General features: G+C 35.7%; 57 protein-coding genes. 18 read left to right on the forward strand and 39 right to left on the reverse strand.

Annotation, left to right across the window (positions count from 1 at the left end; translation table 11 throughout):
* The first annotated feature begins 471 nt into the window (after positions 1-471).
* A complete protein-coding gene (locus NSS74_RS26805; RefSeq protein WP_002140296.1) occupies positions 472-828 on the forward strand; it encodes a YgzB family protein in 357 nt (118 codons plus the stop codon).
* 86 nt (positions 829-914) lie between these two features.
* Here the strand turns inward: NSS74_RS26805 and perR are convergent, their stop codons facing one another.
* The 6 genes from perR to NSS74_RS26835 form a co-directional block, all read right to left on the reverse strand.
* Entirely contained in the window at positions 915-1,343 is a 429-nt protein-coding gene (gene perR, locus NSS74_RS26810) for a peroxide-responsive transcriptional repressor PerR (protein ID WP_000237831.1), read from the reverse strand.
* Positions 1,344-1,644: 301 nt separating this feature from the next.
* Positions 1,645-2,100, reverse strand: a complete 456-nt coding sequence (gene bcp / locus NSS74_RS26815) for a thioredoxin-dependent thiol peroxidase (RefSeq protein ID WP_002029647.1) — start codon at positions 2,098-2,100, stop codon at positions 1,645-1,647.
* A gap of 44 nt (positions 2,101-2,144) precedes the next feature.
* Entirely contained in the window at positions 2,145-2,549 is a 405-nt protein-coding gene (locus NSS74_RS26820; RefSeq protein ID WP_002140293.1) for a potassium channel family protein, read from the reverse strand.
* Between the two features lie 72 nt (positions 2,550-2,621).
* Positions 2,622-3,407 carry an ABC transporter permease gene (locus NSS74_RS26825; RefSeq protein WP_002091114.1) on the reverse strand — a complete coding sequence of 262 codons (786 nt, stop codon included), beginning with the start codon at positions 3,405-3,407 and terminating at the stop codon, positions 2,622-2,624.
* A gap of 4 nt (positions 3,408-3,411) precedes the next feature.
* A complete protein-coding gene (locus tag NSS74_RS26830) occupies positions 3,412-4,203 on the reverse strand; it encodes an ABC transporter permease (RefSeq protein WP_002140292.1) in 792 nt (263 codons plus the stop codon).
* Complete coding sequence (locus NSS74_RS26835; protein WP_002010347.1) at positions 4,196-5,209, reverse strand: ABC transporter ATP-binding protein; 1,014 nt, start codon at positions 5,207-5,209, stop codon at positions 4,196-4,198. Before NSS74_RS26835 ends, NSS74_RS26830 begins: the two co-directional genes overlap by 8 nt.
* A gap of 127 nt (positions 5,210-5,336) precedes the next feature.
* On the opposite strand from NSS74_RS26835, the gene hemL reads away from it, so the two are divergent.
* From hemL to NSS74_RS26850, 3 genes are all read left to right on the forward strand, one after another.
* Positions 5,337-6,635 (forward strand): glutamate-1-semialdehyde-2,1-aminomutase, encoded by a 1,299-nt coding sequence (hemL, locus tag NSS74_RS26840; protein WP_002010346.1) that lies wholly within the window; start codon positions 5,337-5,339, stop codon positions 6,633-6,635.
* Positions 6,636-6,838: 203 nt separating this feature from the next.
* Positions 6,839-11,275 (forward strand): glutamate synthase-related protein, encoded by a 4,437-nt coding sequence (locus tag NSS74_RS26845; RefSeq protein WP_340814690.1) that lies wholly within the window; start codon positions 6,839-6,841, stop codon positions 11,273-11,275.
* A 269-nt stretch (positions 11,276-11,544) separates the two neighbouring features.
* A complete protein-coding gene (locus NSS74_RS26850; RefSeq protein WP_002063696.1) occupies positions 11,545-12,633 on the forward strand; it encodes an aromatic acid exporter family protein in 1,089 nt (362 codons plus the stop codon).
* Positions 12,634-12,646: 13 nt separating this feature from the next.
* Here NSS74_RS26850 and NSS74_RS26855 read toward each other — a convergent pair whose 3' ends face one another.
* The 4 genes from NSS74_RS26855 to NSS74_RS26870 all read right to left on the reverse strand — a co-directional run bounded on the left by NSS74_RS26855 (position 12,647) and on the right by NSS74_RS26870 (position 16,036).
* Positions 12,647-14,407: an ABC transporter ATP-binding protein gene (locus tag NSS74_RS26855; RefSeq protein ID WP_002091119.1), complete on the reverse strand. Its 1,761-nt coding sequence runs from the start codon at positions 14,405-14,407 to the stop codon at positions 12,647-12,649.
* Positions 14,408-14,461: 54 nt separating this feature from the next.
* Entirely contained in the window at positions 14,462-14,992 is a 531-nt protein-coding gene (ntdP, locus tag NSS74_RS26860) for a nucleoside tri-diphosphate phosphatase (RefSeq protein ID WP_000506630.1), read from the reverse strand.
* A 319-nt stretch (positions 14,993-15,311) separates the two neighbouring features.
* Positions 15,312-15,566, reverse strand: coding sequence for a YgaB family protein (locus NSS74_RS26865; RefSeq protein ID WP_002029639.1), 255 nt, complete (start codon positions 15,564-15,566; stop codon positions 15,312-15,314).
* Between the two features lie 188 nt (positions 15,567-15,754).
* The gene (locus NSS74_RS26870; protein ID WP_002125062.1) at positions 15,755-16,036 is read right to left on the reverse strand and encodes a gamma-type small acid-soluble spore protein; all 282 of its coding nucleotides are present in this window, start codon (positions 16,034-16,036) and stop codon (positions 15,755-15,757) included.
* A gap of 125 nt (positions 16,037-16,161) precedes the next feature.
* Between NSS74_RS26870 and NSS74_RS26875 the strand changes: the two genes are divergently transcribed.
* Positions 16,162-16,338 carry a hypothetical protein gene (locus NSS74_RS26875; RefSeq protein ID WP_002091123.1) on the forward strand — a complete coding sequence of 59 codons (177 nt, stop codon included), beginning with the start codon at positions 16,162-16,164 and terminating at the stop codon, positions 16,336-16,338.
* A 240-nt stretch (positions 16,339-16,578) separates the two neighbouring features.
* On the opposite strand, the gene mutY is transcribed toward NSS74_RS26875, so the two are convergent.
* Positions 16,579-17,676 carry an A/G-specific adenine glycosylase gene (gene mutY, locus NSS74_RS26880; RefSeq protein WP_002140288.1) on the reverse strand — a complete coding sequence of 366 codons (1,098 nt, stop codon included), beginning with the start codon at positions 17,674-17,676 and terminating at the stop codon, positions 16,579-16,581.
* A gap of 149 nt (positions 17,677-17,825) precedes the next feature.
* Here mutY and NSS74_RS26885 point away from each other — a divergent pair, with 149 nt between their 5' ends.
* On the forward strand, positions 17,826-18,806 hold the full coding sequence (locus NSS74_RS26885; protein WP_002029634.1) for a metal-dependent hydrolase: 981 nt from the start codon (positions 17,826-17,828) through the stop codon (positions 18,804-18,806).
* A gap of 24 nt (positions 18,807-18,830) precedes the next feature.
* On the opposite strand, the gene NSS74_RS26890 is transcribed toward NSS74_RS26885, so the two are convergent.
* Positions 18,831-19,097 carry a YfhJ family protein gene (locus NSS74_RS26890; RefSeq protein WP_002010328.1) on the reverse strand — a complete coding sequence of 89 codons (267 nt, stop codon included), beginning with the start codon at positions 19,095-19,097 and terminating at the stop codon, positions 18,831-18,833.
* A 122-nt stretch (positions 19,098-19,219) separates the two neighbouring features.
* Between NSS74_RS26890 and NSS74_RS26895 the strand changes: the two genes are divergently transcribed.
* Both NSS74_RS26895 and NSS74_RS26900 read left to right on the forward strand, forming a co-directional pair.
* A complete protein-coding gene (locus NSS74_RS26895) occupies positions 19,220-19,378 on the forward strand; it encodes a small, acid-soluble spore protein K (RefSeq protein ID WP_002010326.1) in 159 nt (52 codons plus the stop codon).
* A gap of 32 nt (positions 19,379-19,410) precedes the next feature.
* Positions 19,411-19,563, forward strand: a complete 153-nt coding sequence (locus NSS74_RS26900) for a YpzG family protein (RefSeq protein WP_002010325.1) — start codon at positions 19,411-19,413, stop codon at positions 19,561-19,563.
* Between the two features lie 64 nt (positions 19,564-19,627).
* Here NSS74_RS26900 and NSS74_RS26905 read toward each other — a convergent pair whose 3' ends face one another.
* Positions 19,628-19,945, reverse strand: a complete 318-nt coding sequence (locus tag NSS74_RS26905) for a YfhH family protein (protein ID WP_002029631.1) — start codon at positions 19,943-19,945, stop codon at positions 19,628-19,630.
* A 9-nt stretch (positions 19,946-19,954) separates the two neighbouring features.
* Positions 19,955-20,767 carry a recombination regulator RecX gene (gene recX, locus NSS74_RS26910; protein ID WP_002029629.1) on the reverse strand — a complete coding sequence of 271 codons (813 nt, stop codon included), beginning with the start codon at positions 20,765-20,767 and terminating at the stop codon, positions 19,955-19,957.
* A gap of 81 nt (positions 20,768-20,848) precedes the next feature.
* Between recX and NSS74_RS26915 the strand changes: the two genes are divergently transcribed.
* From NSS74_RS26915 to NSS74_RS26930, 4 genes are all read left to right on the forward strand, one after another.
* Positions 20,849-21,754: a TIGR01777 family oxidoreductase gene (locus NSS74_RS26915; protein ID WP_002140287.1), complete on the forward strand. Its 906-nt coding sequence runs from the start codon at positions 20,849-20,851 to the stop codon at positions 21,752-21,754.
* Positions 21,755-21,901: 147 nt separating this feature from the next.
* Positions 21,902-23,044 carry an amidohydrolase gene (locus tag NSS74_RS26920; protein ID WP_002091127.1) on the forward strand — a complete coding sequence of 381 codons (1,143 nt, stop codon included), beginning with the start codon at positions 21,902-21,904 and terminating at the stop codon, positions 23,042-23,044.
* Between the two features lie 227 nt (positions 23,045-23,271).
* Positions 23,272-23,829 carry a GNAT family N-acetyltransferase gene (locus NSS74_RS26925; protein WP_002091129.1) on the forward strand — a complete coding sequence of 186 codons (558 nt, stop codon included), beginning with the start codon at positions 23,272-23,274 and terminating at the stop codon, positions 23,827-23,829.
* 110 nt (positions 23,830-23,939) lie between these two features.
* On the forward strand, positions 23,940-24,059 hold the full coding sequence (locus NSS74_RS26930) for a YfhE family protein (RefSeq protein WP_002029627.1): 120 nt from the start codon (positions 23,940-23,942) through the stop codon (positions 24,057-24,059).
* 450 nt (positions 24,060-24,509) lie between these two features.
* Here the strand turns inward: NSS74_RS26930 and NSS74_RS26935 are convergent, their stop codons facing one another.
* The 13 genes from NSS74_RS26935 to nagE all read right to left on the reverse strand — a co-directional run bounded on the left by NSS74_RS26935 (position 24,510) and on the right by nagE (position 39,468).
* Positions 24,510-25,676: a diglucosyl diacylglycerol synthase gene (locus tag NSS74_RS26935; protein ID WP_002139554.1), complete on the reverse strand. Its 1,167-nt coding sequence runs from the start codon at positions 25,674-25,676 to the stop codon at positions 24,510-24,512.
* Between the two features lie 411 nt (positions 25,677-26,087).
* Entirely contained in the window at positions 26,088-26,819 is a 732-nt protein-coding gene (pflA, locus tag NSS74_RS26940) for a pyruvate formate-lyase-activating protein (protein WP_002029624.1), read from the reverse strand.
* Positions 26,820-26,888: 69 nt separating this feature from the next.
* The gene (gene pflB, locus NSS74_RS26945; RefSeq protein WP_002029623.1) at positions 26,889-29,138 is read right to left on the reverse strand and encodes a formate C-acetyltransferase; all 2,250 of its coding nucleotides are present in this window, start codon (positions 29,136-29,138) and stop codon (positions 26,889-26,891) included.
* 152 nt (positions 29,139-29,290) lie between these two features.
* Complete coding sequence (locus tag NSS74_RS26950; protein WP_002125049.1) at positions 29,291-29,509, reverse strand: hypothetical protein; 219 nt, start codon at positions 29,507-29,509, stop codon at positions 29,291-29,293.
* Positions 29,481-31,025, reverse strand: a complete 1,545-nt coding sequence (locus tag NSS74_RS26955; RefSeq protein ID WP_002166984.1) for a glycosyltransferase family 2 protein — start codon at positions 31,023-31,025, stop codon at positions 29,481-29,483. The genes NSS74_RS26950 and NSS74_RS26955 overlap by 29 nt, the downstream gene beginning before the upstream one ends.
* Complete coding sequence (locus NSS74_RS26960) at positions 31,018-31,983, reverse strand: NAD-dependent epimerase/dehydratase family protein (RefSeq protein WP_002140285.1); 966 nt, start codon at positions 31,981-31,983, stop codon at positions 31,018-31,020. Before NSS74_RS26960 ends, NSS74_RS26955 begins: the two co-directional genes overlap by 8 nt.
* Complete coding sequence (locus NSS74_RS26965; RefSeq protein ID WP_002140284.1) at positions 31,980-33,224, reverse strand: nucleotide sugar dehydrogenase; 1,245 nt, start codon at positions 33,222-33,224, stop codon at positions 31,980-31,982. The genes NSS74_RS26960 and NSS74_RS26965 overlap by 4 nt, the downstream gene beginning before the upstream one ends.
* Positions 33,214-34,761 (reverse strand): glycosyltransferase family 2 protein, encoded by a 1,548-nt coding sequence (locus NSS74_RS26970; protein ID WP_002140281.1) that lies wholly within the window; start codon positions 34,759-34,761, stop codon positions 33,214-33,216. The genes NSS74_RS26965 and NSS74_RS26970 overlap by 11 nt, the downstream gene beginning before the upstream one ends.
* Before the next feature lie 13 nt (positions 34,762-34,774).
* Positions 34,775-34,969, reverse strand: a complete 195-nt coding sequence (locus NSS74_RS26975; RefSeq protein ID WP_002029614.1) for a hypothetical protein — start codon at positions 34,967-34,969, stop codon at positions 34,775-34,777.
* A gap of 16 nt (positions 34,970-34,985) precedes the next feature.
* Entirely contained in the window at positions 34,986-35,387 is a 402-nt protein-coding gene (locus NSS74_RS26980; RefSeq protein ID WP_002125041.1) for a hypothetical protein, read from the reverse strand.
* Between the two features lie 170 nt (positions 35,388-35,557).
* Entirely contained in the window at positions 35,558-36,373 is an 816-nt protein-coding gene (locus NSS74_RS26985; RefSeq protein WP_002029609.1) for a hypothetical protein, read from the reverse strand.
* 86 nt (positions 36,374-36,459) lie between these two features.
* Complete coding sequence (locus tag NSS74_RS26990) at positions 36,460-37,710, reverse strand: serine hydrolase domain-containing protein (protein ID WP_002140279.1); 1,251 nt, start codon at positions 37,708-37,710, stop codon at positions 36,460-36,462.
* 264 nt (positions 37,711-37,974) lie between these two features.
* On the reverse strand, positions 37,975-39,468 hold the full coding sequence (nagE, locus tag NSS74_RS26995) for an N-acetylglucosamine-specific PTS transporter subunit IIBC (RefSeq protein WP_002029607.1): 1,494 nt from the start codon (positions 39,466-39,468) through the stop codon (positions 37,975-37,977).
* Positions 39,469-39,792: 324 nt separating this feature from the next.
* Here nagE and glsA point away from each other — a divergent pair, with 324 nt between their 5' ends.
* Both glsA and NSS74_RS27010 read left to right on the forward strand, forming a co-directional pair.
* Positions 39,793-40,722, forward strand: coding sequence for a glutaminase A (gene glsA / locus NSS74_RS27005; protein ID WP_002029606.1), 930 nt, complete (start codon positions 39,793-39,795; stop codon positions 40,720-40,722).
* 175 nt (positions 40,723-40,897) lie between these two features.
* Positions 40,898-41,242, forward strand: a complete 345-nt coding sequence (locus NSS74_RS27010; RefSeq protein ID WP_002125038.1) for a DUF3969 family protein — start codon at positions 40,898-40,900, stop codon at positions 41,240-41,242.
* A 162-nt stretch (positions 41,243-41,404) separates the two neighbouring features.
* Here the strand turns inward: NSS74_RS27010 and ytaF are convergent, their stop codons facing one another.
* Positions 41,405-42,016, reverse strand: a complete 612-nt coding sequence (ytaF, locus tag NSS74_RS27015) for a sporulation membrane protein YtaF (protein WP_002029603.1) — start codon at positions 42,014-42,016, stop codon at positions 41,405-41,407.
* A 137-nt stretch (positions 42,017-42,153) separates the two neighbouring features.
* Between ytaF and NSS74_RS27020 the strand changes: the two genes are divergently transcribed.
* Complete coding sequence (locus NSS74_RS27020) at positions 42,154-42,807, forward strand: helix-turn-helix domain-containing protein (RefSeq protein WP_002029602.1); 654 nt, start codon at positions 42,154-42,156, stop codon at positions 42,805-42,807.
* A 97-nt stretch (positions 42,808-42,904) separates the two neighbouring features.
* Here the strand turns inward: NSS74_RS27020 and NSS74_RS27025 are convergent, their stop codons facing one another.
* The 3 genes from NSS74_RS27025 to NSS74_RS27035 all read right to left on the reverse strand — a co-directional run bounded on the left by NSS74_RS27025 (position 42,905) and on the right by NSS74_RS27035 (position 46,056).
* On the reverse strand, positions 42,905-44,227 hold the full coding sequence (locus NSS74_RS27025) for an acetylornithine deacetylase (RefSeq protein ID WP_080019742.1): 1,323 nt from the start codon (positions 44,225-44,227) through the stop codon (positions 42,905-42,907).
* 47 nt (positions 44,228-44,274) lie between these two features.
* Complete coding sequence (locus tag NSS74_RS27030) at positions 44,275-45,696, reverse strand: amino acid permease (RefSeq protein ID WP_033708760.1); 1,422 nt, start codon at positions 45,694-45,696, stop codon at positions 44,275-44,277.
* A gap of 105 nt (positions 45,697-45,801) precedes the next feature.
* Positions 45,802-46,056 (reverse strand): biotin/lipoyl-containing protein, encoded by a 255-nt coding sequence (locus NSS74_RS27035; RefSeq protein ID WP_002010281.1) that lies wholly within the window; start codon positions 46,054-46,056, stop codon positions 45,802-45,804.
* 301 nt (positions 46,057-46,357) lie between these two features.
* Here NSS74_RS27035 and NSS74_RS27040 point away from each other — a divergent pair, with 301 nt between their 5' ends.
* Together NSS74_RS27040 and NSS74_RS27045 are read left to right on the forward strand one after the other, a co-directional pair.
* On the forward strand, positions 46,358-47,761 hold the full coding sequence (locus tag NSS74_RS27040; RefSeq protein ID WP_002140274.1) for a sigma-54 interaction domain-containing protein: 1,404 nt from the start codon (positions 46,358-46,360) through the stop codon (positions 47,759-47,761).
* 81 nt (positions 47,762-47,842) lie between these two features.
* Positions 47,843-48,040, forward strand: a complete 198-nt coding sequence (locus tag NSS74_RS27045; RefSeq protein WP_002140273.1) for a hypothetical protein — start codon at positions 47,843-47,845, stop codon at positions 48,038-48,040.
* Positions 48,041-48,091: 51 nt separating this feature from the next.
* Here NSS74_RS27045 and truA read toward each other — a convergent pair whose 3' ends face one another.
* From truA to NSS74_RS27075, 6 genes are all read right to left on the reverse strand, one after another.
* Complete coding sequence (truA, locus tag NSS74_RS27050; RefSeq protein ID WP_002125027.1) at positions 48,092-48,829, reverse strand: tRNA pseudouridine(38-40) synthase TruA; 738 nt, start codon at positions 48,827-48,829, stop codon at positions 48,092-48,094.
* A gap of 83 nt (positions 48,830-48,912) precedes the next feature.
* Positions 48,913-50,292: a 23S rRNA (uracil(1939)-C(5))-methyltransferase RlmD gene (gene rlmD, locus NSS74_RS27055; RefSeq protein ID WP_002029595.1), complete on the reverse strand. Its 1,380-nt coding sequence runs from the start codon at positions 50,290-50,292 to the stop codon at positions 48,913-48,915.
* A 10-nt stretch (positions 50,293-50,302) separates the two neighbouring features.
* Positions 50,303-51,166, reverse strand: a complete 864-nt coding sequence (locus NSS74_RS27060; protein ID WP_002140272.1) for a DNA-3-methyladenine glycosylase family protein — start codon at positions 51,164-51,166, stop codon at positions 50,303-50,305.
* A 59-nt stretch (positions 51,167-51,225) separates the two neighbouring features.
* Complete coding sequence (gene pdaA, locus NSS74_RS27065) at positions 51,226-52,008, reverse strand: delta-lactam-biosynthetic de-N-acetylase (protein ID WP_002029593.1); 783 nt, start codon at positions 52,006-52,008, stop codon at positions 51,226-51,228.
* A gap of 126 nt (positions 52,009-52,134) precedes the next feature.
* Positions 52,135-53,658 carry a class I fumarate hydratase gene (gene fumA / locus NSS74_RS27070; RefSeq protein WP_085963289.1) on the reverse strand — a complete coding sequence of 508 codons (1,524 nt, stop codon included), beginning with the start codon at positions 53,656-53,658 and terminating at the stop codon, positions 52,135-52,137.
* A gap of 206 nt (positions 53,659-53,864) precedes the next feature.
* Positions 53,865-54,047 (reverse strand): SE1561 family protein, encoded by a 183-nt coding sequence (locus tag NSS74_RS27075; RefSeq protein ID WP_002010264.1) that lies wholly within the window; start codon positions 54,045-54,047, stop codon positions 53,865-53,867.
* A 213-nt stretch (positions 54,048-54,260) separates the two neighbouring features.
* Between NSS74_RS27075 and yfkAB the strand changes: the two genes are divergently transcribed.
* Positions 54,261-55,388 (forward strand): radical SAM/CxCxxxxC motif protein YfkAB, encoded by a 1,128-nt coding sequence (yfkAB, locus tag NSS74_RS27080; protein ID WP_002125019.1) that lies wholly within the window; start codon positions 54,261-54,263, stop codon positions 55,386-55,388.
* 192 nt (positions 55,389-55,580) lie between these two features.
* On the opposite strand, the gene NSS74_RS27085 is transcribed toward yfkAB, so the two are convergent.
* Together NSS74_RS27085 and cax are read right to left on the reverse strand one after the other, a co-directional pair.
* Positions 55,581-56,378, reverse strand: coding sequence for a YfkD famly protein (locus NSS74_RS27085; RefSeq protein ID WP_002125017.1), 798 nt, complete (start codon positions 56,376-56,378; stop codon positions 55,581-55,583).
* A gap of 81 nt (positions 56,379-56,459) precedes the next feature.
* Positions 56,460-57,515: a calcium/proton exchanger gene (gene cax, locus NSS74_RS27090; RefSeq protein WP_002140269.1), complete on the reverse strand. Its 1,056-nt coding sequence runs from the start codon at positions 57,513-57,515 to the stop codon at positions 56,460-56,462.
* Positions 57,516-57,671: the final 156 nt, after the last annotated feature.

Raw genomic sequence — 57,671 nt, forward strand, 5'->3', positions numbered from 1 at the left:
AGCCAGGATCAAACTCTCCAATAAAGTTAGTTTGTCTAGCATCTAAAAATAAAAATTGACGTTTACGTTGTTTGTTTCGTTCAGTTTTCAAAGAACTACTTCGCCGCTCAATTGCGACTTCCTTATGTTAACATCTTCGTTTTTCGATGTCAACTAAGTTTTTCAAATTTCTTTTTTGTCGTTTACTGCGTTTCCGCATCAGCGACGTTTATTAATATATCACGCAGTATATATAGGGTCAATACTTTTTCCGAAAAAATTTCACATCCCGTTAAAAAACTAAATTAACTATAGAAAAAAATTACTACTCCTCTTTTATAGACATGCTCCTTCCACCTAATCTCTTTCTGTATTGCATCTTAAAAGAAAGCACTACTGTTCTTTAATAAGTGATAAATTTAATCATCACCTTCGTTTTCGTAAAATATTCTAAATTGTGTGTTATATTATTCCTATAGGAGTGTGGTGGGAATGGGTATTAAATATTCGAACAAAATTAATAAAATCCGAACCTTTGCATTGAGTTTAGTATTTATCGGCCTCTTCATTGCATACTTAGGTGTCTTTTTTCGCGAAAACATCATTATTATGACAACCTTTATGATGGTTGGTTTTTTAGCTGTCATCGCTAGCACTGTTGTTTACTTTTGGATTGGTATGTTATCTACAAAAACGATACAAATTATTTGTCCAAGCTGCAATAAACCAACAAAAATGCTCGGTCGTGTCGACGCATGTATGCATTGCAATCAACCTTTAACACTGGATCCGAGTTTAGAAGGAAAAGAATTTAATGAGAAGTACAATAAAAAAAGCTATAAAGGATAACACGTACTTTCACTTTAGTATTTTTTCATCCCTATATAATAAAGAAAGAGAGTGACGATTAAGTCACTCTCTTTCTTTATTATATATTACGCCTTATGACACTCTGGACAAACGCCATAAATTTCTAAGCGATGACTATTAATAACGAAGCCTGTCGTTTTTGCAGCTTCCTCTTCAAGCTGTTCCAATCCCCCATAAGGAAAATCAACAATCTTACCACATTTTTCGCAAATCACATGATAATGTTGACTTGTAACATAATCAAATCTACTTGAAGCATCCCCATAAGTTAATTCCTTTACAAGTCCAACTTCTTTAAACACACGTAAGTTATTATAGACAGTTGCAACACTCATATTTGGAAACTTACCTTCTAATGCTTTATAAATGTCATCCGCTGTTGGGTGCGTCATAGATTCCACAAGGTACTCTAAAATAGCATGACGCTGTGGAGTAATGCGTACACCCGTATTTTTCAGCATTTCTAGCGCTTCTTTTAATTCTTCTTTGACCACCGTCATGCACCCCGATTCTATACGGATTATTATTTTATAATTCTTATAAAGAGTGTACTCTTTTTCTTATAAATCGTCAATATTTCTACTATAAGTATGTGGTTTATTTTCGTATATAGCCTTATTCTTATGTATCTTCCCCCATTCCCTATACATTTACATAGAAAAAAGTGCGACATAATCGCACTTGGAATACTATCATCTGAGGAGGTATGCCCTACACTTTCACTTTATGTATCGCAAGAAAATATGTATAGACGCATGCCTTACATATGTATTTTTTCTCCTCATTAATATAGATTTATTTTATATAAGAAAGAACATCCTCAATATGCCCTTTCACTTTCACTTTACGCCACTCATTTACAAGCTCACCGTCTTTATTAATAAGGAATGTAGAACGCTCAATTCCCATGTACTCTTTTCCGAAGTTCTTTTTCAGCTTCCAAACATCGTACAATTCTGCTACTTTATGATCTTCGTCTACTAAAAGTACAAATGGAAGCTCATGCTTCTCAATGAATTTCATATGTCTATTTGCTGAATCTGGACTTACACCAAGTATAACCGTATCCTTCTCTTGAAATAATCCATATGCATCACGAAAATCACATGCTTCAGTTGTACATCCCGGAGTCATATCTTTCGGATAAAAATATAGGACTACATTTTTACCGCGAAAGTCAGCTAAGCGAATTTGTTCTCCGTTACTTCCTTCTAATGTAAATTCTGGTGCCATTTCTCCTACTGTAATCATTGTTATCACTCCTTCTCTTTTCTTTTACTATATCAAATGCGACCTTATTTTTCATTGTCTATTACAGATCTCATCACAAAGGCAAACGGTAATGTATATCCAATTAGCGCTTCTCCAATTGCAATCCATCTTCCGATTCCAATCGGAGCTATATCACCATATCCAACGGACAATAAAGTAACCGCGCTAAAATATAAACATATTTCAACGAGCTGAAAGGAATGAGCACTTAACCTATCCCCATCTTCTTTCAAAACTGCAAAACCCATTTCCTCTAGCACAACATAACTTAATCCAAACGCAATCAGTACCGTTGTATAAATCAAAAACAACGTAGCTAAATTGTACAGCGAAAAGAAACGATTGGAATTTGAATATGAACTCCATAATAATTGGACACTTCTCAAAATAGTGATTGCTGCAATTAATAGAATAAATCCCCATAACATGTCCTCCACCTCGTTTTATATGTATGAGGACTGTAGCTGATTTATCCCTTAGAAACAAACAAGCTTCTATAATTAATTTCCTGCACCACGATATCGTTTAACCCCTTGATTCCAGAGGGTAATTGCAATAGTAAAACAGATAACACCAACAATTGGAGTTGCGAAAGCATAGCTATTCCACTCTGTTTTTCTTAAAAAGTATGCTGCTGGATATACCCCAACAAATGCAAACGGTAAAACAAACGTTAAAACAAAGCCAATAACACGGTTATAAATATCAACAGGATAGCGTCCATAATTCCCTATGTTATACATAAGCGGCATAATGGAACTTTTCGCATCTGACCAAAAGCCAAGACTTGCAAGCGTAACAAATATCCCGCCGTACACAAGTGCCCCTCCCCCTACCATAAGTAGGAATAAGAAGAAATCATACCAGTAAAAAGATAATTGCAGCTCCATTGCTGCATAACCCATCACAATAATCCCCGTAATGGCTCCAATTAAAGATTCAAGTTCCATTCTTTCTAATATAATTTGAAATAAACTATGAATCGGTCTCGTTAATATACGATCCATTTCTCCTTTAATAATGTAACGATCATTAAAATCCCATATATTAAAGAAAGCTGAAAAAATGGCAAACGGTACTAAAAAGAAACCATAAATAAAGATTACTTCTTCTCGGCTCCACCCTTTTAGTGCTTGGGTATGCCCAAACACAACGAGAATGAAGATTAAATTAACAGCTTGTAGTGATAAATCTGAAAGTAATCCGACGATAAAATCGCCACGATACTCCAATTTTGTTTTTATATATTGACTTGCATATTGCAAAAATAATTTTATATATATCATCTCGTCATCCCCCTTGTACGATTAGACGTTTTCTCGCCGTTTTCCACATCAGTACAATTGGAATAATAAGTATAATTGCCCAAATCACTTGAAATAATAAAGCTTCATATAACTTATTTCCTTGTATACCTTCAGAGAAAATCATACTCGGAATATAACTAATTGCTTGAAACGGTAAAAACACCATTGCTTTTTGGGCCCATAACGGATAAAAACTAATCGGTAATAATAAACCAGAAAATAAATCAATAACAACACGTTTCGCATACATAATTCCACTATTATTAAATAAGAAGAATGTAAGCATTCCTGTCATTAAATTTATTTGTGTATTAATGATAAAACTAAATATTAAAGATAAGAAGAAATATAACCACGTTTGAAAATTTGTTGTAATTTGTAATGAAAATAATAACGTAACAATAACCATACCCGGAATTGAAAAGAAAGCAAAACGAAATATCCCTTCTCCAAGCCCTTGCATAACTTTCATACCTAAATAGTTATATGGACGAATTAGCTCTACCGCCACACGTCCTTCTTGAATTTCCATCGCAATTTCTCTATCTATATTATTGAAATAAAAAGCGCGTGCCATCCATGCGATCGCAATATACGTAGTCATTTGTGAAATAGATAAACTTTCAATATTCTCTTTCCCGCTATAAATTGCTTGCCATAAAAAATAATACGCACCAATGTTAATCGTATAAATTAAAATCCCGCTGTAATAATTTGTACGATAAGCAAGCATCATTAAAAAGCGAATCCGAATCATTTCAATATACTTACCCATGCATAATACCTTCTTCATAAATGTTACGAATAATTTCCTCTGTAGACACTTCGTTAATTTTCAAATCTTTAATTTGAAAGGCTTGTACTACTTTAGAAATCAACATAGAAATGATAACTTCTTCATTCGGTATTTTTGCAACCCATGCGTTTTCTTCTTTCGCTTTTAACCAAACAACATGGCTATCTGGCATAACCATTGATAACTCCTGGTATGAAACTGGGGCAACAAACTGAAAATGTATTTCCTTCTCTACTCCCCACTGCGTACGAAGATTATCTAAAGATCCGTCATACATAATATTCCCTTCATCAAGCATGATGACGCGTTCACATAAAGCTTCAATATCAGTAATATCATGTGTCGTTAATAAAATTGTTGTTTTATAACGTTCATTCATCTCTTTTAAGAATTCTCGTATTTTCAATTTCACAAGAACATCTAGTCCAATTGTTGGCTCATCTAAAAATAATAACGGCGGATTATGAATTAACGCCGCTGCCAATTCACAACGCATTCTTTGACCAAGAGATAATTTCCGTACCGGTTTATCTAACAAAGGACCGATATCTAACGTTTCAATAACATGTTCCATATGTTCCTTATACTGAGCGTCTGATACACCGTACACTTTCTTCAATAAACGAAATGATTCTTGTACAGCAATATCCCACCAAAGCTGGGAACGCTGACCAAACACAACGCCGATTGTTCTTACAAATTCTTCTCTCTGTTTGTGTGGATTCATTCCATTCACTGTAATTTGTCCTGATGTCGGAGTCAAAATCCCTGTAAGCATTTTAATCGTCGTTGATTTACCAGCACCATTCTCACCAATATAACCAACCATTTCACCTTGCTTTACAGTAAAAGAAACATCATTTACTGCTGGTACTATTTTATAATTACGATTTAATAAATCGCGAAATGCACCCTTTAATCCCGGACGACTTGAATAGGCTGTAAACTCTTTACGTAACCCTTGTACCTCAATTACCGATTTCATAATCGGACCCCCTTCCTAAATGTCACAACGAATAGTTTACCCAACTGCTCCTTCTATCACAAACAATACGTCTTTTCAAAAAACATGTTAGAATAATACATAGATTTTTGTAAGGAGATGAATTGTAGTGAATTTCACAAAATCAGAAGCGTTACATAAAGAAGCTTTAGAACATATCGTTGGTGGTGTTAATAGTCCTTCCCGTTCTTTTAAAGCAGTTGGAGGCGGTTCTCCTGTTGCAATGGAACGCGGAAAAGGTGCTTATTTCTGGGATGTAGATGGAAATAAATATATCGATTATTTAGCAGCGTATGGCCCTATTATTACTGGACATGCTCACCCACACGTGACAGAAGCAATTAAAACAGCGGCTGAAAACGGCGTACTATACGGTACTCCAACAGCATTAGAAGTAAAATTCGCAAAAATGTTAAAAGAAGCAATGCCCGCTTTAGATAAAGTCCGCTTCGTGAACTCTGGTACAGAATCCGTTATGACAACCATTCGTGTTGCTCGTGCTTACACTGGCCGCACAAAAATTATGAAATTCGCTGGTTGTTACCACGGTCATTCCGATTTAGTACTTGTAGCAGCTGGCTCGGGTCCTTCTACTCTTGGAATTCCTGATTCAGCGGGTGTGCCACAAAGTATCGCTCAAGAAGTTATTACTGTTCCATTTAATAATGTAGAAACTTTAAAAGAAGCGTTAGATAAATGGGGACATGAAGTAGCAGCTATCCTTGTAGAGCCAATCGTTGGAAACTTCGGTATTGTTGAGCCAAAACCTGGCTTCCTTGAAAAAGTTAACGAACTTGTTCACGAAGCTGGTGCACTAGTAATTTATGATGAAGTTATTACTGCTTTCCGCTTTATGTATGGCGGCGCTCAAGACTTACTTGGCGTAACCCCAGATTTAACAGCACTTGGTAAAGTTATCGGCGGCGGACTTCCAATTGGTGCTTATGGTGGTAAAAAAGAAATTATGGAACAAGTTGCACCGCTCGGCCCTGCATACCAAGCTGGTACAATGGCTGGGAACCCTGCTTCTATGGCATCAGGGATTGCCTGTCTAGAAGTACTTCAACAAGAAGGCGTATACGAGAAATTAGATGCACTTGGCGCAATGCTTGAAAAAGGAATTTTAGATCAAGCTACAAAACATAACATCGATATTACAGTAAACCGTCTAAAAGGTGCATTAACTGTATACTTCACAACAAATACAATTGAAGATTACGATGCAGCCAAAAATACAGATGGTGAAATGTTCGGTAGATTCTTCAAGCTGATGCTTCAAGAAGGTATTAATTTAGCACCTTCTAAATATGAAGCATGGTTCTTAACGACAGAACATACAAAAGAAGATATTGAATATACAATTGAAGCTGTTGGCAGAGCATTTTCTACCCTAGCGAACAATAAATAATCTCTTCATTACAAAAGGAAAAAAGAAAGCCCATCTTTCTTTTTTCCTTTTTTCTATTTCATAAATCCCTCATTAATAGTATAATTATTCATAATTATCTGTTTTATATTCTTTTATATCCTTACTATCCATGTATACAAGGCAGTTCACGCCTCAAATAGTAAGATTATTCAAAATTCATTTTCCAGAGGGGGGATTGACGGATGCTCAACAAAAAAAATAAATGGACACCGTCTTTATTTCGGAATTATAAAAATGCAGAACACGATGCGTGTGGAATCGTTTCCGTTATGGAAAAACGAAGAATTCCTACAAAAGAAAACATCGATCTTTGTATACAATCGCTAGTCAAAATGAATCATAGAGCTGGTTTCATTAATGGCGAAGGAGATGGTATCGGAATTCATATCGACATGCCAAAAGCACTTTGGAATGAAAAACTGAAAAGTAGCGGATATAATCCAACGATTGTGGATCATCCCCACTTTATCGTTGGACATTTTTTTCTAAACAAAAAAGAAAACATTGCTGAGTTAAAAGATTACATTCGTACGCAACTAAACAATGAAAGCTTTACAATTGTTCTCGAAAATGATGATGTAATAAACTCAGATGCACTCGGTCCTCTTGGTAAACAAGAAGAACCTTTATTTTGGCAAATTGCCCTTATCGCCGAAAGTGAAGTTAAAAATATTGAACAAACATTATTTTCTGTAACAATAAAAATCGAAGAAAATGAAGCAATTCATGTTGCCTCATTAAGTCATGAACATGTTGTATATAAAGTTCTCGGTGCTGGCGATACACTCGTTGCTTATTACAATGATTTACAACACCCACTTATCGCTTCAACTATGACACTAGGACATAATCGCTATTCTACTAATACGTTATCTAATTTTTTTCGTGTACAACCATTTAGCATTCTCGGACATAATGGCGAAATTAACACGATTGCAAAATTACGCGATCAAGCTGAAATGATTAATGTACCACTTACTGCCGGGGGCAGTGATTCCCAAGATTTAAACCGCACCTTAGAAACCCTTCTCGTTCAGTATAACTACAGTTTATTTGAAGCAATGGATATATTATTTCCACCAATTATTAATGAAATAAAACTTTACGAAACAAACTTACAAAACTTATACACTTATATACGTGAGGCTTGGGGGCATTTCGCACAAGGTCCAGCTGGTATTATTTCACGTTATAAAGATGAAGCTGTTTTCAGTGTCGATTCCCTTGGATTACGCCCAGTTTGGAAAGTAGAGACAGAGAGCTCCTATATTTTCTCTTCTGAACCTGGAGTTGTATCACCAACTGAATATGTAGCAGAGCCGAAACCACTCGCTCCTGGAGAAAAAGTTGGATTAAAATGGAATCAACAAGATGAGCTCGTTCTCTATGAATACAACAATTATCAAATTGAAGTATATAACCGTTTTAAGAAACGAATCGATGTTACCAATTATCACGTAAACTTATCTATCCCTGAAACGAAAGAAACTGAGGGATTATGTGATTCGGTTCAAGTTGAAACGAATCAATACGTCGCTTTTGGCTGGGATCGAGAACATATTCAGCTCCTTGAACAAATGGCGACAAAAGGCGTCGAACCAATTCGGTCACTTGGGCATGACTCACCACTTGCCGCACTTGATACAGATAGACGAAATATTGCTGATTTCATTAAGGAAAGTGTAGCCGTTGTTACAAATCCAGCAATCGATCGCGATCGCGAAGTTGAACACTTCTCCACACGTACTGTACTCGGAGAGCGTCCGTGTTTATTAGATAACTCTAAACAACCATTTGTAATCGAGATGCTTTCACCCATTATTTTAGAAGGGAATTTAGCTCAATCTATCGCGGCAGACTTACACACGATTACGTACGAACAACTTATACAGCTATTCATTACTCATAGCTCTGTCTCTACAATTTCTATTACATTTAGTCCATCAGAAACTCTACAAATCGCATTAAATCGAATTAGTTCCGAAGCGATAGCAGCCGTTAAAAATGGTGCTTCCCTACTATTATTAGATGACGCTAAATCTCATCAAAATGAACTGTTATGGATTGACCCACATTTAGTTACTGCTAAAGTACATCAAGCATTAACTGAAAATAAATTACGCCGGAAATGCTCTCTCGTTATACGTTCCGGTGCCCTTCGCTCCTTACACGATATCGTCACGCTATACGGATTAGGGGCAGATGGTATTAATCCATATTTATTGTTCGCAACGGTAAATGATGAAACAAAAGTACCAATTACTAATTTGTATACCGCACTTAATAAAGGACTAGAGAAAGTAATTTCAACGATTGGAATTCATGAATTACGCGGTTACGGTCGCCTCTTCTCCTCTATTGGATTACATGAGGAAATCGCAAATATATTACAAATTACAAACTTCTGCGGTTCAAATAATTTAGCTTTTTCACTTGAATCACTTGCTGAAGATGCAAAAATTCGAGCTGAGGATTTTAACAATCCAAAAGTTAGAATGCGAAAATCATTTCATATATTCCCGCGGATTTGGAAAGCAATTGGTGATGTTGCAAAAGGAAACTCTTATGATGATTACCGCGACAAGTTAAGTGAATTAGAAGAAAACACTCCCATCGCAATCAGGCACCTTGTTCAAACAAAACAAGCACAGCATGTAGTTCCGACTGAAGAAGTGTCCATCGGCATTCACAATCATGATTTACCATTTATTATTAGTTCCATGTCATTTGGTTCTCAAAATGAAATTGCCTTTCGCGCGTATGCAGAAGCTGCCGATCAGCTAAATATGATTAGTTTGAACGGTGAAGGCGGCGAAATTAAAGATATGATTGGTAAGTACCCACATACACGCGGACAACAAGTTGCATCTGGCCGATTTGGAGTAAACGCTGAACTACTAAATTCATCAAATTTAATTGAAATTAAAATAGGTCAAGGAGCAAAGCCTGGTGAAGGTGGACATTTGCCTGGTTCAAAAGTGACTGCCAAAATTGCGGAAGCACGTAATGCTACAATTGGTTCGGATTTAATTTCACCTTCTAACAACCATGATATTTATTCAATTGAAGACTTGGCTCAAATGATTACAGAAATTAAAACGGCTAATCATCTTGCAAAAGTAGCTGTAAAAGTTCCTGTCGTTCCTAACATCGGAACAATTGCTGTCGGTATCGCAAAAGCTGGCGCTGACTTTATTAACATTAGTGGATTTGATGGCGGAACAGGTGCTGCGCGTATTCACGCATTGCAACATGTTGGTCTTCCTGTAGAGATTGGTGTTAAAGCTGCTCACAATGCGTTACTAGAAGCAAATATGAGACATAAAGTAGAGATTTGGGCAGATGGCGGTATTCGAAGTGTAAATGACGCCTTAAAAATCATGCTCCTCGGAGCAAACCGGATCGGATTTGGCACATTATCAATGATTGCAATTGGCTGTACAACTTGCCGTGGTTGTCATCTTGATACGTGCCACGTCGGAATTGCAACACAAATTGAATCTGAAGCTCAAGCGAAAGAACATGGACTGCGCCGTTTCGTTCCACGTGAATTAGAAAGCGCAGTTACAGGGCTATTAAGCCTATTCACTACTTTCGGTACAGAATTGAAACGTTTAACAGGGCAGCTCGGTTACACAAACTTACAAGATATTATCGGACGATCGGATTTATTAGAACAAACTCGAGGCAAGGACTTATTAGACTTACGTAATTTAATACAAACGATAGAAGATTCATCTGTGAAAATAACGGCATCTGTACAAGAAAAACAATTTGAAACAACAAATTCTCTCCAGTCAAAAGAATTAGTAAGCGTCGGCGTAGAGCAACGCGTAATGGGCGGTCTAGAATCCTGTTATCGTATTCGTAGCAAATTATATGAAAACACTCATCTTGAACCACTTACATTAAAGTATACAAACGGATCTGTTCCCGGAAACGGATTAGGCGCGTACAATAGCGAGAACTTATTTATACACGTAAATGGTGGCGCGCAAGATGGAATTGGAAAAACTTCATTTGGCGGTGGCATTTATATAACGAAAGCAAAAGGAACAGATGGAACATATTATAACGGTTCTGTCGGAAAAGGATTTGGATACGGTGCTCAAAAAGGTGCATTATACGTGCAAGGTAACGCTGATGCTCGTGCTGGCATTCGCCTTTCTGGAGCAGATATGATAATTGGAGGCAGAATTACAAAACCACTCCGCGAAAAAGAACAAGGAAATATCGGAGTATATTCTAATATAAAAGGATTTGCTTTTGAATATATGACAAATGGTCGCGCTCTTGTTTTAGGAGATCCTGGTCCATGGATTTGTGCCGGCATGACTGGTGGTGTTGTTTATTTACATCATGAGCCAAACTTAGGTTTAACAGAACACGCTTTAAAAAGAAGAATTGCTAAAGGTGCAAATGTAACATTGCAGCCAATTAGTAAAAATGGTTTGCAAGATGTGAATGAATTATTATTAGACTACATTCGTGTATTAAATGAGCACGAACAATATGAAGAAGTCGCTTTGTTAACACCATTATTAGATGATATCCAGCTTCACTTCTATGAAATTATCCCGAAAAAAGAACAGGCGGATCCATCTATTTCAACCGAATGATATGTACAATATTTATTTTCATAAAAAAATTGACGAAGCGAGCATCGCATAGTAATCTAGAATAACAATTTGAAACCTGCTGAAATTCAGCAGGTTTTTTTATTAAAGAATAGATGTTTAAAGAGAATTTGGAGAAATTATAAATTGATTGTAATTTATTTATTAAACTTTTTAACGTCACTAAAATATCACTTGCTAACATATTGTAATGAATGTATAGTATCATGTTGTACATTCATTATGACAAGAGAAAGGATATCAATAAGGGTATGAAACTTGGTGCTCGCATTTTAAAAACGGGTATTGCCATTACATTAGCTTTATTTGCTTGTATTTTACTTCAATTACCGAGTCCTGTATTTGCGGGAATCTCAGCTATCTTTGCTGTTCAACCGTCTGTATACCGCTCGTATTTAACTGCTCTTGAGCAAATTCAAGCAAACGTAATTGGTGCTGTATTCGCTATCGTATTTGCTACTGCTTTTGGACATAATCCTTTTATTATTGGATTAACGTGTATATTAGTAATTGCTCTTACTTTACAATTACGCTTAGAAAAAACAATATCACTCGCTTTAGTAACAGTTATCGCCATTATGGAGTATCAAGGCGAAGATTTCTTTAATTTTGCCTTACTTCGATTCGCGACGATTATGATTGGAATTATTGCGGCTTCGCTTGTAAATTTAGTATTTATGCCGCCAAAATATGAAACAAAACTTTACCATCGCATCGTTGATAATACAGAGGAAATTGTTAAATGGATTCGTATGAACAGTAGGCAAGCTTCTGATTTTACAACGCTAAAAACCGATATTGATCGCATGAAAGAAAAAATGATTAAACTAAATCATTACTATTTGCTGTATAAAGAAGAAAGAAGCTATACGAAAAAAATACAATTCGCGAAAATTCGTAAGCTCGTTTTATTCAGACAAATGTTAGCGACAACAAGCCGCGCTTTAAGCACGTTAAAATCATTACATCGCACCGAAAATGAACTGCGCTATATGCCAGAAGAGTTTCAGGAATCTATTCAAAACGAACTTGATTCATTAACGCATTATCACGAACAAGTGTTATTAAAATTTATTGGTAAAGCAAAGAAACAACAATCCGTTGAGATGCTTGATGAAGTTGAAACCGGTAAACAAGAATTGATTGATATCTTTATGGATTATCAAAATAAGGACGATGAGGAAGCATATAAAATATGGTTACACCTCTTCCCTCTTATTTCTTCAATTATTAACTACAGTGAGGAAGTAGAGCATTTAGATTTACTTGTGGATAGCTTCTACACATACCATAAACCAGAAAGCGAACTCCAAATCGAAGATAAAAAAGAAGACGAATAAAAAACAGCTCCTTTTACGCTAAAGGAGCTGTTTCTGTTATATGCTGAAGTTGATATAGATTGTAATAAAATCCCCTCTTTTTCATTAACTCTTCATGAGAACCCTTTTCTTTTATTTCACCATCTTCAACATAAATAATTGTATCAACATGCGTAATCGTCGCTAATCGATGTGCAATAATAATTGTTGTCCGATCTGCAGCTAACGTTTGCAGTGCCTCTTGAATATATCGTTCATTTTCTAAATCTAAAGCGGAAGTTGCTTCATCTAATATAAGTAAAGACGGATTCTTTAGAAAAACCCGTGCGATTGCTACACGCTGTCTTTGTCCACCAGATAATTTCACACCACGTTCCCCAACGACAGTATCATAGCCCTCTGGCAACTCTGTAATAAAATTATGAATTTGTGCAGCTTTGGCAGCTGAAATCACTTCCGCCTCTGTAGCTTTCGGATTGCCATATAAAATATTAGCCCCGATTGTATCGCTAAATAATAAATTATCTTGTAGCACAATTCCAATATGACTACGTAAATTTCTCATATTATACTTTCTTACATCTATCCCGTCTATATAAACTGCACCTTCAGAAACATCGTAAAAACGCGGAATTAAACTAGCAAGAGATGACTTTCCTCCTCCGCTTGCCCCTACAAGCGCAACCTTCTCTCCCGGGCGCATAGTTAATGACAGATTATGCAATATTTCTTTTTCATCCGCATTATAACGAAAAGAAACATTATCAAATATAACTTCCCCATCTAGCCTTTTCGTTTGCACCGCATTTGGCACATTAACAATATCGTATTTTTCATCCAACAATTCAAACACTCGATCCATCGAGGCGAAAGACTGTGTTAATGTTGTAGATGAATTAACAAGGCGACGAAGCGGACTATATAAACTATCCATATATCCAACAAAAGCAACCATCGTACCCAGTGTTAACGACCCTTGAATTACCTCATATGCCGCAAAACCAATAACAAGTAACGGCCCTAAATCCGTTAACGTATTCACTACCGAAAACGTTCTCGCCGTCCAACTCGTATGAGTTAGTGCTTTCGTTAAAAATTCATTATTTCTCTTTTCAAACTGTCCTCTTTCATACTCTTCTAATGCAAAACTACGTGTCACTTGCATCCCTTGAATACGTTCATGTAAATACCCTTGCATAGTTGCTAGCGCTTGCGAGCGCTCTTTCGTCAATTTTCGAAGGCGCCCGAAAAAATATTTCACTGCAACTACATAAATAGGTAAGATTAATAAAGCAACAAAGGTTAATTTTATATTCATAGAAAACATAACGATAATGGCAATAACAATTGTTGCAGTATCTAACCAGACATTCATAAGACCAGTAATTACAAAGTCCTTCGTTTGTTCTACATCATGGATTACACGTGAAATAAGCTCCCCTGTTTTTGTGTTCGAATAATAACGTAAGCTTAATTTTTGCAAGTGCCCAAAAATGTATTTTCGTAAATCGTATAGTATTGTATTGGCAATGCGCTGCGCGAAATATTGACGATAATATTCTATCGGCGGTCTTACTACTGCAAAAATAAAAAAAGCAATCCCAATTGCGGTTATTAATTGAGACGTTTTTTCTTGAAGCGATCCCGTGCCTTGAATAACATCATCAATAATATACTTTAATAACCATGGCATAATAAGCGGGATACCGAACTTCACAAGACCAATAATAATTGTAATAGCAATAAGCCATCGATATGGTTTAACAAATTGTAAATATCTTTTTATACCTTGCACATAATCCCCCCTCTAATAGGACAAACCTGCCGGGAAATTCCCTGCAGGTTTGTTTTAATTTCTGTACATTAAATATCTTTCGTACCACATATCTACGAAATCCGGTGCGAATGGACCTTTTCTTTGATGAATCCACTGTGTTAAATGTGCTACATTTCGTTTTAAAATTGTATCAATAACAGGTGGATACTGCATGATTTGACTATGCTTTTCATACTCATCTTCATCCAAAAGTGTATATGTCATATCTGGGTACACTTTAATGTCTAAGTCGTAATCAATATACTTTAATGCTTCAGAGTCATATGCAAAAGGAGAACTTAAATTACAATAATAATATACTCCTTCTTCTCTCAGCATTCCAATTACATTAAACCAATAATTAGCATGGAAGTAACAAATCGCAGGTTCGCGAGTAACCCATGTTCGACCATCTGATTCCGTAACTACTGTACGATCATTTGCTCCGATCACAAGACTCTGCGTCCCTTTTAAAATTGTTGTCTCTTCCCACATTCTATGAATGGAGCCATTATGTTTATAACTATGTATTTGTACCTTTTCTCCTTCTTTGGGAAATCCCATATATGCTCCCTTCTTTCAACCGCAAATGCTTTTCTTAAGTTGTCTTAACTACCCCTTGAACTGCATTCACTTTTTTTCTATTATAACTTTTTTGTCAAAATTTTAAAACTAAAGCGATAGGACACTTGTTTTCATGAGGAATATAATGAAGTTTGTATTATTGAATACCCCATCACTAACCCTTTTAACGAAGGAACATTTCCTATGAATTAGCAATACGTATTTTAGAAGATTAAACGAAGATATAACAAAAAGAAAAGCCCCCTCACCTCTGTTTAAGAAAGGACTTTTCACCTAAAATCAACAACATATCTCACCCTTAATTTGAAATTATTTTTTCGGTTTCAAAAGATTGAATCACATTATTCGTTTGCTGTTCAAATTTTTCATGCAAAAGTTTTAATGCTATTTCTGTTCTGTATATTTCTTGACGGATAAAATGCAATTCTTTTTTATCGCACATATCCCTTCCACTCATTTCAATTTGCTGATACTTCTCTAAATGTGATTGTAACTTTAAAAGCTCATCCATCGTTTCCAACTGCTCTCCTACCAACTTATCAAAATCGTTCATCACTTACCCCCTTTTTAATTCATTCGCCATTTATAATTCCTATTACATATTTTCTAATCGTGAACTTCTTTCTCCTTTGACTATATTTGTTGACTTATTAGAAGTTATGTCGTTCCCTTTATTTTCATTACAGTGACACGCACACAAAGAAAACACTTCTCTCGAATTGGAGAAGTGTTTTTCTTTCATTACTCGTTTGAACTAGAAGATTGTGATTGTTTTGCAGCTGATTGTGCATTTTGTTTTTTCACTGCATGCACATCTGTTTCAGTTGCAAACTCTGTACCATAACTAGCATTTGCACTTTGAGCAGCAGAAGCTTGTGCTTTCTGTGCCTCTGATTGTGCGTTCGCTTGTTTTACTGCTTGTACATTCGTTTCAGTTGCAAACTCTGTACCATAGCTAGCATTTGTACTTTGAATGCTAGCACCAGAAGTTGCCTTATTATAACCTTGTTGTTTTTTACTCATCTTTCTCACCTCCACAATCAATAATGTAACCAATTCACTTAGAAGTTATCCCTAATTTTCTTTTTAAAAATTCACGTATATATCTCTTATCACTCATTCAAACTACATATGATGGAGGTGGGAATATGTATACTGGACGTGATATGACTGAGCTAACTATGATTTCCAAAAATGAATGGAAAGAGGATGAATTAGCTTATTTTCATCATTCATTTCAGCAAATTATGCCTTATCTAAATGTAGAGGGACAAACGATTTATAAAGAAGTTGTTAAAGAAATCGAGTCACGGGGCGGATTATAAACGCGTGGATTTTCAACCTCAAAATACAAATTTATTTTCAATATAAAAAAACGTGTTCCAAAGTTCTGGAACACGTTTTTTATTATTTATCCCGCTATTTGCCGGGCAGTAAGACCCCACCTCAAAATGCAGCGAAAGCAAAGAAGTTAGGTTGGGGTCGGGCTGCCCATAAAAGCCCGATTGGTGAGGGCTAATAATCAGTGGGGGATGAAGAAAACCCCCACTGATTAAAGTTTCACTTTACTGCATTGTAATTTTCTCAACACACTTTTCGTAAATTGTACGATGTGATTTCGAGAAAGGTAACTGTTCAAACGCTTCTTTCGATACAAACTTTAATGTATCCGTTTCGACAATATTACCTGTTACTTTTCCGTAAAATATGAAGATATCCCAAGTACGATGTGTAAAAGTATGTTGTACATTCATCGCGTATTCATCAATAGAAACAGAGAGATCAAAGCTCTCATTCATATAATCCGTAAGCTGTTGTTTTTGATTACGAATACCTTCACTTAGTTCAATATTCGGGAACTCCCACATATTAGCCAGTAATCCCGTACTTGGGCGTTTATTAATTACGTAACGGCCATCTTCAGTTTGAAGTACTCCCGCAACGAGCGGTACCATTGTAGGTGCTTTCGCTTTACTCTTCACTGGTAGTTCTTTTTGAACACCTTCAGCATACCCTCTGCAATGTTCACGTACAGGACAAAGTAAACAAGATGGATTTTTCGGTATACAAATTAATGCCCCTAATTCCATCAAACCTTGGTTAAAATAAGATGGATTTTCTATAGAAATAATTTCACGCACAATCTCTTCAAAAACTTTTCTCGTTTTCGGTTTTGCAATATCATCCCACACTGATAAAATACGAGATAATACACGCATAACATTTCCATCAACCGCTGGCTCTGGTATGCCATATGCAATACTTAAAATGGCACCTTTTGTATATGGTCCCACTCCTTTTAATTTTTCAATTTTCTTTACATCGCTCGGTACTGTCCCGCCGTATACTTCTTTTACCTCTTTTACTGCAGCATGTAAATTTCGTGCTCTAGAATAATAACCTAAGCCTTCCCATGCTTTTAATACTTCTTCATCATCGGCAGTTGCTAGCGCTTCAAGCGTAGGAAACTTCCCCATAAAATTTGCGTAATATGGTTTTACAGCCTCAACCCTTGTTTGCTGTAACATAATTTCTGAAACCCAAACACGGTATGGATCTTTATTTTTTCGCCACGGTAAATCACGTTGTTCTTTTTCAAACCAACCAATTAAATCATTTTGAAACTGTTCTATGTTAAACTCATTTAATATTTCAAGTGTCAAACTTGATCCCCCTCATTTTTTTGCATATACGTACTATTATAAAGATTTTAGGAAAAAATTTAAGTAAGATGACATAGGAAATAGAAGGCAAAGGACTTGAGGTATCGAATAAAAAGAGTTACATTAATAAAAAACGGAGGTGGATTTCTATGGACACAGCCACTCACCTTGTTATGGGCGTTACTCTAGGCAGTTTGGCAACATTAGATCCAGCTATAGCACAAAGTGATATTGGGCCACAAGCAGTGATGCTTGCAACAATTGCCGGTTCCAATATTCCTGACATCGATACAGTTTTAAAATTGCGTAATAACGCTAAATATATAAGAAATCATCGCGGGATTACTCATTCCATCCCTGCAGTGATCCTTTGGTCACTCCTTATAAGTGGCATCTCTTTCGCCTTCTTTTCAGACGCTCCCTATCTGCATCTACTACTTTGGTCATTTATTGCCGTCTTTCTTCATGTCTTTGTGGATATTTTCAATGCCTATGGTACACAGGCATTAAGGCCCTTCACAAAAAAATGGGTAGCGCTCGGCATAATTAATACGTTTGATACTGTCATTTTCTTTATCCATATACTTGCTATCGCCTGTATGCTTGTCGGAGCACATAAAGGCTATACTGCTTTAGCAGCGTATATATTAATGTTTGTTTACTATATCGGCCGCATTATGATGCATCGAAATATTAAAAGTGTAGTATACAAACGTTTCAAAAATGTAGAGAAAGTAATTATTTCTCCTTCTTACAAATTTTATCATTATCATTTAGCCGTCGTTACAACTGAACATTACTACGTCGCAAGATGGCACCGCGGTAACATCCTTGTATACGATAAATTCGATCGCGTACTGTTCCCGAATACCGCCATTATGCAAGCCGCTGTGCGAGATGAAAATATATCTGCTTTCTTATCTTTCTCGCCTGTATATCGCTGGGATATTTTCGATTATGATAACTATTATGAAGTTCGATTTATTGATTTGCGGTATCGAAGTAAAGATTATTATCCATTCGTCGCAATCGTTCAGCTCGATCAAAATTTAAATATTATTAGTTCATATACAGGATGGATTTTCAGCGAAGAGAAACTTCGAAAGAAACTGGAATTGCTTCCACATTAAAAAAAGCGACCTACGTCGCTTTTTTTAATGTTTCAAATGATCTTCTTGATTGATTAAATGGCTATACTTCGGATTATTTGTACGCATTTCATGAAGGCGCCCTCCATGATTATTAACCCATGTTCGTACCACTTGTTCAGTCATTTCCTCACCTTGGTAACGACCTGATTTAGCATAAGTTGTTCGGAAGTCTTCCCACAATAATTCAACCCATGCACGAGCTTGTGCGTAAGAAAGGTTGTCATTTTTATCTAATAATTCTTTCGTTAATGTTTCATAAATATCATTCATGTTCTATTCTCCTTTTACCTATTTATTCCCTTAATTTCTAAAGGATAGTTTCTTCTATTTTGCACATTCTATAAGTGATACTTCTTAAAGGGGTATCGACTGATAGTGAGGGGGCGTTCTTAATGGGTAGACAAGCCGAATTTTGGTCTGAGTCAAAAAACAACAGCAAAATCGACGGTCAACCGAAAGCGAAATCACGCTTCGCTTCGAAACGACCTAACGGCACAATTAACACGCACCCACAAGAGCGTATGCGTGCTGCAAATCAGCAGGAAGAGTAGTACAAATTAAATTCCTACACGAGGTGATAAAGATGAGCTACCGTGACCATTTAGATCGTCGTTCTGAATTATTTAACCATACGTGGACTCGTCCAAAACATGCGAAAGCGCAAGTTAATGGACAGACGCAACAAACCCAGTCTCTCATTATACTGGCAAACGAATGTAAAAAACGCCAATTTTAGAATCTCCTATCTCCTTTAACGCCTACCAAAGATGAAAACCAGAGAGATATTCACTCTCTGGTTTTTATTTTTCCTGCAGCAAGGAAATTGGTATTCCAATCTCTTCATTATCATTTTGCTTATATCCCCAAGCAAATACCCCATTGAAATACGTAATTTTAAATACCACACCAGGTTCTTCTACTAATTCATATGTCTCACCAATATGGAATTTATTTATATCTATCATATAAGCACGAGCCATAGCCATTTTTCTCATTAATACATCGAATTCATTTACAATTCCAAGTTGCTCAGCCTTTACTGCTTGCTCCTTCAAAACCCCAATTTCTTCCCTTAACTCATGTGGTGTCATTTCACTGTAGCGTTTTGGCGTACCCATCTTATTTCCTCATCCCTCTTCACGTTTCATTTGTAAAAATATATCTATCTCATCAATAGAGAATCCTTTTCGATATAACGCTTGCTTCACCTTATTTTCGAATGTCCAACCATCATACTTCTTATATTTCTCATAATATTTATTCCCATGATAGTGTAACGCTTCTTGTTGCTGTTCGTCATCTTTTTCGTCTTTCAATTCTTCCAAGCAAATTTGAATCACATCTCTAGAATATCCTTTACGAACAAGCATTTCATCTAACTTTAGCTTCATTTGTAAAAATGAATGCTTTTGATAAGATTTTTTCTTCTTTTCTATAAGAAACAAAGCATTCTCCATTTGCTTCTCCTTTGGATACTCTTGTAAACTATGTGTAATGATTAAATCCTGAACACCTTTACTTAATAGCCCTCTCCTAATAACAGTTGGACCTTTTTGATTCACATTACTTTGCGTTCGCACGTATGAAATAGCGTACTCTTTATCATTAATATATCGATCATGTAATAATTTCGAAACGACTTCAGAGATGATGGCCTGTCCCACTTCTTTTTTTCGTAAGAAATCTTCTATTTCTTGTTTTGTTCTCATTTGATAGGATAAATAGGAAATCGCTTGTAAATATGCTTTTTGTACCTCTTCATTGTACAAAATATTCCCTAACGCTACTTCATCAATTTCTAAGCCTTTTTGTAACCCATGTTTCATTAAGATTGATTGATTCACACTAAACCCGTACTCTTCGCCTTGACCTTTATCAATATAAATATTAAATCGTTCTTTCGATCGTTTTTGCACTTCTATTTTTGTAATGACAGTCATACTCTCACCTCTCTATTATTTTAACATAGTCAAGGAACGTTTTTTCTTTTCAAGAATATATATAATGAGGAGGAAATAATTGTGAAAATCGCAATTTCTGGTGGCTCTGGCTTTATAGGCAAATCCCTTTCTAGTTTTTTTATTCAAAAGGGATTTACTGTTTACATTCTTACTCGAAAAAAAATTGCTGAAACTTCACACACTAACCTTCAATACGTACAGTGGACACCGGATTTACAGACCTTCCCTCTCTCCTCTATCGATGTAGTTATTAATCTAGCTGGAGAATCTATTAATAGTAGATGGACAAAAAAACAAAAAGAATCAATTTTAAACAGTAGAATTCAAACAACAAAAGGACTCATTAAACAATTACAAACCCTTGAAACAAAGCCACACACATTTATTAATGCAAGTGCCATTGGATACTATGGGACATCTGAAACCGAATCTTTTACAGAACAGCAAGAGACTCCAGGAGATGACTTTTTAGCAAACACAGTATATTTGTGGGAGCAAGAAGCATCTAAAGCCCGCTCCATTGGAATAAGAACTGTCTACACAAGATTTGGAGTCGTATTGGGCGCAGATGGAGGAGCTCTTCCAAAAATGCTACTTCCCTATCAATTATATATCGGCGGTACACTTGGATCTGGAAACCAATGGTTATCATGGATTCATATAGACGATGTCGTTCGCATGATTGATTTCATCATTCACAAAAAAGAAATTGACGGACCTTTTAATATTACAGCGCCAACGCCAATACGGATGAAAGAGTTCGGTGAAATTATTGCCACTATAACTAGGCGACCTCATTGGCTACCTGTTCCTTCATTTGTACTTCGCGCTTTACTCGGTGAGATGAGTATACTTGTATTAGAAGGGCAACATGTATTACCCAATAAAGCTATTAAACATGGATATCAATACACATTTCCAACAGTTAACCATGCATTACAAAATATCCTCTTGCATACAATGTAGTACTTTTAAAATACAGTTTTACGGGTAGTCTATCTCCTCCAAGACTTCTTACTTTTTAAACACCGGAGCATTACTACACGAAAAACCTTTCAGTTACTTTGTCTAAACCTATTCTACACATTACAAGGTGACGGAAATGAGGTCTCTATGAAAATATTGCTCAAACAAGCCATTGTATATCCTATTACATCCCAAAAGTTTCAAGGAGATGTACTCGTTATAGGAGAACGCATTGCCGCGGTCAAACCTCATATTGATACTACTCAGGATATGACCGTTATAGATGCACGAGCTCTTCATCTCTTGCCTGGATTTATTGATGTTCATACTCACCTTGGCCTCTACGATGAAGGTACTGGTTGGGCTGGTAATGATGCAAATGAAACATCCGAAGTTTCAACACCACATATCCGTTCTTTAGACGGGATTCATCCTTTTGATATTGCATTTCAAGACGCTGTACAAAATGGTGTTACGACTGTTCACGTGATGCCCGGAAGCCAAAACATTATCGGCGGTACTACTTGCGTAATAAAAACTGCTGGAACTTGTATTGATCATATGATTATTCAGGAACCTGCTGGTTTAAAAATTGCCTTTGGAGAAAATCCTAAAAAGTTCCATAGCAACGGCACAAAAGAATCAATAACACGTATGGGAATTATGGGGTTACTTCGTGAATCATTCTATGACGCACAACACTACGGGCATGAAGCTGATTTTCGAATGCTACCTATTTTAAAAGCACTCCGCCGAGAAATACCGGTACGTATCCACGCTCACCGCGCAGATGATATCACTTCAGCCTTACGCTTTGCGACAGAATTCAATCTTGATTTACGTATTGAACATTGTACAGAAGGACACTTTATTGTTGAAGAGCTTTCGAAACACAATTTAAAAGTTTCAGTTGGACCTACTCTTACGCGACGTTCGAAAATCGAACTTAAAAACAAAACGTGGGATACTTATCATATTTTATCGAAAAATGGAGTAGAAGTTTCTATTACAACCGACCACCCTTATACACCCATTCAATATTTAAATGTTTGCGCTGCCATTGCAGTAAGAGAAGGATTAGATGAGAAAACAGCGTTGGAAGGAATCACTATTTTCCCAGCTCGAAATTTACGTTTGGAGGATAGAATTGGAAGCATTGATGTTGGAAAAGATGCTGACCTCGTGTTATGGACACATCATCCTTTCCATTATTTAGCCAAGCCTGTACTCACTATGATTGACGGAAAAATAATTTACAAAAAAAATAAAAAAACTAGTTTATTTTTTTGACTAGATACAGTATTATACGATTATAAACTGAATGAAACCATAATCAATTTGTGTCGTGATTATCATTTTCAAATTGATGAATGGGGAAGGCAAATGGTGCGCCACCAGCGTTAGAAACTGGTTCTAGTGGGTTCGATTCCCACCCCGAAATTTTTTAAAGATTGATATAAAAATTTCGAGGGTGGGTGCTTTTTCGTCATGCTACCCTCGTGTGAGGAGGAGTTAGTGTGTTGAAAAAACGCGACTTACACGACAGCCACGTTCTATACGAATTAATGGTGGATCCTGCTGTCTTCCCTTTTGTGCGTCAAAAGGCCTATTCTTATGAAGAATATTTATTTTTAACGAAACAAACAATCGAAGCCGAAGAGCGTGGAGAATTAATCTCACGCACAATTTTAGATGAATGGGGTAACCCCATCGGCACAATTACTTTATTTGATGTGCAAGAAAAAGCTGGATTCCTCGGAACTTGGCTTGGCAAACCATATCATGGTAAAGGATATAATAAATTGGCGAAAGATTCATTTTTTAGCGAACTTTTCTATGAATTAGATATTGAAACGATTTTTATGCGTATTCGTAAAATAAATATTCGGTCTATTAAAGCTGCCGAAAAACTACAATATGTAAATCTAGCAAACGAAACAAGAAAAGCCGTTTATGATGAAATTAACGCGCATGAAGAAGTATATAATTTATATGAAATTCCAAAAGATCAGTATACACTTGCAACAATGCGAGATACAACATTCCAAGAAGCACACCAATTAAAAGAAGCGTAATCTAAAAATTCAGAAATGATAATTAATCATTACTAGTTTGACATATATGTATATCACCCCATGTCTTTGGAAACGATAGATAGTGACTTTAGGACACGAGGTGATTTGTAATGGATAAAAGGAAACGTGATAAAGCAAAAAACACATTATCTAGTACACAAGAAGTTCTCTATCAGCGAGAATTTCGAAAAGCAGATCGTGCAGCGGGCTATCGCTCAAAAAGTATTTAAAGTGAAACTGAATAATTAGAAGGTTTCCCCCCTAATTATTCAGTTTCATTACATAAGATTTTCCAATGAATTAGTAAAAAAGGTTCCTTATTTATAAGGAACCTTTTTTGTGGACAACCTTATCCACAAAAAACGTAGAATTGTGCATAAATTACAAAAGTATTTTACGAATTCATTTATTTAAATGAATTCGTAACGTGAGAATTGTGGATAATTTTCTAAAAATTGTGGATTATGTGGATATAGCTGTTAATATTCCGATTTTACTGTCCAATGAAGGCGTAATCCCTTGTGGATAAAGTGAAACTTTAATCAGTCGGAGTTTTGTTTATCCCCACTGATTATTAGCCCTCACCAATCGGGCTTTTGCGGGATAAGTTAATAATTCACGTTTATTTTTTTACAACAATAAAAAAAACCCTCTTTAAATGCTTAAAAGAGGGTTTCATATTAAGTAAAAGATTCGGCAAGAACTGGTGATTTAATAGGTATATGATTCGGCTCTGCATGATTTTCTGCCAAAATTGTATCCACAATATGACCAGCTGGCTCAGGACGATAAATACTTTTCATTGCTTCTTTCATCTGAAGAAGCTTCATATCATCTTGTAATAACGCCTCTGTTTTTGCAAAAACTTCACTATCATCACGAATTACAACTGCAGCCCCTTTTTTTTCAAAATACAACGCATTTTCATTCTCTTGTCCTGGGACAGGTTTATATAAAATGACGGGTACTTGTAATGCTGCTGCTTCGCTTAATGTAATACCACCTGGCTTCGTAATCATACAAGAAGTAACACGGAACAATTCATCAATGTTTTCAACATAACCAAATACTTTTAAAGCATCAGAACTTTGTTCCTGTAGTTCCATTAAATCCTGCTTTAAAGCTTCGTTTTTCCCACAAACGACAACTACTTGTAAGTTTGGTACTGACATAAATGACTGGCATAGCTCTTTTACACTCCCTAGCACACCATGAGCACCTGCTACAATTAGTAACATCTTTTTATCCTTACATAACTGATATTTATTATATATAATTGCTGGATTTATCTTTAGCTCAAAACTGCTACGAATCGGAATCCCTGTTTCAACAATTTGTTCTGCAGGTACACCGATATCAACCATCACTTTTTTCACATGATCGGTTGCTACAAAATAACGATCTACTTCTCGATGGATCCATATTTTATGCACGCAAAAATCCGTTAATACGTTATAAACAGGAATAGAAATACCTATTTGCTTTTTCAATTCTGGTACAGCGATGATTGGAAAGGTATTAATAACAATATCCGGTTTCTCCACCTGTAATAGCGTCTTCAAACGCTTTCTCCCAAAATTCGCATACCAAGATGCTATTTTTTTATCATAAATTTTCTCTACACCATAATAAAACAAACGATATAATTCTTTTCCTACCGTATAGCTTTTTAAATATAAATATTTTGTAATATCGGTTATAACTGGATGTGATTCTCCAAACAAGTCGCATACAATTACATCTTCGATTCCTTTTTGGCGAAATGTTTGTTCTAATGTTTTTGCCACTTGCACATGACCGTTACCGTAATGTGCAGTTAATATTAAAACCTTGGGGTTTTTTATCAAACAAATCCACTCCTAGCTTTTTGTTTCTCCATATTGCATATACGACAATAGGAAAAACATTTTCCTTAAAAACTACATACTCGGATTCTAATACTTTCCTGTTAGCTATGTATCTGTCGTGGATATGCAAAGCATATAAGATTGACCCCTTAATCCTATCTGTGCTCATATCTTTACATTATACTTTCCTATAAGAGCTTTCGCAATAACTTACAAATGTTCTATATTCCATAATACTCACTCTTTTACTTCTTAATTCTTTTTACTATTTTGATTTCCCTTTACAATTATGTAAATTTCTCCGCTTATTCTTTACAAAAATATGGATATTCCCTTTTCAGTATACTCTTTTCTAAATATATACTCTAGATTTTATTATGAAGAAACAAAAAGCCTAACCAAATGTTTAGGTTAGACTGCTTGTAAAATATGTTTTGCATGTTCAACATTTTCTTCTGTCGGTGGATTCACATCCGCAAGTGGATACTTATGTCCAAGTGCCTCCCATTTATAAACACCGAGCTTATGATATGGCAGCACTTCCACTTTCTTAACATTAGATAGACTTTGAATAAAGTTTGATAATTTTTGCAAATCCTCTTCACCATCGGTAACACCGGGAACCAATACATGTCTTACCCAAATTGGTTTCTTTATATCCGATAAATAACGAGCAAATTGTAAAATGTGTTCATTTGGTTTCCCTGTTAATTTACGATGTTTCTTTGAATCAATATGCTTCAAATCCAATAAAACTAAATCTGTATACTCCATTAAAATATCTAGCTTATTTTGGAATTCTGGTTCTTCAGAATAACAACCGCCAGAAGAATCGATTGTTGTATGGATACCAGCTTCTTTGCACTTTTTAAACAACTGGGTTAAGAAGTCTAGCTGTAATAGTGGCTCTCCACCGCTAACTGTTATACCGCCTCCAGAAGCTTCAATAAATGGAAGGTAACATGTCACATCCTGCATCACTTCTTCAACTGTTATTTCTTTACCTTTACCGATTTCCCATGTATCAGCATTATGACAATATTGACAACGTAATAAACACCCTTGTGTAAATATGACATAACGAATCCCTGGGCCATCAACAGTACCACAAGACTCTACAGAATGTATTCTTCCTTTTACCATGTTACTTCCTCCTTTATTGAAACAGCCTCCCTCCGCTATATATTAAAAGCAGAGGGACACTTTTTTCACTTACATGCTTTCATGCATTGTACGGTTTATTACATCAATTTGTTGTTCACGAGTTAATTTAATAAAGTTAACAGCGTAACCAGATACACGAATTGTTAATTGTGGATATTTTTCAGGATGCTCCATTGCATCCATTAATGTTTCACGGTTAAATACGTTAATATTTAAGTGGTGTCCTTCTTTTATTGCATATCCATCAAGCATAGATACTAAGTTTCGTACTTGTACATCATCTTCTTTACCAAGTGCTTTTGGAATAATAGAGAATGTATTTGAAATACCATCTTGTGCATCTTCATATGGTAATTTAGCTACAGATAATAATGATGCTAATGCACCTTTTGTATCACGGCCATGCATTGGATTTGCGCCCGGTGCAAATGGTTCTCCAGTACGACGTCCATCTGGAGTGTTACCAGTTTTCTTACCGTATACAACGTTAGATGTGATTGTTAAGATTGACATTGTATGAACAGAATTACGGTATGTTTTATGTTTGCGAATCTTGTTCATAAATGTTTTCACAAGATTTACTGCGATTTCATCTACACGATCATCATTGTTACCGTATTTAGGGAAATCTCCCTCAATTTCGAAATCAACTGCAATACCATTTTCATCACGAATTGGTTTTACTTGTGCATATTTAATTGCACTTAAAGAGTCTGCTACTACAGATAATCCAGCGATACCTGTTGCCATTGTACGAAGAACATTTGTATCGTGAAGTGCCATTTCAATACGTTCATAGCTATATTTATCGTGCATATAGTGAATTACATTTAATGTATTTAAGTATAGACCAGCTAACCATTCCATTGTCATATCGAATTTACGCATAACTTCTTCATAATCTAATACTTCAGAAGTAATTGGTGCGTATTCAGGACCAACTTGTGCTTTTGACTTTTCATCTTTACCACCGTTAACTGCATATAGTAATGCTTTCGCTAAGTTTGCACGTGCTCCGAAGAACTGCATTTGTTTACCAATTCTCATTGCTGATACACAACAAGCAATACCGTAGTCATCACCGTAGTCAGCACGCATAATGTCATCATTTTCGTATTGAATTGCTGATGTTTTAATAGACATTTTTGCACAGTAGTTTTTAAAGTTCTCTGGTAATTGTTTAGACCAAAGAACTGTTAAGTTTGGTTCTGGTGCTGGTCCTAAATTATCTAATGTATGCAAGAAACGGAATGAGTTTTTTGTTACTAACGGACGACCGTCTAACGCCATACCACCGATAGATTCAGTTACCCAAGTTGGGTCTCCAGAGAATAGTTCATTATAATCAGGTGTTCTTGCAAATTTCACAAGACGTAATTTCATAATGAAATGGTCAACAATTTCTTGTGCTTTTTCTTCTGTTAAAGTACCATTTGCTAAATCTCTTTCAATGTAAACATCTAAGAATGTAGAGGTACGTCCAAGGCTCATTGCTGCCCCGTTTTGCTCTTTAATTGCTGCAAGATAAGCAAAGTATAACCATTGGAAGGCCTCTTGTGCATTTGTAGCTGGCTTAGAAATATCGAATCCATGAGAAGCAGCCATCTGTTTTAACTCTTGAAGTGCACGCATTTGCTCAGATAATTCTTCACGTAAACGCATTGTATCTTCGCTCATTACACCGCCAGTTAAATTATAATCAGCTTTTTTCGCTTCAATTAAATGATCTATACCATATAGCGCTACGCGGCGATAGTCACCGATAATACGTCCACGTCCATACGCATCTGGAAGACCAGTAATAACACCTGATTTACGAGCCGCTTTCATTTCTGGTGTGTATGCATCAAATACACCTTGATTATGAGTTTTACGCCAGTCTCTGAAAATCTTGCTAAGTTCTTTATCCATTTCATATCCATACGCTTCACAAGCTTGTTCTGCCATACGAATACCACCATATGGTTGTAAAGAACGTTTAAATGGTTTATCAGTTTGGAAACCGACCACTTTTTCAATATCTTTATTTAAATATCCTGGTTCATGTGATGTAATAGAAGAAACAATTTTTGTATCCATATCAAGAACGCCACCGTTTTCACGTTCCTTTGTTGTTAAATCCATTACTTGATCCCAAAGTTGTTTCGTTGCTTCAGTTGCTTCCGCTAAGAAAGAGTCTTCTCCCTCGTAAACGTTTACATTATTTAAAATGAAATCGCGAACATCAATCTCTGCTTTCCATTTTTCACCTTTAAAGTTTTCCCACGCGCTTTTTACATTTTCTAATACTTGAGTCATCCTAATCTCCTCCATTTTTGATTAGTACAGGACTACGATTTTTTATATAACAGCTTACACACTTAGAATACTACTTTTTTTCGGAAGTGGACGAAATAGTTGTGACATGTTTGTGAAACGTTGAGCAAACTACTACATACATAGTGTTAACCTCATATAAAACTCTTTAGAATTAACCCTTTCTTTAATTGTATTTTTTTGGTATTCTTATATACGAGTCCTATTTTGTAATATAAGAACGATACCCATTGTAGAGCTGTAATACTCTTATCTCCTAATCTGTTATAGTTTTTATAACAGAGCAAAAAAGTGTACATACGTTGTACACTTTTTTTGTTACCACTATAAAACATCTCTTTTTCTATTTCCATCGTAAAATCCACCACGACTGTTTGTTAATGCAATTAATTGCTCTAATCCTTCTATATGATCACCAATAATTCGAAGGACAGCTGGAGGATGACCTATTTTTGCGAAATGTTCACTGGGACGAATACGGTTCATCTTATCAACATCGACACGACTTACACAAGCGATTTCAAAACCTGAAAGTACAGCTTTAACTTGTGCTACACAAGGTGACAATAATGATTTATACCCTATTTCCTTCAAACAAGTACGACTAAACGCATTAGGTACAGCAATAAGAGAGCCTACTCCTAAATCTTTTCTATCACAAGCTAAATTTAATGCATATTTAAATGCTGTTACAAGATGAAGTGGTACTCTCAAATCTAAATAATGATTTAAATCATTTAATGCGACATCCGTTCCATCTGCAATAGCTTTTGCAAAGGGATATAGCTCACTAGCTGGAATAACAAAATCACCGTCTATAAATAAAACAATTTCTCCTTTTGCAAAATAAGTTCCAAGCGAACGCCCCACATCGTTTCCAAGTGCTTCTTTATACACAATTGTTGTTGCTCCCTTGTCTTTTGCAATTGTTGCCGTTTTATCGGACGAACCATTTACAACAACGATGATTTCAAAAGGTTCAATTTTGCGAAGCTCTTCTATAACGTTTCCAATTGTTTTCTCTTCATTTTGCACAGGAATAATTACCGATAATTGCTCTCCTTTATACAAATTAGATGTAACGCCCCATCCTTGATAAAAATCTTCAAAATTTAGAGTATGATAGACACTCTCTCTTTTCCTATTTCCATCATAATATCCTCCGCGCCCATCGCTGCCTAATATCCGCTCTGCTACAGCTTCTATATGATCACCTATCATTCGTTTTTCAGATTGAGAAAGATCCGTGCCATATGCAGCATGCTCGAATGGACGAAATTTATTTGGCGTAATAACGTCAATTGCACAATGACGACTAATTCTCCATTTACTTTGTGCTAGGCGTAGATGAGCCACAATAGGATTAACAAAACATTCGTCTCCAATACTTTGCACAACTTCCTTCGTCAGCGCATGAGGTACAGATAATAAAGAATCAATTTTTAATTCTTCACGCTCTAACATTGCATTTAATATTTGGCGCCATACTGTCACGGAGTGCGGTTTTTGTTTCTTTAAAAATAATGCGTCCAAATTATTTAAAACGATGTCCGCCTGATCATGTAAAATCGGATTAAGGAATAATTGTAATTTTGAAGTTTGAATAGCAAAATCTCCATCTACAAACAGTAATACATCACCTATCGCATGTTTTGCACCAACTGCGCGTCCAACGTCGTTACCAAGTGACTCTTTATGCTGGATTACTGTACATCCTAAGCTCTCAGCAATCGCTTCTGTACCATCATTACAACCATTTGCTACTACAATAATCTCTACTGGATTCAATGGTTTTACCGATTGAACCACATCTGAAATCGTATCCACTTCATTACATACGGGAATAATAACTGATAACGACTTAGCCATTGTTTTCTTCACGAAACCATTTAATAGTTTCTTTCAATCCTTGTTCCCACGTTACTTTCGCTTGAAACTGAACGAGTTCTCTTAATTTCGTTACGTCTGGTCTTCTATTTGGAATCTCTTCAAATCCATGTGGATATACTTCCTCAAATGGAACGTGCACAATTTTGGAAATAGACTTCGTTAATTTTTTTATATCTTCCGCTACTACCCTTATATTTTTTTCATTCTCAGAACCTATATTAATAATTTCACCATTTACCTTCTCATCCATTGCACGAATTGTTGCCTCGACCGCATCACTTACATACGTAAAGCAGCGTGTCTGCTTTCCATCTCCATACACGAGAATATCGTCACCTTGCAAAGCCGCACGAATAAATCGTGGAATTACTCCTGCGTACGGACCATCTTTCGCTCTTGGACCATAAATATTAAAATAACGAACAATCGTTACAGGTAAACCTTCTAATGCGTACCCTAAACATAATGTTTCCTCTAACGTTTTACAAATTGCATAACTCCAACGTATTTTGGAAGTTGCACCGTATAAACGATCTCCTTCTTCAGAGAATGGCGGCTCTCCCTTTCCATATACTTCAGAAGTAGATGCAAATACTACTTTCTTCTTCCCTTTTAACGCTGCTTGTAAAATATTTCTCGTTCCATCGAAATTTGTTTCAATAAGCTCTACACTTTTTTCCATTGTAGTTTTGACTCCCAAAATTGCAGCTAAATGAAACACCACATCATGTTGATTCACTAATTCATAAATTGAATTTTTATCTAAAACGCTTATTGGAATAACCCGGAGCTCTTTCATTAACTCATTATGATATTTATTTTTTCCTTTATAGAAGTTATCCACAATAGTAACTTCATAACCTCTTTTCACCAACTCTTCAGCTAAATGCGAACCAATAAATCCTGCTCCACCTGTAATTAAACATTTTTCACTCATACACTCACCTTCTTTACGATTCCACGTGTATCTATTAATCGCTCAATCCCTTTAAAAAGATTCCAATCGATGCTAGAGTGATCCGTTACAATTAAAATACAATTTGCTTGTTTAATTCTTTGTTCATCTAATGGAACAGATTGATATAGTGTATCTCCAATTTTCGCTGTAGAAATATACGGATCATGATATTCTATCTTGTATCCTTCTTTTATTAATAATTGAATAATTGGCAACGCCGGTGATTCTCTCAAATCATTTACATCTTTCTTATATGCAATCCCTACTATTAAAACCGTTGCGGGTGATTGCACCACACCTTTTACTTTCCCGATTATTTTCGCTGGCATTTCTTCATTAATTACATGTGCTGCCTCAATTAATTGACTAATTGCTCCAGCCTTTCTTATTCTCCATTGAAAATATAAAGGATCTACCGGAATACAGTGTCCTCCTATTCCTGGTCCTGGCCAATACGGAGTAAATCCAAACGGTTTTGTAGATGCCGCTTCAAGCACCTCATAAAAATTAATATTCAAACTTTCACAAAGTATATTTAACTCATTTACTAATGAAATATTAACTAAGCGCTGAATGTTTTCAAATAGCTTACACATCTCCGCAACTTTCGGAGAACTAACTGGAACGACTACATCAAATATAGTGCTATACAAATCCTGTACTTTTTGTTTACACTGCTCGGTTTGTCCACTAATAACTTTTGGAATTGTTTCAACTGAATACTGGCTATTCGCTGGATCAATTCGCTCTGGAGAATACCCAATATAATAATCTTCTCCTACCTTTTTACCTGTTTGAGAAATAATAGGAATGATAACTTCCTCCAGTGTACCTGGATATGTGGAGCTTTCAAAAATGAAGGTTTGTCCTTCTTGAAGGTGTTGTTGTATATAATGGGAGGCTGAAACGAGTGCACTTAAATCGGGTTCTTTATTCTCATTAATTGGCGTAGGCACAGTCACAATAACATACTCACTATTTTGGAACTCCGCAAAACCTTTATCTGGTGTATTTACTATTAATTTTCTCTCGTTCAATAAATTTTGTAATACGTTAGAAGAAACATCAGGAATATAACTTTCTCCTTTAATTATTGATTCTATCTTCCTATTATCTTTATCTAATCCAAGTACAGCATGTCCTCTTTCTGCAAAAAGGACCGCTAAAGGAAGGCCAACATATCCTAATCCAATAATGGTTACTTTACTACTAGCATTCATCTATATTCTCTTCTTCCCTTCTCAATTGTAGTATTATATCTCTATCCCTTTCTCCGTCTGTAAAACTCCCGCGCCCATTCGTATGTTGTAATAAATAAGCAATCGCCTCAAGCTGATCACCGAAAATACGATCGAATGCAGGAATTCTTCCATTTACAAACCCATGTTGCTCTGGACGTACTCGATTTGTTTTTATAACATCTACAAATTCCACTGCTGTAATAGAGCATTCTTCTAAAATAGCTTTCATTTGAGCTAATGGTGGAATGATAAGGGAATCATATCCAATTTTCTCTATTACCTTTTTATGCATAGCATGTGGCACTGCCGTTAATGAGTTGTTCCATAAATCTGGTCGTTTCGCTACCAAATTCACGAAATATTTCCCCATACTAATTGGATCTGCCGGGTGAAACATATCTAACAAACATTGCAAATCATTTAACGCCACATCATTTCCGTCTTCAATAGCATGCAAAAATGGAATTAGCTTTTTTGCCGGAATAGCAAAATCACCATCAACAAATAAACAAATATCTGCCGTAGCATGCATAGCCCCTATCGCTCGTGCTACATTATGTCCAAGTGCCTTCGCGAATTCAACTACAATAACATTCTCTAGCTTTGCTTGTTTAATTGTCTCGGTATCTGCTCCATTCGCAACAACTATAATTTCATCTACACCTGCCTTTTTCACTTCCTGTATGACAGATCTTATAGTCATTTTTTCTTCTGATACGGGTATAATAGCACTGTATTTCGCTTTTTCCTTTTGTAATAAAACTGGTTTATACTTCCCTATAAACTCTCTATCCCTGTTTCCCTCCGAAAAACCGCCACGTTTACCATATGTTTCGATTACGTATTGCAAAGCACACAAATGATCACCCATAATACGACTAGTCGCCTTCGGATAAGGAGAACCAGGTGATGTACCCGTATGCACAGGACGAACCTTATTCGTATGAATTACATCGACCGAAGCCATATCGGCAATATCTACTCCTCTAGACATCGCCATCGCTTGAAATAGTGCTGGATCTGCTAAATTCCACCACCCAAGATTCTCAATAACATCCCGATTCATCGCATGTGGAATTGCGATTAAAGAACCAACAACAAGCTCTTTTTTATTCAAATAACGATTCAACATGAATTTTCCAACTGTCGTATAGTGTGGTCTCATCTTTAAATAAACAGACCATGTTAAATTATTCACAACAATTTGATGCCCTTGCTGAACTCCTTTCACGAAACGTTGTAGCTCTTTACTCTCAATAACGATGTCACCATCTAAAAACAATACAATTTCACCTTTTGCTTCTCTAGCCCCAATTGCCCTTCCTACATCATTACCAAGAGAATGTTTATAATAAATTACATGGCAACTATGCTGTAATGCCACTTCATTCGTTCCATCTGTCGATCCATTATCTACTACAATAATTTCATACGGCTTCAGCTTCTCCACTTCTACTAAAACTTGTGATAAAGTACTTGCTTCATTATGCGCTGGAATAACAACTGATATTCTCATACTTGTATCACTCTTACCCTTCCAAGCGAACATAAGCAATAATAGGAATACGCACAAGTACATCTTCAGGTGGTCCATAAGAAGGAGATGTACGAACACTTACTGCCCCGTCCGTAACAGATAAAAGAATACCTGCAACAATTTCGACCGCTGTCACAACTTGCACTAATTCACCAACATGGTTACGCAATTCATCAGTAAATAACATATATAAGTCTCCTTTCTTACACTTCTTTCATTGATATAATACTTGTAAATGGTAATAAAACTTCAGTTCCTATTCCTTCTTGCAGCGTTAAGAAATCGTCACCAACTGCTACAATAACACCTATTAACTGTCCAACTGTCACAGTAATTTCTACGTTTTTACCTAAATATTGCTTTGCAATTTCCTTAAAAGGTGATGTATTGCATTCTTTTAAAATGTTACAAATAATAGATTGAAATTGACTTGATTCTATAAACTCTTCCGTAGCTTGCTTAGAATTTCTTTGAATAAATCTCGCAAAGTTTTGTGAAAATAAAAGTCGTTCCACAGCAGGCAGTAACTTGTCATCTAAAAAATAGCCTAATTGTCTATTAAACAGTCTGGATAATTTATGCCAATATTTTCTGAACAGACACATATGCTTCTCCTCCTATTATTTTTAAAGTATAAAAATTTACATCCATACATCTTAATTTATACAAAGCAGACTTTTTTTGTGATAGGTAAGGCATACATTTTCTAAAAGAAATAATTGTTTCAGGGCATAAAAAAAGATAGATGGTTTCCCATCTATCTCTTTGCTAATCTTTAATTTTTAATTGTCACAATGGCAGCTACGCCGTAATATACCGCTCTTGATAATTCTGCTTGTCCGGATATAGAAGCTGTAACAAGGGATCCACCACTTGCCGAAAAATATTTTGCAGCTTCTAACGGAATACCATCTTCTTTCACATCAATATGTGTTCCATCTTGCCAGTCTATTTTCTGCATTGTTGCTGAAAAGTCCCCAGTCACTTTACCAATTTCCTTACCATTCATCTCTAAAAATATCCATTCCCATTTTGTTAAACTTAGTACTTGTTTCAACTCTCCAATTTTCTTTCCATTTACACTATAAAATATATAGAAGTTACGCACGCCCATCTTCTTTTGAACACGCAGCAATCTTTCTCCCGATTGATTATATAAATAAAATTGTTGCTTATGTAGTCCCTTAAAAAGAAAAGAAAGTGCACCTTTCCATATACTTTGAATAACGGAATTATACTCTTCTTTTAAAAACCCTACTGCACTGCCATCTAATCCAAAGTACGTTATTACTTGAAATACCCCTACCTCTCTACGAACAACGAACTTTTGTTGTTCAAATAATCTAGAGCTCCCTATATTACAATTATCCTGTCTAAGCATTTTTGCTCTTCGTTTTTCTATAAAACTATATATTAGTAATCCAAACGCTGGTAGCAAAATACCTATTAATTTCAGAATTTCTTTATCTGAAGTGAATATTGTTCCTTTTTTATATTCCATAACTAATCCAATTACAACGATAATCCATACAATGATAGCTATAAACAAAGTTCGTTTCGCATTGCGTGCATGATGCTTATGTATACTCATAAACCTCCCCCTTTTCCATTTATTTCATTATCGCACCGCACATATATTTCCTCAATGCAAAAAAGACTATCCAAAAGGATAGCCTCTTACACTTCAATATTCCGCAACATCGTATAAATGTCGTTATTCACTTTACCAAATGATTTAATGTTATTTTGAATGTTAGATAATAAAACCACATATACACTACCATTTTTACTAAAACCATTTAAGCAATTCCAACCTGGCATTACACCGTGATTTGAATAGCTTCCTGGATCTACATACCAGCCAAATCCATAATCCTTTTTCACGGCTGTAAACATTTGATTATAACTCTCTTTTGAAATTAATTTTCCAGAAAAGAGTGCTTCATTAAATAAATATAAATCATGCGCGCTCGTATATATATCACCACAACCATATAGTTGTGACATGCTTGGAATATTAGGTGTTGTCATATTGTTATTCACTATTTTATAACCCGTTGATGGGAATCTTGTTTGTTCCAACGCTGTACCGAAACCAGAATGTTTCATACCCGCAGTCGCAAAAATATGTTGTTTTATATATTCTTCGAGCGACTGTCCACTTACCTTCTCAGCAATGTAAGCAAGTATAGAGTAGTTCGAATCGGAATACTTCCATTTCTCTCCTGGACTCCCGATACGCTTTTGATTTCCTATCCGCTTTATCAGTTCTTCATGAGAAATATCCTCTTTTCCCTGCTCATATTCCGGGATGCCTGATGTATGTGTTAATAGATGTTTTAACTGAATGCTATTACCTTGAGGAAAGTCTGGAATATACTTTGCAACTGTATCCTCTACTTGTAACTTATTTTGATCTTTTAATTGCATAATAGCAGTCGCCACAAATGCTTTTGAAATAGAACCAATATAAAAGGTCGTCTCTGAATTATTCGGCACTTGCTTCTCTTTATTAGCCATGCCGTATCCTTTATTCACAAGAACTTTCCCATTCTTCACAATAACAGCTGTCCCACTAAATCCCATGCTCTGTAAATATTGATCCAATTGAGCGTTTTCATTAATTTCTTGAGGCGGTCCCTCAGCAGGTTTCTCTATAACTTGCGCCTGTTTTATCTGTTCTTCCTGTTCTTTTTGTTTTCTTTGTTTTTCAGCTTCTTGCCTTTTCACTTCTTCTATCTTTTTTATCTCTTCTTGCTTCTTCATTTCTGCTGCTGCTTTTAAAGTTTCCTCTTTTTTATTATGCGCAACAATTTTTGTATACATGAAATATACAAGTGAAAATAGTAGGGCGAGAATGATTGTTCTTTTTATGTATACAATCGGACGACGTACTTTCCCATTAACAGTATTTTTTTCCTGATCCATGATTACCTTTTTCCCCTTATTTACCGATAATTTAATTCATCTACACAAGACTTTCTCCAAATCATTTCAGTAGATTATAGACATTCCATTCTATGTCATCCCTACTTTATCATGCGCTGAACATATTACCAACCTATATGTATAAAAAAGAAAAAGAAAATTTACAAAAGTAAGATTCCCTTTAAAATTTCAACATAATAAAAGAGGATATCCTGTAAAAGACTGGTGTTATCAATCTTTTTGGATATCCTCTTATCTAACTATTTATACGTGTTTTTTCATATCATCGGCAACAGATTCAACATTTGTACCTACGATAACTTGTACACTTGTGTTACTTAATTTCATAACGCCTTTTGCACCTGCGCGTTTTAATGCTGGTTCATTTACTAAACCTGCATCTTTCACTTGTAAGCGTAAACGCGTTGCACAGTTATCAATAACTGTTAAATTTTCTTTTCCGCCTAAAGCTGCTACGTAAGTTTCACCAATTGAACCTGCAACTGGTGCATCACCCTCTTCAGCTAACTCATCGTCATCTTCACGACCAGGAGTTTTTAAGTCGAACTTCTTAATTAAGAAGTAGAATACTGCGAAGTAAATTGCTGCGTAAATTAAACCGATTCCTGCTAGTAACACTGGTTTTGTTGCAATACCGAAGTTTAAAACGTAATCGATTGCACCGGCACTAAATGAGAAACCATCATGAATGCCAAGTGTTGTTGTAATGAATAAAGAAAGACCTGTTAATACTGCATGAATACCATATAGTACTGGAGATAAGAACATGAATGAGAATTCAATTGGTTCTGTAATACCAGTTAAGAATGAAGTTAATGCTAGACCACCTAACATACCTGTAACCATTTTACGTTTTTCTGGTTTCGCAGCCGCAATCATTGCGAAACATGCTGCCGGTAAACCGAACATCATGATTGGGAAGAAACCAGTCATAAACATACCTGCTGATGGATCTTTTGCGAAGAAGCGTGCAATATCACCATGAACGATATCACCAGCTGCGTTTGTAAAGTCACCAAGTACAAACCAGAAGTATGTATTCATTACGTGGTGTAAACCGATTGGAATTAATAAACGGTTTAATAATCCGAATAAACCAGCACCAACTGAACCTAAGTTTACGATACCGTGTGCTACTGAATCAATACCACTTTGAATTGTTGGCCAAATTTGACCGAATACTAATCCTAAAAGAAGCATTACAATTGAAGTAATGATTGGTACGAAACGTTTTCCAGCAAAGAATCCTAACCATTCTGGTAGTTTAATCTTATGGAATTTGTTGTATAGTAATCCAGCAACAACCCCAGCAATAATACCACCGAGTATGGCCATATTTATTTTTGGCGTTAACGCCGCTGCTTTTGAAACCTTTGTCATTGTATCTGCTAATTTAGTTGGATCTGCTGAACCGACTAAATCCTGAACACTTTTTAATTTATCATTCAGCTCTGCTGCTGAATATGCCTTACTTAGAGCGTTCGTTGTATTTTGTAAAACAAGATATCCAATTGCCCCAGCAAGTCCTGCTGCTCCACTACCATCAATAGACAAACCGATTGCAACACCAATTGCAAAAATAAGTGCTAAATTATCAAAAATTGCTGCACCGGCCTGTGCCATAACAGGAATATTAAATACATCTTCTTGTCCTAAACGAAGCAATAATCCTGCTGCTGGTAGTACGGCGATTGGAAGCATTAACGCTTTACCAATACGTTGTAGAAACTGCAACATTTTAATTCCCCCTATCAAATTTATGAAATCGTTATCATTATAAGTACGCTTTAGAAAACGCTTTCTATTTACATAACCATAATAACATATAGTTGTATAGATGTGTAGTTTTTATTTCCGAACTTTTTATGGATAAATCTCCTATTTCCAAACTGTTATATAAAAGGAAAATTTTCCTTTTATAACACGGAATAATCGAAACTGAAGACTCACTATAGAACATTCAACTTTCGTTTTATCATTCCACTTTTTCATGTTATTATTTATTTCCGAGCATATCGGGAAAAGTAAACTTAGCTAATTCGAAATAGGAGCGTTGGTACTATGCAGTGCATTGAAACAAACAACTTACAGCAGTTGTTAGAACAAGTAAAACCATATACGAAAAAAGGAAAACTTGCTACTTATATCCCCGAACTAGGAAATGCAAATCCAAATGATCTAGGGATTGCCATTTTCCATAAAGAAACAGAATATATCCATGCTGGTAACTCACAAACACTATTTACTCTTCAAAGTATTTCTAAAGTAATTACACTTGCTCTTGCCCTTTTAGACCGTGGTGAAGAATATGTATTTTCTAAAGTTGGAATGGAACCAACTGGTGACCCATTTAATTCTATTATTAAGCTTGAAACAACAAGTTCTTCCAAGCCTCTTAATCCAATGATTAATGCGGGTGCATTAGCTATTACAAGTATGCTAGCTGGTAATGATAACGAGGAGAAGATGGAACGCATTCTTCAATTTGTGCGTGATATAACAGACAATCCTACTATTAGTTATTCTTCTAAAGTTGCCACTTCTGAATTAGAAACAGCTTACTTAAACCGTTCTCTTTGTTACTATATGAAACAAAATGGCATCATCGATAACGATATTGAAGAACTTATGGATTTATATACGCGTCAATGTGCAATTGAGGTTAACTGTATCGACCTAGCACGTATTGGTTTAATCTTTGCAATGGATGGATATGATCCTTATAAAAAGAAACAGATCATCCCTAAACATATTACGAAAATTTGTAAAACATTTATGGTTACTTGCGGGATGTATAATGAATCTGGTGAATTTGCAATTCGTGTTGGAATCCCTGCAAAAAGTGGTGTAGCGGGCGGCATTTTCGGCTGCGTAAAAGGCGAAATGGGAATCGGTATTTTCGGACCAGCTTTAGATGCAAACGGAAATAGTATCGCTGGTTTTAAAATTCTTGAATTACTTTCTGCCCAAGAAGGTTGGAGTATGTTTTAATTTAGAAGTTATCCTGCTATATTGGCAGGATTTTTTTATTTCACAAAAAATCCGTTCTACTAGGCATCAACACAATTCAAAAAAACAGTAATAAAAGTTCTCTTTATTATGCATATTTGCTCCCCCCTCCTGAATAATATAGTACAACCTAGCGCTGTATGTGGAGGTGTAAAAGATGAAACTCATATTTCAAATGGAGAAACAACCTGTTCTCGAAAAAACAATTCTTCTTTTTATATTGAGTATTGTAGAAAGTTTGAAACTAAAAGTTGTTTCACTCGATGAATCTCACCGATACATATTCAATTTAGAAGTGCTTGAACTATTAATGGATCGGAACATCGATGATCAAGTATTAGAACTTATTCATTTCGGAATGGGACTTGAAGACATTTACCATGTACTTCCCGAAGAACTTGAGCATAGTATTGAAGAACTGAAATGGCTTTGTATTCAAGTTTTAAGTGAGTACAGTATGCATGATGAAGAATGTGCACAACTAATTGAAGATATACGCTAAAAAGCACCTATACAGGTGCTTTTACTTTTTTAAACCTTTTTACACCAAAAATTTGTATAATACTTACAATCTTTCATTACCGTGAAAAGATTTCACGTCGATATATGCAATTTTTCAGTGTATTTCCAAGGAAATACTCGAATACTGTTTTCCCTATCCTTCTTACAACAATTGATCAATTCCAATAAGAATTAATAACACACCTGCAATTATAGTTGCCCATTTCCCTAAGTATTCAGCTAAAAATCTTTTACCAACATACGTAAAACCACTAATACAAATAAAACTAAAAACTCCAGAAATACATGCCGTAAGCCAAAGATTTAAATTTGTTACTCCAGCATCAAATCCACCTGCAATATTGTTTATGGACAATGCAACTCCTAAAACAATTGCTTCAGAAAAACTAATTGTTTTAGAACCATCAAAATCTGCTTTTTCTGGATTACGTAAAACCCCCATAAGTACACTACTATCTTTAGATTCTACGGTATCTTTTTGACTCAAGAAAGGCTGACATAAAATAAACACCCCGATTATTCCTAAAACGACTGCTCCAATAATGTTTGCTGTGAACTCTGAAATAAATAATGCGATCCAATTCCCAAAAAATCCAGCTAGTAAAGTAAATAAAAATCCAAAAAATGCGATGATAAAATTGTTAAGCCACGAAATTCGAATTTTACGAATGCCATATGCAATCCCAACACCTGCATTATCTAAATTAGACGCAATCCCGATTAAAAAAATTGAAAATAAACCTGCCGTACTCATCGTACAGTCACCCCTTTTCTCACTTTTCGTTGCATATTATGAAAATGTTGAGCAACTGTGCCTGTCTGTTTCATATACTTGTAATAAATGCTCAACATTTTTTCAACGATAGACAATAGAAAAGGAGTGCCTACATTATGCCCAATGGAAATCCAAATGAGCGGCTCGGTAAATTAATAAAGAAACTGTTAAAGGAGCGCGCTCTATCTATGCGCCAACTAGGAACACTTACAAATATTGATCCTGCAACAATTTCAAGAATAATTAATGGCAAACAACAACCGAAGCAAAACCATTTACAAAAATTCGCAAACTGTCTACAAGTTCCACCGCAATTATTACTTGATGAAATGTACCCTAACTCTCCACACATAAATAAGGAAAAAGCAGATATGTACACATCTCTCGATACAATTCAACAAACATTACAATCCTCTAACCTATTCGACTTCGAATACACAACAACTCGTGTAAAACAAGAACTTGAAAATTACGAGCGCTATGCTCAAACTACTGAAGGCGAAAAACGTATTCACGAGAGTTTCAAAAGTAAAATAGAACAAATTGATAGTGCTGGTCCTTTCATTGAGCAATTAACAAATATGTACCAACAATTTTGTACAGAAACCATTTCAACCGAAGAGCGTGCAATTATTGGGGGTGCCTTACTATATTTCATTTTATCAACAGACATTATCCCCGATTATCTTTTTCCAATCGGCTATTTAGATGATGCGATTGCCGTTGAATTAGCTAAAGAGAAATTAATTGAAATAAAACGAAAAACATAGAAAAATAAAGAACTATTTCAGTTGTTTATGTTCAACTCTGAAATAGTTCACTAAAAAAGCGTACAAGTACATACCTGTACAATTTCAATATACTAATCTATTTTTTTGTATGACACCATTCATATATGAACGCTGTTATTACTTTTGTAAATTCAATTAACTGCTCAACTTCAACTTTCTCATTTATTGAATGAGCTTCTTCTAATGTACCTGGTCCGTAAATAACAGCTGGAATGTTAAACTCACTAAACCATCCGCCATCAGTTACCGTTGCTGACATATCTAAAATTGCATTTTTAGATAAAATAGATTCATGTACTGAACTTAGCGTTTTGACAGCAACATGTTCGCTATCTACTTCTAAAGAAGGAAAAATTTCGCCACGATCCACAATCATTGATTCTCCGCCCCACTTAAATTGTGGTGGGTTCTCTCTTAACCATGGATCTGCTGCTGCCACTTTTCCTAAATACTCTTCTATTTCTTCTATTATTTGTTCATGCGTTTCATTTGGATAAAAATGTACGGTTATCCACAATCGGCACTCATCCGCAATAAATGCCGCATGACGTCCTCCTTCAATAACAGCTGGATTAATTGTTGTTGTTCCAGATGGATAGCCTTCATATGTTTTCATGACTGCCCAATGACGCTCTAATTCTTGTAAGCTTTGGACAATCTTCATCATTTTCTCAATCGCACTCGCTCCAAATAGACGTCCTCCAGCATGGATCATTTGTCTACGTGTTGCATCATGAAACGTTTGCGGGCTTTTCACTGTAATCCATCCAGTAATTACGCCGCCCTGCCCTTGCATATGTAAATTACTTGTATCAACTACTACTGCAAAATCAGCATCATAACCACGCTTACAACATTGAAGTGTCCCTGCTTCTCCTACTTCTTCGCCAATTACCGATTGAAAAATTAAATCTCCAGGTAATTCAATCCCCACTTCTTCTAAAAGCTGAATAGCAAATAAGGCTCCAGCTAGTCCACCTTTCATATCTGCCGCGCCTCTCCCAACTAACCAACCATCTTTTATAAACGGCTCAAACGGCTTTGTTTCCCACGGTTCGTCCTTTGATACTTCTGCAACATCTATATGTCCATTAATAATGAGACTTTTATGTGACTCACTTGCTGTCCCCTTTTTCACTCCAACAACATTCGGATCATTTGGATATACATCCCACTTATCAATACTAAAATTTCGTTTTTTTAGAAACTCCGCAACAAATTCTTGCGCCTCATTTGTATTTCTTGCTGGTGGTGCTGGTGTTTCAAAACGAATTAAAGTTTTTGTAAGTTCTAGTAGCTCCTCTTTTCGTAAATCAATCTGTTCTAATAGCTGTGAAACTTCTTGATTCATTGCTAATTCCCCTTTGCATACGTAGTATGTTTCCAAATTTATTTTCACAAAAAAAGAGACTGTTTACAATCTTACAGTCTCCAAATTAATCACTATTATAAACTTTCTAATTCGGTTGTATTTGTCTTTTCAATATGTTCTACTTTACTTCTCTTATTTCTAGTAGCACGATAAAACAGTAAACAAACAATCATAAATGGAATACCACAATATAATGCCATTCTTTGTTCTGGAATAAAAGCCATAGCTACAATTACTGTTAAATTTAATACTAAAGCAAGAATTGGAACAAATGGATACAGTGGTGTTTTAAATTTTAAGTCCTTAATATCCCCGCCTTGCTTCAAATATGTCCTTCTAGCCAATAAATTTGAAAGAGCAATAGATGCCCAAACTAATATTGCTCCGAACCCTGCAATTGAAAGAAGCCATAAATAAACTGTATCTTCCGCATAAATACCTGATAGTAATGAGAGACACCCTACAAACGTACTTACAATCAATGCATAAATAGGAACACCGTTTTTAGATAACTTACCAAAAATCGGGCTAATCATTCCTTGATTAGACATAGACCATAGCATACGGGAAGTTGCATATAATCCTGAATTCGCAACTGATAGTACAGCTGTAATAATAACAAAATTTATAATATCAGCCGCATAAGGAATACCAATTTTATCAAATACAACTACGAATGGACTTTCTATCACGCCTGCTTGCTGCCAAGGAAATAGTCCCGCAAGAATAAAAATAGATAGTACAAAGAAAATAAGTATGCGCCAAACTGTATTATTAATTGCCTTCGGGATAGTTTTCTCTGGATTTTCACTCTCACCAGCTGCAATACCAACTAGTTCTGTTCCTTGGAAGGAAAAATTAACTGCAATCATCGTAATTAAAATGGCTGATAATCCATTTGGGAACAATCCACCATAATCAGTAAAGCTAGAAAACATCGGCGCTGGTTCATTTCCTTTCATATCTAGAAAACCAAACATTGCTGCCCCGCCCAAAATGATAAATGCAATAATTGTAATTACTTTAATACTTGCAAACCAGAATTCAACCTCCGCAAAACTTCTTGAAGATAACGCATTAATAACAAAGAGCAATACGGCAAACACTACGCACCAAATCCATGATGATACATCTGGAAACCAACGTTTCATTAATATACTAACTGCAATTAATTCAATGCCTATCGTAGCCGTCCAGTTTAGCCATGACATCCATCCCACTACATAACCCGCTGCAGGTGAAATATGTTTTGTAGCATATGTTTGATACGATCCTGCATCAGGCATCGCAACCGCTAACTCTCCAAGACAGAGCATCGTTAAATACATAACAAATCCACCGACAAGATACGCTACAATCGCTCCTCCAGGTCCAGCTTCATGAATTGTATAACTGGATCCTAAAAAAAGCCCAGTACCAATAACCCCTCCGAGTGCAATCATAAATATGTGCCGACTTTTCAATTCTCTTTTTAATCCCTGGTTTTGATCCATCATATAAATCCCCCCTTTTCACTTTGCAAACCCATTTAATGTAAGCGTTTTTAAAATTCTTCATAGTAAAAATAATTATTTAAAAGAGCAAAATACATATTACTACTATTAATCACTACCTGTTATTAAAAGGTCATCCCTCACTGTTATTAATAGTTTTTGATCAGCGATAGCTTGTCCTTCTACCACTTCTAATGATTCGATATAACCACTGATTCCCACTTTAATTTCCACCTGCTGCTTATCTATTGTTTCAATTAACGCTAATTTTTCCCACTCATATACGTAAGAACTTTCAGTAACAAATAATTTCTCTACTTTCCCGTAACAAGGACTATACACGCCTTCTATAACCGTCTTCACTTTATAAATTCCTCCCTCTTATTAATTGAAACTGAAACGTTGCATACACTATAAAGATTCATAATCCCCCTACTCTTTAAATTTAGAGATCTTAACTACTATTCATGCAAAATACGTACCAACCTCAATACCTATGTAAAATTAGGATTTCTTACGAAAAAAATCTGCATAACCGCAAAAATTTTCTATCATTTGAAAATTTTTAAGAGAAAATAGCAAAAAAATTTTGCGATTTTATAAGAATTTTAATAAAATTATAAAAAGTCAGTCTTCATAGGGTATAACGAGGAGAAGATAATACATGCATACAGAAGAAATCAATTTTAAAAAGATTATTGAAATGAATGTGCTATACGAAACTTTACTCAATGAACTAGATATTGGGATCCATATTATTAATGAGGAAAGTAAAACGATTATCTATAACCGTAAAATGATGGAAATTGAATCAATGGATCGCTTAGATGTGCTAGATAAAAATCCTTTAGAAGTATTTGCATTTGAAGAAAATAAAAATAGTACTCTTATAGAGGCTTTAAAACTTGGAAAAACAAACAAAAATATAAAACAAACGTATTTTAACAATAAAGGACAAGAGATTACGACGATTAACGATACTTTTCCTATAATAGAAAATGGAAAAATTAAAGGCGCTATTGAAATTTCAAAAGAGATTAGTCATTTAAAACAAACAATGAAAACGAACCTTTCTCGAAAACAAAATACTAAGTTTACCTTTGATCACATAATTGGTGATTCTAGAGCTATTCAATCGGTCATTACAGAAGCAAAGAGAGTAATACGTACGCCATCCTCCATACTTATAATCGGGGAAACTGGGACCGGTAAAGAGCTATTTGCGCAAAGCATCCATAATGAAAGCCAGCGTTCAACAAAACCATTTATTTCGCAAAACTGTGCCGCTATACCAGAAACCTTAATGGAAAGTTTACTATTTGGTACAAATCGAGGTGCTTTTACAGGGGCAATAGATAAACCTGGTTTATTTGAAGAGGCAAATGGGGGAACTTTGTTATTAGATGAAATCAACTCATTAAGCCCAGCACTTCAAGCTAAATTGCTGCGGGCTATACAAGAAAAAACAATACGAAGAATCGGAGGCACACAAGAAAAAGAAATTGATGTTCGTATTATAGCAACTATTAATGAAGATCCTCTTGAAGCCATAGCACACAATCGATTAAGACAAGACTTATATTACCGATTAAGCGTTGTTACTTTATGTCTTCCACCTTTACGGGAACGAAAAGAAGATATTGCATATCTTGTTCAACACTTTATTGAAAAATACAATATCCAATTTGATCTTAGCGTAAAAGATGTAGATTTAAACGTAAATAACTTCTTCTATAAATACGATTGGCCTGGTAATGTGAGAGAACTAGAACATATAATTGAAGGGTCCATGAACTTAATAGAAGATGAAGATATCATTACAGCGTTCCATATGCCAACGCACTTTCGCGAACTAGCAAAAAAGGAACTGAATATGCAGACTCTGCTAACTAGTCACAATACTGATACGCCACAAACTTTAAAACGTATAATCGAAGAAATGGAAAAGAAATATATCCATCAAATTCTTAAAGAAAATAAAGGTAATATCTCACAAGCCGCAAAATTTTTAGGATTGAGTAGACAAAACTTACAATATCGAATTAAAAAATTGCACTTGCACATATGAAATGAATCTTTCTCCAAGTGTAAAGAAACTGGTAAAATATGTTATAATAAACGTATAATATGCTAGAAAGGGGCAATGTATATGAGTAATGATAAGAAGTTGAAGTTATTACACTACTTAGGTCTTTTCCCTACCATTCTATGTATAATGCTATTCATTGATATGAGCAGCTTTCCTCATGCAAAGCTCTTAGGCACAATTAGCGGCTCCTTTGCAGCTATTATGCTTGCTGCTTTTTGGAATTTGAAGCTACGTATGAAGAAAGAGAAATCTTCTTAATTTCAGAGTGCAAAAAAATCGAGCCTTATCAGCTCGATTTTTTACTTATTATTAAAATTCAACATTCTCCAAATACAATCCACTCGCCTCAGCAAGACAATTAATTTGATTACGTTGTTTTTCCTCTAAAATGTTTGGAATTGCGTCCGCCTCTAATTGCCCTAATCCAACTTCAATTAATGCTCCAACAATTTTCCGCACCATGTTATGAAGGAATCCGTTACCACTTACTCTAATTTGTACAAATCCTGATTCTTCGGAAACATCAAGTGTATACACTTCTCGAACCATAGATTTTTTCTTAGACTTTGCATTTGAAAAGGCAGTGAAGTCATGTGAACCAACTAAATGTTTCGCAGCTTCTTTCATGCTTTTCACATTTAATTGTTTATTCACGTGCATGCTGTATTTACGCATAAATGGGTTCGTATGCTCTTCATTCCAAATTTTATAAAGATATGTTTTTGCTTTAGAATTGTAACGAGCATGGAAACGATCTGGTACTTCTTCTACACTCGTAATACTAATATCATTTGGTAAATATTGATTTAAATACTTTTTTACTTTATGTTCTACTAACTTCTCATCACTTTGAAAGTTAGCTACTTGATTCAAAGCGTGTACACCAGCATCCGTTCTACTACAGCCGATAATTTCAATTTCTTTTCCGACCATTTCAGATATTATACTTTCGATTTTCCCCTGAATCGTATTGTCATTATTACCAAGACGTTGCCACCCTTTATAACGCGCACCATCATATTGAATCGTCAATTTATAATTGTTCATTATATTCTCCTTACTTCCATTCGCTAAATAAAATATACCCTCACATAGCTCCTGCTTTGTGAGGGACATATCCTTATTGAATGTTACTTTCTAACAAGTTTCACTACATTTTCTACATGCGCAGTATGCGGGAACATATCAACTGGTTGTACATACTCCACTTCATAGCTCTCCATTAATGTTTCCACATCACGTGCTAATGAGGACGGGTTACAAGACACGTAAACAACTTGTTTCGGTTTCACTTTTAAAATCGTTTCAAGTAATTTATCATCACAACCTGTACGCGGTGGGTCGACAACAATGACATCTGGACGCCAGCCTTCTTTTACCCACTTTGGTAACCATTGTTCCGCTTTACCAGCTTCATACTTTGCATTTGTGAATCCGTGGCGTTTTGCATTTTTCTTTGCATCTTCAATCGCTTCTGGAATTACATCCATACCACGTACTTCCGCTGCATCATTCGCAAGCCAAAGTCCAATCGTACCGACACCACAATACGCATCCACAATCTTCTCGTTTCCTGTTAAAGCAGCTGCTTTTTTCGCTTCATCGTATAAAACAACTGTTTGTTCTGGATTTAATTGGAAGAATGCGCGTGCTGATAATTCAAATGATAAATCACCTAGTGTTTCTTGAATTACTTCTTTTCCAGCTAATTTAAATGTTTTATCACCGAAAATAACAGATGTTTTACGCCAGTTTACGTTTTGCATAATTGATTTAACACTTGGCATTTGTTTTTGCACTTCTGCGATAAATTGATCTTTATTTGGTAATTCTTCTTTTGTTGTAATAAGTGTGACTTGCACTTCCCCTGTTTGAACTGCAGTACGTGTCACAATTGTGCGTACTAAACCTTTTTGTTTTTTCTCATTGTAAATAGAAACATTTAATTTTTCTAATATACGTCTTACAACTTTTGTCGCTTCATTCGTTGCTTTATGCTGAATCATGCAATGAGAAATATCAATTAACTGATGTGAGTTTTGCTTATATAACCCTGTAATAACCTTTTCGTCTTTACGCCCCACTTGCAATTGACTTTTATTACGATAATGCCATGGATTTTCCATACCAAGCGTCGGACGAATTTTCTCTTCCAGACTGTTATTCATGTACTTCTCAAATGCTTGTACAACGATATCACGCTTTTGATTTAATTGTTCTTTATAATCTAAATGCTGCAATTGACAGCCACCACACTCCTCATATACTGAACATGGTGCTTTCACACGATGTGGTGAGGATTTACGAACTTTTTTCACTTTCGCTTCAGCGAAGCCACGCTGAATTTTCGTTGCTTCAGCAACAACTTCTTCTCCTGGTAATGCCCCTGGAATGAAAACAACTTGTCTCTTAAAATAACCAACGCCTTCTCCGTTAATCCCAAGACGTTTAATTGTCACAGGAAACGTTTGACCAACTTCCAACTTACTCTCTTGTTGCTTTTGTATCATTATTACACCTCTACTCTATACTTTTCCATAAATATAACGCTGCATAACTGCAATATGGTTCACACTCTTGTTTCACTTTTTCTAAAAATGCATCATCAGGCTTATTATCTAATTGAAATACACCTTGCACTGCGCGCTGAATTCCAATGTCTGCTTTTGGAAACATATTTTTCCGACCAAGCCCAAACATTAAAAAGTTTTGCACTGTCCATGCTCCAATACCCCTTATTGGTAACAATTGTGCCGATACTTCTTCTTCTGTTTCGTTTTGTATCCTTGCTAAATCTAATTTACCGCCTACAATATGTTTTGCTAATCCTACTATATATTCGGCTTTTCGCTGACTAAACTTCTGCTCTCTCAATTCTTCTATTGAAATGTTTGCTACTCTTTCTGGTGTTGGGAAAAAGAAAACGCCGTTCTTCTCTGTCCCATATCGTTTTACAAATTGATCTGTTAGCACAGTAGCAAATTTCAAATTTATTTGTTGATGAATAATACAGCGAAGAAGACAAGCGAAATAATCAAATTCTAAAATAATTGGAGTATAAGCATATGTTTCAAATAGTGGACGTAATGATGTGTTTAAAAAATGATTTTGTATATTTTGAAACGGTTCATTCCAGTGAAAAATGGATCTCATTCGTTTCATTACTTTCTCTTGATCTCCTGCCTGACTAGAGATCCAAAACTGTGGATTTTGAACAGTACCAATCCCTTGCAAACGAACAACAATCTGTTCTTCGTCTATAAAAACCGGGACATAAATTACTTTCTCGTCTAATTGAATAACGTTTAACGGGTCGAAAGATAAACGCTTTAGTACTTCCTCAAAATGGTACGGATATTCTAACGTAACATGTTCGCTCCACATACGTTTCCCCATCCTTTTTACACATCATTATAGCATGAGAAAACCGCAAGCATACATGCTTACGGTTGATTGCTTTTTACTAAATCATCTAGGCTTTTAAAATGATACCCTTTCTCGCGCAAATCATCAATGATTTTCGCAAGTGCTTCTGCATTATCTTTTGATATTGCATGAAGTAACAAAACAGATCCTGGATGAATCATAGTCATTACATTATTATGAGCGTATTGCCATCCTCTTTGCTGATCTACTTTCCAATCAAGAAATGCAAGCGACCAAAACACGTTATAATATCCCATGTCTTTCGTAAGCGCTAGCGTTCTTTCACTAAACACGCCTCGCGGAGGGCGTACATATTTCACTTCTTTTTGCCCAGTAACTTTTTTAATCTCTTCCGTTACGCTCGTTAATTCTTCACGAAGTTTTGCATCATTTACTGTTGTAAAATCTGGATGACTCCAAGAATGATTACCAATAATATGTCCTTCATTTTTCATTCTTAATAATAAATCTTTTTGTGTTTTTATATAATGTCCCGTCACAAAGAAAGTTGCTGGTACTTTTTTCTCCTTCAGTACATCTAAAATCTTTCCTGTATATCCATTTTCGTATCCATTATCAAATGTTAAATAAATATCTTTTTTCTTCGTATCTCCTAAATAAAACCCACCATTTTTTTGTAGTAATTCTGTATATAGTTTCCCTGCATCTGGCACCGTTTCATTTTTAGGACGTGGGATTCCCCAGTTATGTGGTGTATTCGTATAAGCAAATGTTGAAACTGGAACAAGTGCCATCATAATTGAAAAAATGAGACCTATATATAACCATTTATATTTCATAAATAGTCTCCTTTCCATATATAATCGTACCTGTAGTTTCTGTTTCCCTGCTTTCTTTCATGCTGAACATGTTTTTCTATATATACCAAAAAAATGCACCTCGAATAATTCGAGATGCACTTCTCTTTACTTAAATACAGGTTCTTTAAAGCTCGCCAATTTTTCAAGTGATGTTTTATCAACATCAGCATGTAGACTTTTACCATGAGAATCCATCGTTACAACTGCTTTAAAACCATCGATACGTAAATGCCACATTGCCTCTGGGATACCGAATTGTAAGAAATCAACATCTTTCACTTCTTTAATACATTCAGCATAATATTGCGCTGCACCACCAATTGCATTTAAGTACACACCACCGTGTTCTTCTAAAGCTGCTAATGTTTTAGCACCCATACCACCTTTACCAATTACAGCACGAATACCGAACTTTTTCATAATATCGCCTTGATATGGCTCTTCACGAATACTTGTCGTTGGACCTGCCGCTTTAATTTGCCAATTATCATTTTCATCTTTCACTACAACTGGACCACAATGATAAATAATTTGTCCCTTTAAATCTACTGGACAATCGTTATCCATTAAATGTTTATGAATCGCATCACGTCCTGTATACATCATGCCGTTAATTGTAACAACATCACCAACACGAAGTTCACGAATTTGCTCTTCTGTAATTGGAGCTTGTAATACGATTTCACGCTGCTCTGCTTGCTCTTGCGCAGCATCTTGCTGAAGTGTATCTTCACCTTCCTGGTACAACCAATCCATAATTTCACCTGTTTCAGGATGAATTGTTACACCAAGACGACGATATGCCCAACAATTATACGCAACAGATACGTAGAAGCTCGCTGGCAAACGATTATATACTCCAACTTTGCAACCTAATAAAGTTGTTTCTCCGCCAAATCCCATCGTACCAATGCCAAGCTTATTCGCATTCTCTAACACGTACTCTTCAAGTTTGTGTAATTCTGGAACTGGATTTACATCATCTAATGTACGGAATAATTGATTTTTTGCTAATTCGTAACCTGATGTGCGGTCTCCCCCGATACCGACGCCGATTACTCCTGCGCTACACCCTTGACCTTGCGCTTGATATACTGCATGAAGAAGGCATTTACGAATTCCTTCTAAATCACGCCCAGCTCGTCCAAGTCCTTCTATTTCACAAGGCAGGCTATATTGAATATTTTTATTCTCACAACCGCCGCCCTTTAAAATTAAACGTGCATCAATGTAATCTTTTTCCCATTGTTCAAACTTAATAACAGGTGTACCTGGTCCTAAATTGTTTCCGCTATTGTCTCCAAAAAGAGAATCAACAGAGTTTGGACGAAGTTTACCATCTTTTGTCGCCCGCTCAAGCGCACTATAGATAGCTTCCTTCAGTTTTAATTGATTCACACCAACTGGTGTATAAATTTTAAACGTTGGCATCCCTGTATCTTGGCAAATTGGCGAGATATTATCATCTGCCATTTTAATGTTATTCGTAATTGTGCCAAGTGCCATCGCCGAACGAGTTCCTGCATTTTCTCGTTCTTTCGCTTGTTGAATCGCGCGACGAACATCTTTCGGTAAGTTCGTTGACGTTTCAACAATTAGTTGATACATGCTTTCTTGAAGCTTTTCCATTGTTACTTCCCCCTCAATTGTGAACGCTACCAAAACGTTATGAAATGAAAATTCCATTGTTATACTCTTCAGCTGTTTATTTATTTCACGCCATTAAAGGTTAAATGAAATTTTTCACAACTTGATTATACCTTTTTTTCTATATTCCTTCTATTATCCGTACAGAAAAAGGCTGCCAATTTTGTAGTGGCAGCCTTTTTAATATATTATTCGTCTTTTTTAAATTGCTCACATTTCAGTTCTAATTCATCTAACATTGCAAGAAGACGATCTACATCCTCTAATTCTACCTCTTCTGGTTCAATCGTATCAATTACTTCAATGAACATATTTAAACGTTCTTTCAAATATACTAGTTGTGAATCTTTACCTTGAATTGCTTTTCCCATGAAGGCACTCTCCTTTTAATTCGAGTTGCTTTTATTATACCGCAAAAATGATTGCTATGGGCATGTAATTTCATCAATTTCGTCACAGTAATTCATTATAATGTAAGCCCTCTCTCTTTTTTCACAAAAAAGTTTCACTTTATAAAAAGCACATATTCTTCTATTATAGAGAATGGACAAATTGTTATTTCAATAGTCAAAGGAGTATTTCATATGACGATATCACAAATAATGAAGCCGATTACTCCTTCTTACGATCCATGGGAAGCGTATATGGACCTTGAAGAGTACGGCAAACTACTATTAACAAACGTTGAGTTTACAACGACGACGTTATGCAATATGCGTTGCGAGCATTGCGCTGTTGGTTACACATTACAGCCGAAAGATCCAAACCCGCTTCCGATGGAGCTTTTATTAAAACGATTAGATGAGATTCCTCATTTACGTTCTTTAAGTATTACAGGCGGAGAACCTATGCTTTCAAAAAAATCCGTCGACAACTATGTAACACCGCTCTTAAAATACGCCCATGAACGAGGCGTTCGCACTCAAATTAACTCAAACTTAACTATAGATTTAGCACGTTACGAACAAATTATTCCCTACTTAGATGTATTGCACATTTCACATAACTGGGGAACAATCGATGACTTCGTTGAAGGCGGATTTGCAATGATGGAGCGTAAGCCTACTTATGAACAGCGCGCTAAATTATTTGAAAGAATGATTACAAATAGTAAAGCCCTATCAGAGGCAGGTGTACTCGTATCAGCCGAAACTATGTTAAACAAACGAACTCTACCACATATTGAACATATTCACCGTCAAATCGTTGAAGAAATGGGCTGTAAACGTCATGAAGTTCACCCGATGTATCCGAGTGACTTCGCTAGCACACTTGAAATTTTAACAAAAGAAGAAATTCGAAATGCAGTTGAACATTTATTAGAGATCCGTGATGAAAATGTGTGGATGTTATTCGGAACATTACCTTTCTATGCATGTAGTGATAATGAACACGATTTAGCTACACTAAAGAAATTACATGAAAGTAAAAATGTAACTGTCCGCAATGATCCAGATGGTCGTTCTCGTTTGAATGTAAATATTTTTGATGGAAATATTATCGTGACCGACTTCGGTGATGTCCCGCTTCTAGGTAATGTACAAACAAATACACTACAAGAAGCTTACGACAAATGGTGTGACTCAAAAACAGCAAAATCATTAAGTTGCCATTGTCCTGCCGTGAAATGCCTTGGACCAAATGTTCTTGTAAAAAATAGCTACTATCCAAAAGAAGATTTCTTATCAAAAACATCAAACATTATGTTATAAAGTGAAACTTTAATCAGTGGGGGTTTTGTTCATCCCCCACTGATTATTAGCCCACACCAATCGGGAGTTTACGGGCAGCAGGGCCTCCCACCTAACTTCTTTGCTCCAGCCGAATTTTGAGGTGGGAGTTTTACTGCCCGCAAATAGCGGGATAAATAAAAAACGTCAGCTTATAGGCTGACGTTTTTTATTTCATTGTGCATGCGATGAAGAAACAAATTTAAAAAATAAATGATCATGAATTGGAATAGCGGCTCCGATTCCTTGTGATGTAATATTTTTCACGACAAGCTTTTTTTGATTCCCTTTTAACACAAGGTAGACTTCTCCAAATGTTACTTTTCCTTTTTCATTTACTGCTGGTGTATACGCATATAAATATCCAAGTTGACTTGGACTAATATTATAAACACGCTCATGTCCGGTACCATAACCAATGGTTGTTTTAAATGAAAGTGGCAATTGTACTTTTTCAAGCGCTTTTAGAAGCATCATTTTTTTCACATCTGTAGTGTCTTTCATATCTGCTGTTAAATCACCTTCGATTGTCTTTTGGGTTTCTTGCTTATAGCGAAGTGGGTATAAGCGATCCCCTCCACGATTATCATATACATTTCGATTTACTTGCTTATATTCCCAATTAATCGATGTGTCTATTGACTCATAATTTAATGCCCATTGCCCTAAATAAATTTTCGCTCGGTACCCTACTGCAAGCGGTGCATTCGAAATTGTCGTTTCATTAAACATTCGAATTAAATCTGGGTTTTCAATTTTGATATTTGCTGTTTTCAATAGTTCTTGCGCAAACTTACTTGGCTGTAAACGCGGTAAATCTTGTGCATCATTTGGAAATGTATTATCCTTTGAAATATTTAAAACAGATGAAGGCATTTTTACTTCTACCGTTGTCTTTGCAAAACTACTGTTAGGAAATAATAAAATAAACGAGACCATGGTTGAAAGACATATGCTGTATACTCGTTTCACCTGTCTGGCTCCTTCCTATGTAAAGGTATATAAATTACTGTATTTAGTGTTTTCCCTCTGAAGCATTGTTATCCCTATTTTTCATAATAAATAAAAACCAATTCCCATAATGACATACGCAGCTAATAAAGTGCCTCCTTCAAACCAGTTTGTATCCCCATCATTTGAAATAGCAATAGTTAAGAAAACAGCTGTAATCATGGAAACAAGCTCTGGTATTGTAAATACTAACGGCATCTTTTGTGCAAAAAACATCGAAAGAAGTACTAAAACAGGAGCAACAAACATGGCGATTTGTAATGTAGAACCTACTGCAATTTCAACGGCGATATTCACTTTGTTTTTATACGCCATAATAATTGCAGATGCATGTTCTGCTGCATTACCAACAATCGCAACGATAATAACCCCTATAAATAACTCTGACCAGCCAAATGACTTTGCAACCGTTTCAAAAGTATGTACGAGTGCCTCTGACACATAAGCAACTGCAAGTGTTGCTATCGCTAAAATGAGTAGCGCTTTAGCTTTGGACCACTCTGGCTCTTCCTCATGCGCTACTTCATCACTTTTATGTTGATATACACCACGGTGCGTAACTAACTTAAATAGCAATGCAGCAAGATACATAATGATCATGATAATAGAAACACCAATACTTAATTGATACGTCTTTCCAGCATCCATCTTCATTGAAAAAATCTCTGGAATAACAAAGGCTACGACAACAGCAAATATTAATAAAGCTGAATTATGTCTTGCATCATAAACATTGAAACTTTGTCTTTTATACTTAAGGCCACCTATAAAGAAGGATAACCCTCCTACCAGTAATAAGTTTCCAAGTACAGAACCAGTTAAGGAAGCTAAAACAACTTCTGTTAATCCTGCCTGGAGTGCAAAAATTGAAATGATAAGTTCCACGGCATTACCGAAAGTTGCATTTAATAAACCACCTATCCGAGGCCCAGAAACAATTGCTAAACTTTCTGTCGCCCTCCCCATAAAACCAGCTAATGCAATAATAGTAATGCAGTATACAGCAAACATAATAGTTTGTGGCCAATGAAGTGTTTTTCCGATTACAGAAAGTGGTACACCTATAAGCGCTACTATGAGAAATATTTTATTAAACATGCTTTTCATCCTTCCATCGTATGTATTTCTCCTCGATATTATTATTATTCATCTCCTAACTTGTCCGATTTCATCACAATTACGTTTAAAAAATCGGATTGAAGAAAACAGTATGAAAGATATTTAAATTATCTTGTCCAGACAGAAAAAATTATG

Source organism: Bacillus sp. FSL E2-8868 (assembly GCF_038005505.1).
In the GTDB taxonomy this organism is placed as follows: Bacteria; Bacillota; Bacilli; order Bacillales; family Bacillaceae_G; genus Bacillus_A; species Bacillus_A mycoides.

Coding starts and splice junctions, on each gene's coding strand:
- NSS74_RS26805 (WP_002140296.1), top strand. CDS start 472: ATGGGTATTAAATATTCGAACAAAATTAATAAAATCCGAACCTTTGCA.
- bcp (WP_002029647.1), bottom strand. CDS start 2,100: ATGATTACAGTAGGAGAAATGGCACCAGAATTTACATTAGAAGGAAGT.
- NSS74_RS26820 (WP_002140293.1), bottom strand. CDS start 2,549: ATGTTATGGGGATTTATTCTATTAATTGCAGCAATCACTATTTTGAGA.
- NSS74_RS26825 (WP_002091114.1), bottom strand. CDS start 3,407: ATGATATATATAAAATTATTTTTGCAATATGCAAGTCAATATATAAAA.
- NSS74_RS26830 (WP_002140292.1), bottom strand. CDS start 4,203: ATGGGTAAGTATATTGAAATGATTCGGATTCGCTTTTTAATGATGCTT.
- NSS74_RS26835 (WP_002010347.1), bottom strand. CDS start 5,209: ATGAAATCGGTAATTGAGGTACAAGGGTTACGTAAAGAGTTTACAGCC.
- NSS74_RS26845 (WP_340814690.1), top strand. CDS start 6,839: ATGCTCAACAAAAAAAATAAATGGACACCGTCTTTATTTCGGAATTAT.
- NSS74_RS26850 (WP_002063696.1), top strand. CDS start 11,545: ATGAAACTTGGTGCTCGCATTTTAAAAACGGGTATTGCCATTACATTA.
- ntdP (WP_000506630.1), bottom strand. CDS start 14,992: ATGGGATTTCCCAAAGAAGGAGAAAAGGTACAAATACATAGTTATAAA.
- NSS74_RS26865 (WP_002029639.1), bottom strand. CDS start 15,566: ATGAACGATTTTGATAAGTTGGTAGGAGAGCAGTTGGAAACGATGGAT.
- NSS74_RS26870 (WP_002125062.1), bottom strand. CDS start 16,036: ATGAGTAAAAAACAACAAGGTTATAATAAGGCAACTTCTGGTGCTAGC.
- NSS74_RS26875 (WP_002091123.1), top strand. CDS start 16,162: ATGTATACTGGACGTGATATGACTGAGCTAACTATGATTTCCAAAAAT.
- NSS74_RS26885 (WP_002029634.1), top strand. CDS start 17,826: ATGGACACAGCCACTCACCTTGTTATGGGCGTTACTCTAGGCAGTTTG.
- NSS74_RS26890 (WP_002010328.1), bottom strand. CDS start 19,097: ATGAATGATATTTATGAAACATTAACGAAAGAATTATTAGATAAAAAT.
- NSS74_RS26895 (WP_002010326.1), top strand. CDS start 19,220: ATGGGTAGACAAGCCGAATTTTGGTCTGAGTCAAAAAACAACAGCAAA.
- NSS74_RS26900 (WP_002010325.1), top strand. CDS start 19,411: ATGAGCTACCGTGACCATTTAGATCGTCGTTCTGAATTATTTAACCAT.
- NSS74_RS26905 (WP_002029631.1), bottom strand. CDS start 19,945: ATGGGTACGCCAAAACGCTACAGTGAAATGACACCACATGAGTTAAGG.
- recX (WP_002029629.1), bottom strand. CDS start 20,767: ATGACTGTCATTACAAAAATAGAAGTGCAAAAACGATCGAAAGAACGA.
- NSS74_RS26920 (WP_002091127.1), top strand. CDS start 21,902: ATGAAAATATTGCTCAAACAAGCCATTGTATATCCTATTACATCCCAA.
- NSS74_RS26930 (WP_002029627.1), top strand. CDS start 23,940: ATGGATAAAAGGAAACGTGATAAAGCAAAAAACACATTATCTAGTACA.
- pflA (WP_002029624.1), bottom strand. CDS start 26,819: ATGGTAAAAGGAAGAATACATTCTGTAGAGTCTTGTGGTACTGTTGAT.
- pflB (WP_002029623.1), bottom strand. CDS start 29,138: ATGACTCAAGTATTAGAAAATGTAAAAAGCGCGTGGGAAAACTTTAAA.
- NSS74_RS26950 (WP_002125049.1), bottom strand. CDS start 29,509: ATGGAAATAGAAAAAGAGATGTTTTATAGTGGTAACAAAAAAAGTGTA.
- NSS74_RS26955 (WP_002166984.1), bottom strand. CDS start 31,025: ATGGCTAAGTCGTTATCAGTTATTATTCCCGTATGTAATGAAGTGGAT.
- NSS74_RS26960 (WP_002140285.1), bottom strand. CDS start 31,983: ATGAGTGAAAAATGTTTAATTACAGGTGGAGCAGGATTTATTGGTTCG.
- NSS74_RS26965 (WP_002140284.1), bottom strand. CDS start 33,224: ATGAATGCTAGTAGTAAAGTAACCATTATTGGATTAGGATATGTTGGC.
- NSS74_RS26970 (WP_002140281.1), bottom strand. CDS start 34,761: ATGAGAATATCAGTTGTTATTCCAGCGCATAATGAAGCAAGTACTTTA.
- NSS74_RS26975 (WP_002029614.1), bottom strand. CDS start 34,969: ATGTTATTTACTGATGAATTGCGTAACCATGTTGGTGAATTAGTGCAA.
- NSS74_RS26980 (WP_002125041.1), bottom strand. CDS start 35,387: ATGTGTCTGTTCAGAAAATATTGGCATAAATTATCCAGACTGTTTAAT.
- NSS74_RS26985 (WP_002029609.1), bottom strand. CDS start 36,373: ATGAGTATACATAAGCATCATGCACGCAATGCGAAACGAACTTTGTTT.
- NSS74_RS26990 (WP_002140279.1), bottom strand. CDS start 37,710: ATGGATCAGGAAAAAAATACTGTTAATGGGAAAGTACGTCGTCCGATT.
- nagE (WP_002029607.1), bottom strand. CDS start 39,468: ATGTTGCAGTTTCTACAACGTATTGGTAAAGCGTTAATGCTTCCAATC.
- glsA (WP_002029606.1), top strand. CDS start 39,793: ATGCAGTGCATTGAAACAAACAACTTACAGCAGTTGTTAGAACAAGTA.
- NSS74_RS27010 (WP_002125038.1), top strand. CDS start 40,898: ATGAAACTCATATTTCAAATGGAGAAACAACCTGTTCTCGAAAAAACA.
- ytaF (WP_002029603.1), bottom strand. CDS start 42,016: ATGAGTACGGCAGGTTTATTTTCAATTTTTTTAATCGGGATTGCGTCT.
- NSS74_RS27020 (WP_002029602.1), top strand. CDS start 42,154: ATGCCCAATGGAAATCCAAATGAGCGGCTCGGTAAATTAATAAAGAAA.
- NSS74_RS27030 (WP_033708760.1), bottom strand. CDS start 45,696: ATGATGGATCAAAACCAGGGATTAAAAAGAGAATTGAAAAGTCGGCAC.
- NSS74_RS27040 (WP_002140274.1), top strand. CDS start 46,358: ATGCATACAGAAGAAATCAATTTTAAAAAGATTATTGAAATGAATGTG.
- NSS74_RS27045 (WP_002140273.1), top strand. CDS start 47,843: ATGAGTAATGATAAGAAGTTGAAGTTATTACACTACTTAGGTCTTTTC.
- truA (WP_002125027.1), bottom strand. CDS start 48,829: ATGAACAATTATAAATTGACGATTCAATATGATGGTGCGCGTTATAAA.
- rlmD (WP_002029595.1), bottom strand. CDS start 50,292: ATGATACAAAAGCAACAAGAGAGTAAGTTGGAAGTTGGTCAAACGTTT.
- NSS74_RS27060 (WP_002140272.1), bottom strand. CDS start 51,166: ATGTGGAGCGAACATGTTACGTTAGAATATCCGTACCATTTTGAGGAA.
- pdaA (WP_002029593.1), bottom strand. CDS start 52,008: ATGAAATATAAATGGTTATATATAGGTCTCATTTTTTCAATTATGATG.
- fumA (WP_085963289.1), bottom strand. CDS start 53,658: ATGGAAAAGCTTCAAGAAAGCATGTATCAACTAATTGTTGAAACGTCA.
- NSS74_RS27075 (WP_002010264.1), bottom strand. CDS start 54,047: ATGGGAAAAGCAATTCAAGGTAAAGATTCACAACTAGTATATTTGAAA.
- yfkAB (WP_002125019.1), top strand. CDS start 54,261: ATGACGATATCACAAATAATGAAGCCGATTACTCCTTCTTACGATCCA.
- cax (WP_002140269.1), bottom strand. CDS start 57,515: ATGTTTAATAAAATATTTCTCATAGTAGCGCTTATAGGTGTACCACTT.